Raw genomic sequence first — 55781 nt, 5'->3', positions numbered from 1 at the left:
ACGGCGGCGATGATCGAGACGGCGGCGAGGGTGGCGACGGTGACGACGACCTGGAGGCGCGCGTTCCGGCCGAACACGAGAGTGACGGCGGCACCGAGCAGTGGCAGTGCGACGAGGAGGGGGACGAGGGCGGTCATGGCCTGCCCTCCTCGTTCTCGTCGTGGTCATCGGGTTCGTCGGGGCGCGGTTCTCGACCCTCGTCCGCAGCAGAGGGTTCGCTCCCCCAACCGGTCGGAGCGTCATACGGCGCATCGTCGTGGATGGAGGGGTGGTCCCGCATGTGCAGCACCGTGATCGGCGCGGTCTGCACGCCGACGAAGTCCGTGGTCGCCTCGTCGTCGTCCGTCTCGGATTCGTCGTCCATGAGGTCTTCGTCGGCATCGGTGCGCTCGCGCAGGGCGATGTCGGCCTCGTCGTCCTCGACCGTGTCGGCCTGTCCGAGCTGCCAGGAGCGATAGATCAGTGCGAGGAGGAAGGCCGAGACCGCGAACGTGATCACGATAGCCGTGAGGGTGAGCGCCTGCGGGAGGGGGTCGCTCATCTCGCCCTCGGTACCGAAGAACGGGGCGTTGCCCGGCACGCCCATCACGATCAGCAGCAGCAGATTGGTGGCGTTGCCGAGCAGCAGGAAGCCGATCAGCACGCGGGTCAGGCTGCGCTCCAACATCGCGTAGACACCGCATGCGAAGAGGATGGCCATGATGACGATCAGGGTGAGGGAGACGTCCATCAGCTGCTCCTCCCGCCCCGCGAGAGGAATCCTTCAGGACCGGGCGTGGTGCGCAGGGCGGCCTGACGGTCGACCTCGGCCCCGAGGCTGCGGAGCACGTCGAGCACGAGTCCGATCACGACGAGATAGACGCCCACATCGAAGATGGTCGACGTGACGAACTCCATGTGTCCGATGAGCGGGATCTCCCACTCCCAGAACGTGCTGGTCAAGGGGGCGAGGCCGAAGAACAGGGGCACCACGGCCGTGCCGACGGCCAGGATGAGGCCGGTGCCGAGGAGGCGTCCCGCGTCCGTCGGGGCCGCGGCTCCCAGCTCCCAGCGACCGCCGGCGATGTAGCGCATCACCAGCGCCATACCCGCGACGAGACCGCCGGCGAACCCGCCACCCGGCAGGTTGTGCCCGGAGAACAGCAGGAAGATCGACACCACGATGATCGTGTGGAACAGGATGCGGACGATCACCTCGAGCAGGATCGACCTGTTCTCGGGCTTCATCTTCTGGCCGCCGACGAGCCATGCCCGCGGGCTGCTCTCGTTCTCGGACGTCTGGAAGCGGATGCCCTCGGTCGTCTCGACGAGGGGGCGGCTGCGCGCGGCCTTGCGCGTGGCTCGCGGCAGGTTCTTGGTGGCGGCCAGCAGATCGGCGCGGTGCGTGACGAACACGAGGGAGGCGACGCCCGTCGCGGCGAGCACGAGCACCGAGAGCTCGCCCATGGTGTCCCAGCCACGCAGGTCGACGAGCGCCACGTTGACGACGTTCTTGCCGTGGCCGATCTCGTACGCGAGCTTCGGGAACGCCTCTGAGATCGGGTCGGCGACGCGGGACTGGGTGGCGACGACGGCCACGAAGGCCATCGTGACGCCCACGCCGATGGCCAGCAGGGCGCGGGGGATGCGCCCGACCGAGGCGTTGTGCTCGCCCATGCGCGCGGGAAGACGACGCAGCACGAGGGCGAAGGTGACCATCGTGACCGTCTCGACCAGGATCTGCGTGAGCGCGAGGTCGGGGGCGCCGCTCGTCGCGAAGAGCACGACCATTCCGAGTCCAGTGACCGAGACCAGCACCACGCCGGTGTAGCGCTTGCGCGCACGGACCGCGAAGATGCCGGCGATCGCCATGATCGGCGCGACGGCGATCTGCGCCGGGGTGTGCCAGAGGGACAGGTTGTACCGATCGATGTCGCTCGCGATCAGCGCCGTGACCTCGGCGGCGACGAACACCACGAAGATGGTGCCGACGTACACGGGCAGCGAGCCGCGCTGCGTGAGCGTCGTGCTGAGCACCGAGAGACGGTCGACGCCGCGCATGACGAAGTAGTACACGTCGGCCGCGGTGAAGCGCAGGATGCGAGCCTTGCGGTCCCAGGCGGTCCTGCGGGTGAGCAGGAACAGCCCGATGCCGAGCAGGATCGACAGGATCGAGATGCCCAGCGCCGGTTCGAAGCCGTGCCAGAGCGCCAAGTGGCCAGGGCCCTCGACGGCTTCCCCGGAGTGATCGAGGCCGGGGGTCGCCGTGAGGGCGTATCCCTGCAGAGCGGTGTCCAGGGCGGGAGCGCCGATGCCGGTGGCGAGGGTGACCCCCGCGAGGATGATCGGCGCGGACAGGAAGCCCACCGGCGGATCGGGCCATGCGGTGTCGGGAAGCTGCTGGCCCTGGTCGTCGCGCTTCTTCCAGAACGCACCCCAGAGGAAGCGCACGCCATATGCCGCAGTCAGCATGGAACCGAGGACGATCCCGATCAGCGCGACGAGACCCCAGGCGGAGCCGCCCTGCGCGTCGTCGAGGAGCGCGGTGAGCGTCGATTCCTTGGCGACGAAGCCGATGGTCGGGGCGATACCCGCCATGGAGGCGACGGAGATGAATGCCGCTGTGGCCATAACGGGCGCCTGCCGACCGACACCGGAGAGCTCGTTGATGTCACGGGTCGACAGTTGGCGGTCGATCACACCGACGATGAGGAACAGCGCCGACTTGAACAGCGCGTGGCCGATGACCAGGGCGAGACCGGCGAGGGCGGTCGCCTGCGTGCCGTAGCCGACGACGATCGCGAAGAAGCCGAGCTGGCTCACGGTGCCGAAGGCGAGGATGCGCTTGAGGTCGGTCTCCCGAAGCGCCTGGATTCCGCCGAGCAGCATCGTGACGATGCCGAGCGTGATGACGATCGGTCGCCATGTCGTGCTGAACGCGAAGATCGGGGCGAAGCGGGCGATCAGGTAGATGCCGGCCTTCACCATCGCGGCCGCATGCAGGTAGGCGCTGACCGGGGTGGGTGCCGCCATGGCACCCGGAAGCCAGAAGTGGAAGGGGAACAGCGCCGATTTGCTGATGGCCCCGATCAGGAGCATCACGATCGCGGCGTCGATGAGCGGCCCACTGGGCGCGAGCTCGAGGATCTCGCGGATGCTCGAGGTGCCCGTGTCGACGACGAGCAGCACGACGCCGACGAACATCACGAGACCGCCGAGCGTGGTCACGAGCAGCGCCTGCAGTGCGGCACGACGGCTGGCAGCGCGCCGACGGTAATGGCCGATGAGGAGGTAGGAGAGGATGCTCGTGACTTCCCAGAACATGACGAGCATCACGAGGTCGTCGGTGAGCACGAGCCCGTACATCGCCCCGGCGAAGCCGAGCAGGACACCGGCGAACTGGCCGACCCCCGCGGAGTCCTCGTAGAAGTACCAGCGGCAGTAGAGGAGCACGAGCGCGCCGACGCCGGTGACGATCAGCGTGAGCACCCAGCCGAGCACGTCCATGTTCATGGAGAGGTTGAGTCCCAGCTGCGGGATCCACTCGACCGATTCGAACGGGACGGGGCCGTCGAGCACCCGCGGCGTCATGACGAGCGCGTGCACGAAGGCGGCTGCCGGAACGAGGGCGGCGATGGCGAAGGCCTGAGCTCCGAGCCAGCGCACCAGAACGGGCATCAACAGCGACCCGAGGAGGAACACAGCGAGGAGCATCAGCATATACGCGGCTCCCTCAGGGCTCGTCGGCCTTTTCGGCACAGGCGGGCGGGTGTCAGACCAGTTTACCGGCGCGAGAGGTTCCTGCGGTCCACAGTTGCACGATCGTGCGAGAGTTGGCCCATGCGGCGGGTCTGGGTGCGAGAGCTCGCGGGCTGGTCGGGAGCACTGGTCGTGGCGGTCATCACCGTCGCTCAGGTGGCTTCATCCGCCCGCGCTGAGCTGCTGTTCCGAGACGGAGATTCCCTGGTCGTGGGTATGTTCGCTCGGTCGCTGCTCTCCGGCGCACCGCTCGACTGGGCGATGTCGAGCGTACTGTTCCTGCCCGAGTCCGCGGTGTTCTCCGGGCTGGACGCCGCGCTCGGGCTCGATGTGAACGGATTGCTCACGGTGAATGCCGTGGTCAACATGCTGGCCCTCTACGGTGCACTCCGCGTCGCCGTAGGGCGTCGGCGGGACAGGACAGCCCCCGTCGCATGGGCGCTGCTCGGGATGGGCACCTTCGCGATCCTCGCCATGACCGATCTCTCGGGGTCCCGAGACGCCCTGGAGCTGGCCTCACTGCTGCTGACGACCACCTACTACGCCGCCACCGTGGTCGCCGTCGTCCTCTGTGTGGGACTGGTCCGTCGTGTGCTCGACCGAAGCGCCGGAGGTATCGGCGCACTGATCGCGCTCGGGGCGATCGCCGCCGTGTCGACGCTCTCGAATCCCCTCTTCGCCGCCTGGGCCACGGTTCCGCTCTCGCTGCTGCTCCTCGTGATGCTCCTTCGCCCGCCACGACGAACACGCACCGCAACGATCCTCGTCGTGCTGGTCATCGGCACCGCGCTGGGCTTCCTCGGACGCATTCCGCTTCGGGCATGGATCGCCAACACCGGTGCCGGCTACATCCAGCCCGAACTCTGGACGGAATCCGCGGGCTACTACGGGGGCCTTCTCCTCGACCGCCTTGCGACGCCCGCAGGGATCTTCGGAGTCGTGGTCGTGGTGGCTCTGGTCGGCTGGGCGATCGCGAACACGGCACGCGTCGGAGACACCGGCTCCCGTTTCGTCGCCACGGTCGCGTGGGCCATGCCCGCTCTCGTCCTGGTCGGGGCGATCGCCCTCGGTACCCACGCCGCCCGTTACCTGCAGCCGCTCGCGTTCGGACCCGTGCTCGTGATCGTGGCCGCTCCCCATATCCCGCGGATGCCCGCCCGGGCACCCCGTGCCCTCACGGCCACCGCGGCCGTGCTCCTGCTCGTGGGCGGGGCGCTGAGTGTGCCTCGGCTCGTCGCGGCGAGCACGACGCCCGACCCCGATCTCACCTGCGTGACCGACTGGGTCGATGCCTCGGGCCGCATCGGCGGAGGACAGTTCTGGACCGTGCGGCTGCCGAAGCTGCATGTCGCCGATCCCCGCCACCTCGTGCAGGTCGATCACGAGCTCAACGCGTACGCATGGTTGGTGAACCGCGAGGACTTCGACGTCGACGGAGTCTCGTTCCTCGTCGAGGACTCCCAGACCGTCGCGTGGCAGCTCTCCACACCGGCGATACCCGACGATGTCGTCGAGTGCGGGCGATATCGCATCCTCGACTTTGGCGAACGCGTTCTGCCGCTCGGCTCACAGCACAGCTGAGCACTCGGCGAGGACGCCGCTAGCGCGGGACGGGGCCCGTCGTGGTGCCGGCCCGGAACGCGCAGGTGAGGTGCTGCGTGCTCCCGGGTTCGCCACGCAGCATGCGGGCGATCTGCTCCCCGGCAGCGCGCCCCTTCTCGACCGCGGGCTGCACGCTGGTCGTGAGCGTGAGATCGCCGAGTCCGTCGACCTCGATGCCGTCGAAGCCCGCGACGGAGAGATCTTCGGGCACGCGGAGACCCAGCTCCTCGGCTGCGCGGATGACGCCGACCGCAAGCAGATCGCTCTGCGCGAGCACGGCCGTGGGTCGAGTGGCCGGGTCGGTCAGGAGCATGCGGCCGACCAGCACGCCCTCATCGATGAAGCTGCCGGACGCCGAGATCGCCGGCGCATCCGGGAAGACCTGACGCATCCCCTCGAGACGGTGCCCTGAGACGTCGACGGTCGCTTTCTCGACCCGTTCGGGCGTCACCAGCGCGCGCTCGCGCTCGCTGTCGAGCGAGAGGGTGACCAGCGCCACGTCCCGGTGCCCGAGGTCGTAGACGTGCTGGGCGACGTCAGCGGAGGCTGCGACGTTGTCGAGGGTGATGCGCGGGATGCCCTCTCCGGCGTCGCCTTCGATGACGACCACGGGCAGTCCGCGGCCGAGGACCACTTCGAGCGAGGCCTTCGTGCGCCCGGAACAGCCGATGAGCACGAAGGCGTCGACGGGGGCGTTGGTGATGGCTGCACCCTCCTCCCCCGGCTCGTCGCGCATGAGGAGGATGCCGGCGCTCAGGTCGGCGAGCCCGTCGGTGAGGCCGTCCATCATGGCGGTCGTCACGGGATCGAGGAATGCTGCACGCAGATGCCCTTCGAGCACCACGGCGACGATGCCACTGCGTCCTCGTCGCAGCGAGGCCGCACGAGGGTCCGGCCCCGCATAGCCGAGATCGGCTGCGGCGGCGAGGACGCGCTCCCTCGTGGCGGCGGCCACGTTCGCCTTGCCGCTGAAGACGACGGATGCGGTGGAGGTCGCCACGCCCGCCTCACGTGCGACGTCGGCGATCGTGGGCCGACGCGGCGTCTCCTGGCTGCTCATACTTCGAGGATAGCTCCCCGCGCTTCCCTACGGTCGAATCGATTCGATAGGCTGTCCGGCATGGAAACAGCCCTCTCTCGTTCGCAGTTCGTGCGCTGGCGCGCGGCGATCTTCGCCATCTTCCTCGCGAGCGGCCTCTCGATCGCGACCTGGGCGTCGCGCGTGCCCGGGATCAAGGAGGCGCTGGGACTCGACAACGCGCAGGTCGGTCTGATCCTGCTCGGCATGGGCATCTCGTCCATCCTCGGCATCTCGACAGGCCCCGCGGTGATGGCACGTCTGGGCGCCCGGCGCGGGATGCTCCTCACGATGCTGACGTTCGCGCTCGGCATCGTGCTGGTCGGCCTGGGCGCGAACGTGTTCGGTTCCGTCCCCGTCGTCATCGTGGGCATGGTGCTGTTCGGCTTCGGCAACGGGTCGGTCGACGTGATGATGAACGTCGAGGCGACCGCGATCGAACAGCAGATGGGCAAGACGATCCTGCCGGTCTTCCATGCCTTCTTCAGCTTCGGCACCGTCATCGGTGCGGGGATCGGCGCTCTCGCCGCGCAGCTCGCCGTCGACGTCGCGACCCACGCCGCGATCATGGGCGGGCTGATCGCCGTGATCGCGATCGTCTGCTTCTTCCAGGTCCCGGTGCGCGAGGCCGCCCTCGATCCCGCGGCGCATGAGAAGCCGGCCTTCCGCGTCCGCATGCACACGGCGCTCGAAGCGTGGCGCGAGCCCCGCACCTACCTCATCGGTGTGGTCATGCTCGGCATGTCTTTCGCCGAGGGCGGAGCCAACGACTGGATCGCCCTGGGCACCGAACAGGGTCACGGCTTCGCCGAGGGCACCGGAGCCGTATCCCTGGCCGTGTTCTCGGTCGGCATGACCGTCGTGCGCCTGTTCGGCGGTCCCCTCGTGGATCGCTTCGGCCGCGTCCTGGTCCTGCGCATCCTCGCTGCGACCGCAGCGTCGGGCATCCTGCTGTTCATCCTCGCCCCCACCTTCCCGCTCGTGCTGGTCGGAGCCGCGCTGTGGGGAATCGGCGCATCGCTCGGCTTCCCGCTGGGCATGTCGGCGGCGGCAGACGACCCCGCCAAGGCCGCGGCCAGGGTGAGCGCGGCCGCCACGATCGGCTACATCGCCTTCCTCGGCGGCCCGCCGGTGCTCGGAATCATCAGCGAGCACATCGGTCTGCTCAACACGCTGTTCATCCTGGTCGCGCTGGTCGTGATGTCCGGGCTGTTCTCGGGTGCTGCGCGTCCGCTCCGCGACGACGAGAAGAGCTCGGTCGCGACGGTCGCACAGGGCTGAGCATCAGTCGTCGCGGCCGCGTACGAGCGCGGCCGCATGCGACCGACTGCGTGCGCCGAGCTTGGTGAGCACGTTCGAGACGTGCGTCTTGACCGTGGGGACCGAGATGCGCAGTCGCGCGGCGAGCTGGGCGTTCGACCACCCCTGCAGGATCCCGTCGAGCACGTCCTGCTCCCTGGCCGTCAGCTCGACCATCCCCTCGCGGTGCCTGACCGGTGCCGGCATGGCGGCGATCTCGGCGACGGCGGCGAGCGCTCGTCGCGTCACACGCGGATCGAGCGCGCCTTCGCCCGCCGCGATCGCCCGCACGGCCCTGCCGAGCGTGGGGGCGTCGACCGTCTTGAGGAGGAAGCCGACGGCGCCTGCGCGGATCGCCCCGAACACCAGGTCGTCCTCGTCGAAGCTCGTGAGCACCAGCACGTCGCTCAAATGGCGCTCGACGATCTCCGCCGTCGCCGATATCCCGTCGCGTCCCGGCATCCGCAGATCCATCAGGACCACGTCGGGACGCAGCGCCGCGGCGTTGCGGACGGCGACGTCGCCGTCCGCCGCTTCGCCGACCACCGTGATCCCCTGCGCCTCGAGCATGATGCGCAGCCCCGCCCTGATCGCGCCGTGGTCGTCCGCGAGCAGCACCGTCGGCTCGCTCATGCCGCTGCCTCCGTCGGGATGCGACCTTCCACCGACCATCCACCGGCGACCGGACCGGCAGTGAAGGCGCCCCCCAGCGCGGCGACCCGTTCCCTGAGCATCTGCAACCCCCAGCCCCCATCCGCGGATGCGGACGCTCTGCTCGGCGAGCCACCCCTCGAACGCACCTCGACCCGCACCTCGAGACCGCTCCTGCGGATGATGACGTCGACCTCGGCGCCGCTGGCGTGACGGATGCAGTTGTTCAGTGCCTCCCGCACGATGCGGATGACGGCCTGCTCGAGCGCGGAACCGACATCGTCCACGTGATCGGCGACGAGTCGCACCGTGAGTCCCGCGCGTTCCGCCTCCTGCACGATCCCCTCGAGGTCCCCCCACCGCGGCGAGGACGCGGGACTGCCCTCACCGCGACGGAGCACGGAGATCATCGATCGCAGCGCCGCATGGGCATCGAGACCTGCATCACGCACGGCCTGCAGCGCTTCGCGGTCCCGCGGAGGATCGGGCGGCGTCGACAGGGCGGCCTCCGCGCGGATCGCCATCGCCATCACATGACCGGCCACCACGTCGTGCAGCTCGCGCGCCATGGTCTCGCGCTCCCGTTGCACCGCCTCCACTCGGTCGCGCTCGGCGACGGCTGCGGCATGCTCCGCCCGCTGCCGGTGCAACTCCGCGAGCTCGTGCGCTTGGGAGACCGCCACGGCCCACCAGTAGTCGGTGCCGAAGATCGCTCCGAACTGCACTCCGATGAGGAACGCGACCGGGAACGACACATCGGTGAGCAGCCAGGCGCAGAGGAAGAGGACGACGGTCGCCGCCCCCAGCAGCACCAGCAGCATCCTTCGCCCGCGGGAATCCGCCAGGAAAGCGGCCGTCCACAGGACGTCCAGGAGCACCACGAGGGTCCCGAGGCCACCCACGGTGAGCAGGTCCGCGACGAACAGCAGGGAGACGAGCACGAGCACGGTCACCGGCATGCGCCGCTTGAAGAGGGCGAGCGCACAGGCGGGAAGGGCGAGCACCAGCGCCCACCACGGCGACAGGGGCTCCTGCGGGAGCGAGAACGGCCCCCAGATACCCCGGAATCCGAAGGCCGCCATCACCACGGCGAAGATCGCCATGCCCAGCGGGTCCGCCCACCAACGGTGCCGGCGGTACCAGGCGCCGAATCCGCCTTCGACCTGCTCGTGCATGCCCTCATGCAATCACGACGGCCGCCGCCGCGCATCCGACGAAGGGATGAGTGGTTCTGCGGAGACGGTACTTTCGCCCGATCCGGATCCGTGGAGTGTCCGTGAACGTGGTGGCATGGAACTCTTCGGCGGACTGCCGCTCCCCCTCTCGCTCGCGCTCCTGGCGTTGATCGACGGGCTGAGCGTCGGCACACTCCTCATCCCGGTCTTCCTGCTGCTGCACCCGGGGCGGGTACGCGCCGGGCGGATTCTGCTGTATCTGGGAACCATCGCCGCGTTCTATCTGGTCGTCGGCCTCCTGTTCCTGTGGGGCCTGGTGAACCTCGTCGACGTCGCGTCCGACTTCCTCGCGTCGCCCGCGGGACTGATCGTCCGGCTCGTCGTCGGAGCAGCGCTCCTCATCACGGCATTCGTGATGCCGACCGGCGGCAAGAACGAGAAGAACGCACCGGCGCCCGCACCGCAGACAGCATCCGCGCCTCCGGTGCCGCTTCGGGGAGGGACACCGGGCGCGCAGGATGCGAACGGCTCCCGCCTGGCTCCCCCGGATGCCGCGTCCGCGATCGCGACCGATCCTGCTCCTCGTCCCGGACGCATCACGCGGTGGCGGGAGCGGCTCCTCGACCCGCGCACCCGCGGCACCGCAGTGATGGCCGTCGCCATCGCCGCAGGGCTCGTCGAGATCGCCACCATGCTGCCGTACATCGTGGCGATGACCATGCTCGCGGATGCCGGCATCGACACGCCGCTGCGCGTGCTCTCGCTCGCGGGATACTGTGCGCTGATGATCCTGCCCGCGGTCGTGCTGCTCGTGCTGCGGATGGTGGCCGCTCCACTCGTGCAACGGCCGCTCGAACGCTTCGCCACCTGGATGGAGCGCACCGGGGCGGAGAACACCGCCTGGATCATCGGCATCATCGGGTTCCTCATCGCCCGTTCCGCCGCCACCGAACTCGGCCTCTTCGAGGCGATCGGTTCGTTCCTCGACCGGTGACCGGCACACCCTCCGGGTGCGACCGCGCAGCGCTCCCGACGAAGTAGGCTCGACGAGTGCGTCTCGTCATCGCCCGCTGCTCGGTCGACTACACCGGTCGGCTCAATGCCCATCTTCCGCTCGCCACGCGTCTGCTCGTGCACAAGGGCGACGGGAGTCTGCTCGTGCACTCCGACGGCGGCAGCTACAAGCCGCTGAACTGGATGAGTCCCCCGTGTTCTCTCTCGAACGAGACTCCGGGTGAGGAAGAGGCGAGCGCCGGCGTCGTCGAGGTCTGGCGGGTCACCCACAAGAAGACCGGTGACGCGTTGCGCGTGCAGATCTACGAGATCATCCATGACACCTCACACGAGTTGGGCATCGACCCCGGACTGCAGAAGGACGGCGTCGAGGCAGACCTTCAGCGACTTCTCGCGGAGCAGGTCGAGCGCATCTCCGAGGGTGCGACGCTCGTGCGCCGCGAGTACCCGACGGCGATCGGGCCGGTCGACCTGCTGGTGCGCGATGCCGACGGCGCGGCGATCGCCGTCGAGATCAAGCGCCGCGGCGACATCGACGGCGTGGAGCAGCTGACCCGCTACCTCGAGCTGCTCGGCCGCGATCCACATCTCTCCCCCGTCCAGGGTGTCTTCGCCGCCCAGGAGATCAAGCCGCAGGCGCGTGTACTCGCCGAGGATCGGGGCATCCGCTGTCTGGTGCTCGACTACGACGACATGAAGGGAATCGAGTCGGGCATCCCCCGCCTGTTCTGAGCAGACGGTCTCAACGGACGGGGATGAGCCGCGGCGTCGGCCCCTCCAGACGCGCGATCGCGATCTTCACCTCGAAGATCTCCTGCTCGACTCGATCGAATCGCGCATCCACGCGGTCGAATCGCGATTCGAGACTCGCGAACCGTGCGCTGAACTTCGCATCCTGCGCATCGAACCGTGCGTCGAGTCGTGCGTCCTGCGCCGCGAAACGCGCATCGAACCGCGCATCGAACTTCGCATCCTGCGCATCGAACCGTGCATCGAGCCGAGCGTCCTGCGCCGCGAAACGCGCATCCATCCGGTTGATCGTCCAGCCGAATCCCCCGATGATCGCCACCAGCAGCGTCGCGGCCGTGGCCAACATCGCGATGATCTCCACCGACACGTACATACCCCCATACTGACTCGCACATCCGCCGTTGTCACGACCTTATATGGGGACACAGAGTGCTCACATGAGACGTGGATAAGCCCTGTTCGTGCACACCTGTGCAGGAAAGGCGACCGTCCTCTTCCGGGCCATAGGGTGGAGGGGTGCCTCACTCCCCTTACTCCTGCGTGCTGTGGGACGTCGACGGCACCATCGTCGACGCGTCCGTCGGCATCCTTCGCCGGCTCGACATCGCGCTCACGCACTTCGGCCACCCCGCGCCCACGCGCGAGCAGCTGGTGCACTGGATCGGGCCGCCCATGTTCCAGTCCTTCCAGGACCAGGCGGGAATGACCCCGGAGCAGTCCGCCGAGGCCGTGGCCTTCTACCGCACGCTCGGGAAGGCCGACGGCTACACGACCGATGTCGCGACCTATCCGGGCGTCGTCGAGCTCATCAACGAGCTGCACGCCGCCGGGGTGCCGCAGGCGACCGCCAGCTCGAAGCCCGAGAACCAGGTCGATGCCCTCGTCGATCACTTCGGCCTGCGCCCCGCGTTCTTGACCACAGTCGGCGCGACCCCCGACGAGTCGACTCTCGCCTCGAAGACCGACATCGTCGCCGAGGCGCTTCGTCGGCTGCGCGCGCTCGGCGCCGACACGTCACGACCGGTTCTGGTCGGTGACCGCCATCACGACGTGGAAGGCGGGAACGCCAACGACGTCCCCGTCATCTTCGTCGAGTGGGGCTTCAGCGACAGACACGAAGGCGATGACGCCGCGTTCCGAGCGGCCTCGGTCGCAGAATTGCGCGCGCTGCTGCTGAGCTGACCCCACCTCCTCCCGCTGACGGGTATCAGCCGAAGCGGCGCTGAGAACCTCAGAAAGCACAGAACTCCCCGCCGGATGACGCATCGGGGACGCGATCCGGTGGGGAGTTCTGTGTCGCGCCCGTCTCAGACGGGGCGGATGTTCTCTGCCTGCAGGCCCTTCGGACCCTGCGCCACATCGAACTCGACTCGCTGGTTCTCTTCGAGAGACCGGTAGCCGGATGACTGGATGGCGGAGTAGTGCGCGAAGACGTCAGCGCCTCCGTCGTCGGGGGAGATGAAGCCGAAGCCCTTCTCCGAGTTGAACCACTTGACCGTGCCCTGGGTGCTCATGTACTGCCTGTTCTGCTGATGAAGAAGCCGACGCAGGGATGCCCCGACATCGCTAACGCTAGTGGAGGAGGCCCCGAGCGGAATAGCCGCTGCAAGAAGGTAATCCAAATGTTGCACGAGCGGCATCCGCCCGTCATGCGTCGCTTCGCGACCCGCACGGCGCCTGAGGCGCCCGGAAAATGGTGTGGCCCTCACCGCGGGGGGAGCGATGAGGGCCGAAGACGACCGGAGGGTGCGTCAGGAACAGCTTAGCTCCTTTCCGACGCTCTTGTCCCCCTTTTGGGGGACAAATCTGAACTTCGGTGCGAGACTGGACGATAGCGGCCCCCTCGAGTAGCCCATTGGGGACTGAACTACTCGAGAGGGCCCAATCGCATGCACGGATCGTCTGCCCCTGGGGAGGGCCGCCGTCTCCTGGGGAGAGACGGAGACGATCAATCCCCGTGTGCATGCACCTTCACCATAGGGGAGGATGCACGATGTCGCCACGGACTCTCGTCCACGCGATATCGGAGAAGGTCGGGGTACTGATCCCGCAGGGATCGCAGGTTTCGGGCGGAGACGGGACGCACAGCACGGAGGCACCTCCGTCGTCCTCTCTCCCCCGAATCCGCGGGCTCCGTCACTCGCGAGTAGCCTGATGCGGTGACTCTGCTCAACAAGGACATGACGCTGTGCATCTCGCTCTCCGCACGGCCCAGCAACAACGGCACGCGCTTCCACAACCACCTCTATGAGGCGCTCGGGCTCAACTGGATCTACAAGGCGTTCGCCCCCACCGATCTCGGCCAGGCCATCGCGGGCGTCCGCGGGCTCGGGATCCGCGGCTGCGCGGTCTCGATGCCCTACAAGGAAGACGTCATCGCCCTGGTCGACCGGATGGATCCCTCGGCGAGCGCGATCGACTCGGTCAACACCATCGTCAACGACAACGGTGTGCTCACCGCCCACAACACCGACTACTCGGCGATCGCTCAGCTCATCGAACGCGAGCACCTGGATCCTGCGAGCTCGGTGCTGCTGCGTGGGTCGGGCGGCATGGCCAAGGCGACCGCGGCAGCATTCCGGGACGCCGGCTTCTCGCGCGTGACCATCGTCGCCAGGAACGAGGAGAGCGGACGTGCGTTGGCGGACCTGTACGGATTCGACTGGTCGGCGGAGGTCGGCGAGGCCACGGCCGACGTGGTGGTCAACGTGACCCCGATCGGCATGGCCGGGGGCGCGGAGGAGCACGCGCTCGCGTTCCCCGAGGAGACGATCGCACGCGCGTCCGTGGTCTTCGACGTGGTCGCGCTTCCCGCCGAGACTCCGCTGATCGCCGCGGCTCGCACAGCGGGGAAGACCCTGATCACAGGAGCAGAGGTCGCGACGCTGCAGGCATTGGAGCAGTTCGTGCTCTACACCGGCATCCGACCGTCCGCCGAGCAGGTGCGCGATGCCGAGGAGTTCATGCGCGCAGGGAACGCCTGACGGCGAAGAGGGGAGTGGTGCGTCCATGAAGACGATCGGTGTCCTGGGCGGCATGAGCTGGGAGTCGTCACTGGAGTGGTACCGGCTGGCGAACGAACGGGTGCGCGCGCAGCGCGGTGGCCACCACTCCGCTCGCATCCTGTTGGACTCGCTCGACTTCGCGGAGATCGAGGCGATGCAGGCGCGTGGCGACTGGGACGCCGCGGGTGATCTGCTGGCGTCGCGCGCCGCAGCGCTGGAGGGTGCCGGTGCGGAGCTTCTCGTGCTCGCCACCAACACGATGCATCTGGTCGCCGACCGCATCCGAGCGGCGGTCGGCATCCCGTTCCTGCACATCGCCGATCCCGCAGGTGAGGCGATCACCGCCGCGGGCCTGCAGACCGTCGGGCTTCTGGGCACGGCCTTCACGATGGAGCAGCCGTTCTACGCAGAACGGCTCGCGCGGCACGGTGTCCGCACACTCGTCCCCGGCGCCGACGATCGCGCGCTTGTGCACGCCGTCATCTACGACGAGCTCGTGCACGGTGTCATCCGCGACGAGTCCCGTCGACGTTACGCGGAGGTGATCGAGCGCCTGGTGGGCGACGGCGCAGAGGGGATCGTCCTCGGCTGCACCGAGATCGAGCTGCTCATCTCCTCCGGCAATGCACCGGTACCCGTGTTCCCGACGACGGCGCTGCATGTGGATGCCGCGGTCGCCCTCGCTCTCGGCGGCGACGCCGCGGCCGATCGAGCGGACTCAGTCGGCGTGCCCCTGCGCGAGGTATGACAGGCGGTGGAGCGTCTCGGCATTGCGCCAGCGCAGGATCGGGGCGGTCAGGAACCGCGGGATCAGCGCCGCGGGCCCTGCGACGGGCTCCTCGTCGATGCGCACCTGACAACCGGAGGGGGTCGTGCGTGCTCGCAGCGTGACCGTCGCCTCGCCCATCGGCCAGCCGCGCGCCCTGAGCACGACCCGCCGCGGCGGATCCCACTCGCGCACCTCGGTCGTGTCGTCGAGCAGCACGGGCCAGACCCCGACGGAGTGATGCAACTGCGCCGCCACCGCCGGCCACGTCTCGTCGACGTCTCTCATGCGGGAAGCTCCGACCACCCATGCGGGGTAGAGCCAGCCGTTCGCGAGCACGCGGAACACGTCATCCGTCGTGCACGCCAGGTCACGGGTGTTCGTCGCCATGTCTCCTCCTTGCAGCGCCGTCCATTTGCAGCACCGTCTGTTTGCAGCGCCGTCTGCTCCTGCGGAGTCATCCTGCGCGGCATCCAGGCGCCAAGGGGACCCGCTTGACATCGCGGATCCGACGGAGATAGCACACTCCGATCCGGAGCGCTCCCCCCTGGAGGGATCAGGCGGCGCCTGGCACCGTCGGAGCATGTTGCAAAGACTGAGCTCACGCGTGGTGCAGGCCGTCACCGCGGTCGTCCACGACGATTCGCCCTCGCTCCTCACCCGGGGCTACGACTTCGGCGCACGCATCTGGCGGCGTGCGGAGCCCGGTGCACGGTCGGCTCCGATGCGACTGCTCGGAGACGACGCGGTGTTCGTGCGGGGAGTCGAGGGCATCGACCTGTTCTATGACGAGTCGCGCATCGCCCGCCACGGCGCCATGCCGAAGATCGTCCAGGAGACGCTGTTCGGACACGGGTCCGTGCACAGCCTGGACGGGTCGGCGCACCGACACCGCAAAGCGACGTTCGTGGAGGTGGCCTATGAGGATGCGCAGGTCGCGCGCCTGACTGCCTGGCTGGAGCGCGAGTGGAGAGTGGAGGAGGACGCCTGGCTCGATGGGGGAACCCGCAGTGCGTACGACGCGGCGGTCGGCGCCTTCGGCCGCGCGATCATGGGCTGGGCCGGGCTGCCGGGTACACCGGCAGCGAAGACCCGATGGGCGGCTCGGCTGGCGCAGATCGTCGACGGCTTCGGTGTTCCCTACTCACCCGAGTACGTGGCCGCCTTCGTGAACAGGATGTGGTCCGATCGGCATGCGGAGCGACTCATCGATGCCGTCCGATCTGGCTCACTGCACGCCGAAGAAGGCACAGCCCTGGCCGAGTGGGCCGACCACCGCGATCAGGACGGCTCGTTGCTCCCTGCCCGCCTCGCCGGCATCGAACTGCAGAACAGCATCCGCCCGATGATCGCCGCGGCGCGTTTCGTGGCCTTCGCGGCCAAGGAACTGCACGACAGGCCCGAATGGCGCGAGCGGATCGCCGCCGAGACCGTCGAACGGAATGCGCTGGTGAGCGGGCCTCTGGCCGTGATGTTCGCGCAGGAGGTGCGGCGCACCGCTCTGTTCGTGCCCATGCTGCCCGGGCGCGCGATCGTCGACATCGAGATCGGCGACGTGCGGGTGCCGGCAGGCGGGCGCGTGGTGCTCGACATCCTCGGCACCGACACCGACGAGCAATCGTGGGCCCACCCGCATCGATTCGCACCCGAGCGGTTCACCGACGTCGAAAATCACGAGTCGATCCGCACCTTCATCCCGCAGGGCGGTGCCGACGTCGCCACCGGGCACCGCTGCCCCGGCGAGAAGCTCGTGATCGCCGGCCTCTCTGCGGCGATCGCCGTGCTGAGTGATCCGCGTCTCGACATCCTCGACACCGGACTCGAGGTGAACCGGCGACGACTGCCGACCAGACCCGCATCGGGCGGAGCGGTGCGCAAGAGCGGATCGACCCGCGGCTGTCCGTTCCACTGAGACGCGCGTCCGCACGTCAAGAGGCAGCTGTCAACCCGGTGGCCGGTCGCCCTGGGAGCGACGAGCGTGGCGCGGACGAACGAAGACCAAGGATCGGAGGACATCATGAAGGCATTGACCTGGCAGGGCAAGCGCACGGTGACGGTGGAGGAGGTTCCCGATCCGGTCATCCAGCAGCCGGAGGATGCGATCATCCGGGTCACGTCCTCGGCGATCTGCGGTTCCGACCTGCATCTGTACGAGCTGCTGGGCCCGTTCCTCGATCGCGGCGACATCCTGGGCCACGAGCCGATGGGAGTCGTCGTCGAGGTGGGTGCGGACGTGAAGACGCTCGCCGTGGGAGACCGTGTCGTCATCCCGTTCAACATCGCGTGCGGAGAATGCTACCTGTGTCGACGCGGCTTCCAGTCGCAGTGCGAGACCACCCAGGTGCGCGAGTACGGCAGCGGAGCCGCCCTCTTCGGGTACACGAAGCTGTACGGGCAGGTCCCCGGCGGGCAGGCGGAGTATCTGCGGGTGCCCCTCGCCGACTACAACCACATCCCCATCGCGAGCGACCTGCCCGATGAGCGGTATCTGTTCCTCAGCGACATCCTTCCCACGGCGTGGCAGGGAGTGGAGTATGCACAGGTGCCGGACGACGGAACCCTCGTGGTGATGGGGCTCGGTCCGGTCGGACAGTTCGTCTCCCGCATCGGACGGCACCGGGGGCACCGGGTGCTCGCGGTCGATCCGGTGCCGGAGCGTCGCGCCATGGCGGAACGCCACGGCATCGAGACGTTCGACCTCACCGACACGATCGTGGATGAGCTGCGGGACCTGACCGACGGGCGCGGCGCCGATTCGGTGGTGGATGCCGTCGGGCTCGAGGCTCACGGCAACGCGGGCGTCGAGTTCGTGCAGAAGGCGGTGGGCGTACTCCCGGATCCGGCGGGACGACAGCTGCTCGACAAGGCGGGTGTCGATCGTCTGGCCGCCGTCTACGCCTCCATCGACACCGTTCGCCGCGGAGGGACCGTATCGCTGAGCGGGGTGTACGCGGGCGACGCCGACATCATGCCGATGAAGACGCTGTTCGACAAGCAGATCACCCTGCGCATGGGGCAGTGCAACGTGAAGAACTGGGTGGATGAGCTGGTGCCCCTGGTCGAGGACATCGCCGACCCGCTCGGTGTGATGGACCTCACCACGCACAGTGCGCCCCTCGACGACGCGCCTGAGCTGTACCGAACCTTCCAGAAGAAGGAAGACGGCTGCATCAAGGTGGTGCTGCGCCCGTCGACGGTGTGACGCGAGCCTGACAGCCGCGATTGACAGACGCGGCTGTCAATCGTGGGACGGAGACCTCAGGCCCGGCGGCCGGGGTCTCCGTCTTCGCGATTCCCCTCGTCGACATCGGGTCGACGGGTGCCGATACCCGGGTCGTCGTTGTGTGTCGACTCGTCAGGCACCGTCGAGCGGGATCCGGGTTCGACCCCGACCGCCGACGCGGCACCGGAGTCGGCACCCGCTCCTCCGGCCGGTACGTCACCCGGGTCCGCTGGCCGGTCGCCCCCGCGCTCGGCGAGGTGCTGGGCGATCCGGGATTCGGCGTCGCCCTCGACCGGCGAGGTCGCCGCCTCCGGACGCGTTCCCTCGCTCCCGCTCATTCGGTGCCGTCCCTGAGGTCGGTGGGAGCGTCACCGCTGTGGCCCGCGCCCTCGTCTTCCGGAGTGAGGTCCCCCTGGCCCTCTTCGCCCAGCTCCGCCTCGATCGGGTCTTCGCCCTGCGTCTCCGGCTGCTCGCCTTCGGTGGGATACACGTCGGGATTCGACATCCTGCACTCCTCTCGTCGGGAGGACCAGGGTGGAACGGAATCCGCGGGTCCGCAGGACCGTTGACACCCGGACGACGGGCGACTAATCCCGAACACGGAGAACGTGAGCAACCTTGGTTGACAGCGCGGGGATGAGCAACGTAGGTTGACAGCATGGAATCCCTCGAGGTCGCACAGATCGCTGCAGACACCACCGATCCCCGAGCAGGGCTGCGCGCGGTCGCATCTCTGCGCCGACTCGCGGATGCGCTCGAACTGCGGCAAGTCGAAGCCGCGCTGCGGTCCGGCATGAGCTGGCAGTCCATCGCCGACGCCCTGGGAGTGACCCGCCAGGCCGTGCACAAGAAGCACTCGAAGCGGATCGATCCGTCCATCGAGATTCCGCGGAGGGGATGATGAGCCGATTGGTGCAGGCGGCTGCCACGATGCACACCTTGTCGCTGGCCTCTATGGAAGAGGCCTCACGCTTCGGGGTGCGTGATACCGACATCGATCATCTTCTGCTCGCTCTGACAATCGATCCCGACACGGGTGGTCAGATCCTGCGCGGCATGGGTGCCGGGCTCGACACGGCCCGCGCGGCCGTCGCGGCTCAGCACGCCGCTCAGCTCGAATCCGTGGGCGTCGCCACAGGTGTGGACGAGCCAGGCCGCATCGTCTTCCATGAGACCTCGGGGTACGAGTGGACGGACCGGGCGCTCGCGGTGTGGACCGCGGCGTCGAGTGGCGACCGCCGCGGCGACTCCGCAGCGGTGCTGCGCGCGCTCGTGGATGAGCCGAGCGGTCTCGTCGAAGAGATCCTGCGACGACTCGATGTCGACCCGGACGCGCTGAGATCTCGCCTCGACGACACGCGGGTCGTCGATCCCGCGCGAACAGACAGGATCGATGAGAACAGCTTCTCCGCTAAGCGTTCGATCTTCGTCCCCGCCCCCATCGAGCACGTGTGGGAGTTGCTGTCGTCGGCCTCCCGCATTCCCGAGTGGGATCACGGGGTGGGCGAGGTGGGCTCAGCGATCGCACCCACCGGCCCTTGGGAGGCACGGACGATCACCGTCCGCAACGGCAAGAACGTGTCCGTCAAAGACACCTACGTACGTCAGCGGATCTTCCTGGACCGGTTCGAGGACCGCGCATTCGTAACCTGGCGCTTCACCTATCCGGACGCGAGTGTCGACACGTCACGGGTGCTCGCATTCGCGCTCGAACATGCCGCTGGGGGAATACAGATCCATGTGACGCTCACGTGGGAGGTCAGGGGACCCCGACGAGGAATTCTGCACAGCATCCGGCGTCGCGTGCTCCGCCCCGTCCGGCGGCCGGTCGCGCACGTCCTCACCTACTTCCAGCTCACCCAGACCGAGAGCGGCATCACGCGCGTGTTCCGCTGAAACCCCGGGTGGGCGCATCGCGCAGAACTCGCCGACGCGCCCACCGGGTCGAGTCCGCTCAGCCCTTCGCGCCCTTGCGGGGCTTGATGAACTCGGCCGGCGCGTTCTTCTCGCGCTTCGCGGCTCGCTTCTCCTTGAGTGTGAGCTGCGGTGCCTTCTTGGTCTTTCCGGACATGGTGTCTCGCTTCCCCTTCAGTGGCTGGCGTAACCTCCGACCATAGTGAGAATCCAGGGGAAGTCAAATTTCCTTTTGACCGGGAAATTTCCATCACTGACCGCCAGTGCGGCCCAGTCCTTCGAGACCGCATAGGTTCCGAGCACCGGCGCCGCACCCGGCTGTGCGCCGTCGTCGAGGAGAAGGAGGACGTAGCCCGACTCCTGCGCCGCCCGCCCCCATCCCCGTGGCAGGTCGCTGATGCGATCGGCGAGGAGGGTCGGCCCAACACCGAAACCGTGAAGGTCACGCACCATCAGACTCCGGTCGCCTTGGAAAGCGACGCCGACACGATCGAACGCCCCGAGCGGCCCATCGAAGGGTGGCTCGAGGAGGCTCCATCCGCGCTCACGCAGATGCTCCGTCATACGCTCCGGATCCCCGTCGCCCATCCGGAAGCGCATCGCAGCGATCGCGACCCCGACTCCATCCAGAACGAGGAAGGTGCATTCCGATCTCGGAATGGAAGCATGCTGCCGCCGTGCACGTCGCACCGCGGCGATGCCGACGACGACAACAAAGGCCCCGAACGCTCCCGGAAAACCGCCCAACAGGAAGCCGAGCGCGACGCCGCACGCGGCGAGTGCGTGCGCCGCGCTCGGACGCCAGCGGTCAGCCTTCTCGGGAGTCGGCATTCCCGCTGTCCACGGCCTCGTGCTCGGATCGTTCATCAACGGTCTTCTCCGGCTCCCCGTAGTGCCCGTGCCCCGCGTCGACCGCGTCTAGATCTGCCTGCGTGAGCGGCACCAGACGGTCTTCGAAGAACCACCGGGATACGGCCGAGCGCACGTTCTCGGTCCACGGGATGCGACCCTTCGCGTTCGGACGCACCACGAGCGGCTCGTAGATGTCGACGTCGATGAGCTTCCAGCGGTCGTACTCGTCGACGGGCTGGTGCACCTCGACGAACTCGCCGCCGGGGAGGCGGACGATACGGCCCGACTCGAAGCCGTGCAACACGATCTCGCGGTCCTTCTTCTGCAGCGCGATGCAGATGCGCTTGGTGATGAAGTAGCCGAGGATAGGTCCGAGGAACAGCAGCGCCTGCAGCGTGTGGATGACGCCTTCCATCGTGAGCATGAAGTGCGTCGCGATGAGGTCGGAGGATGCGGCAGCCCACAGCACGGCGTAGAAGATGACGCCTGCGACGCCGATCGCGGTGCGGGTGGCCGCGTTGCGGGGGCGCTGTGCGATGTGGTGCTCGCGCTTGTCGCCGGTGACCCACGCCTCGATGAAGGGGTAGATCGCGACCGTCACGATGAACAGCCCCATCACGGCGACCGGGACGATGATGCCGAACGACCAGGTGCGATCGAACATCACGACATCCCAGTTGGGGGGTGCGAGCCGAAGCGCACCGTCGGCGAACCCGATGTACCAGTCCGGCTGCGTGCCGGCCGAGATCGGCGAGGGGTCGTAGGGACCGTAGATCCAGAACGGCAAGATCTGGAAGAAGGTGCCGAGCACCACGATCACCCCGAACACGATGAAGAAGAAGCCACCCATCTTCGCCGCGTACACCGGCATCATCGGGTAACCCACGACGTTGTCGTTCGTGCGGCCGGGGCCGGCGAACTGCGTGTGCTTGTTGATGATCATGAGCATCAGGTGCACCACGATCAACGCGATCACCAGCATCGGAAGGATGAGGATGTGCAGCGTGTAGAGACGGCCGATGATGTCGGTCCCCGGGAACTCGCCGCCGAACAGCATGAAGGAGGTCCAGGTGCCGATCAGGGGGAGGCCCTTGATCATGCCGTCGATGATGCGCAGTCCGTTGCCGGAGAGCAGATCGTCAGGGAGCGAGTAGCCCGTGAAACCCTCCGCCATCGCGAGGATGAACAACACGAATCCGATCACCCAGTTGAGCTCGCGCGGCTTGCGGAATGCGCCCGTGAAGAACACTCGGAGCATCTGAAGACCGATGCCTGCCACGAAGACGAGCGCTGCCCAGTGGTGGATCTGCCGCACCAGGAGTCCTCCGCGGATGTCGAACGAGATGCGCAGCGCCGAGTCGAAGGCCGCCGTCATCTCCATCCCGCGCATCGGTGCGTAGGCGCCGGTGTAGTGGGTCGGCACCATCGACGCCTGGAAGAAGAACGTGAGGAACGTGCCGGAGATGAACACCACGACGAACGCCCACAGAGCGATCTCGCCGAGCATGAATGACCAGTGGTCGGGGAAGACCTTTCGGCTCAGCTCCTTCAGGAGTCCGGAGACGCTGGTGCGCTCGTCGAGGTAGTTCGACGCGGCACCGACGAAGCGTCCGCCCAGAGGCGGCTCCTTCTTCTGCGCGGTCTGATCCAGAGTCGGAGACTCACGTGACATGGTTCGGTCCTCTTCGGTGGTGGCGGGCCAGGGAGCTCTGAGGCTGCGCATGCAGGAACGCGCGCGACCGATCGGTAGCGCGAGACGTCCGCCGACGGGCGCGACGAAGAGGCGTCCACGGGGGACGGCGAGCGGGATTCAGGGTGGTTCCACACGCACCTGGCAACACGGGACGACCTTCTGGTCAGTCTTGTCGCTGTGCGGGTACTGCGCCCTCGTCCGCCGGTTCAGGAACGAACCTGCCGCCAAGCTATCAGACAACGGACGGCTCCACGGGATCGGCCATCGTCGGACCGTGTTTGCTACCCTGGAGAGGACACGACGGCGGGGGACGACCTCCGACGGTGAGACAGACCGGGGACGACCCCGACAGGAGTCTCCCGTGAACCACCCATCCGCCTGGCCGGTTTGGATCGCATCCCGCGAACCCCGTACCGCCCGCGCCACACTCGTGCTGTGCAGCGCTTCGTTCGCGATGGTCAGCGCTGCGGCCCTCAGCGTCGGCCCGCAGGGGATCTGGCTCGAACTACTCCTCTCGACGGGATTCCTCGCGTGGGCGACCGCGCAATGGGTATGCGTAGAGCACCGTCGACGTCGCGAATCGGCGTTCCGCCGCGACGTGGAGCGCTACATCCGCATGCTCTCCGAGTCCTCCGCTCCGGAGTGACAGATCGCCGTCGTTCGCGAGGCCACCGCCGCGACCGACCGCGTACCATCAGATGCAGTGCGCTGACTCAGCGCCGCGGCCGGGACGACCCGGTCGTGTTCATCATTCGGGGACGGCCCCACCCGAAGGAGTCCGGCGATGTCACGCACGGAACTGAAGACGTTGATCGGCCCGACGGATATCGTCCGCGTCGTCCTGGGATGGGGAGCCTTCGCCGCCCTCCTTCTCCTCCACCCGGTACTGGAGCCTCCCGTGCCCACCCCGGTGCTCGTCATCGCGCTCGCGGTCATCATCGCGGTGATCCTCGTCTGCGCGTTCGGCGTCGTGAAGCAAGCGGAAGCCCTCGCGCACCGCCTCGGAGACCCCTACGGCTCGCTCGTCCTCACGCTCTCGATCGTCATGATCGAGGTGATCCTGATCTCGGCCGTCATGCTCGGACCAGGCGAGCACGCGACCATCGCCCGCGACTCGGTCATGGCCGTCGCGATGATCATCCTCAACCTCGTGATCGGGCTCGCCCTCCTCGTCGGCGGACTCCGCCACCGCGGCATGGCCCACAACCGCACCGGCACCTCCGCGTACCTGTCCATGCTGGTCGTGCTCGTCGCGCTCGCCTTCGGCCTCCCCGCCCTGATCGGCACGGACGGGTCCTACACGGTGGCGCAGGAGATCCCGATCATCGTGCTCACCCTCGCGCTCTACGCGTTCTTCCTCTATCGGCAGATGGGCGCGCAGGCGGGCGATTTCACCGAAGTCGACCCGGTTCTGCTGCAGAGCCCGCAACGCCAGGAGAACACGGAGGAGAACAGCGGGATCCGTGAGGTTCTCGCCGAGCATCGCACGGAGGTCCTCGTCCGGCTCGCCCTGCTGGTGGTCACCGTCATCCCGATCGTGCTCCTGTCCCACGACATGGCGGCACTGCTCGACGACGGGCTGGGCCGCCTCGGCGCTCCGGTCGCCCTCGCCGGCGTGCTCATCGCGGGCATCGTGTTCCTTCCCGAGTCGATCACCGCGGTCCGCGCCGCTCTGGGCGGAGAAGCTCAGCGCGTCACCAACCTCTGCCACGGTGCGCTCGTCTCGACGGTCGGACTCACGATCCCCGCCGTGCTGATCATCGGCATGTTCACCGGCCAGACGGTCGTGCTCGCGGAGTCTCCGGCGAACCTGTTGATGCTCGGCGTCACACTGCTGCTGTCGGTGACGACCTTCGCCGCGAAGCGCGTGACGGCGATGCACGGCGCCGCACACCTGGTGACTTTCGGGGTCTACCTCGTGGTCCTCTTCCGCTGACCTCCGAAGCGGAGTGCCCCGGAGTCACGTTCCGGGAGCTGCGCCGTCCAGGCGCAGAGGGGTCAGCGGCGCGGCACTGCAGACGGCGACGCGCCCTGGCCCCGGCTCGCACAACGGCTCGTTGAGATACTCGAACTCACCGTGTGTGACGGTACGCACGCAAGTACCGCACACTCCGACACGGCATTCGCTCGGCCAGTCGAGACCCGCACTTTCGGCGGCATTCAACAGGCTTCCCGCCGCGGGCTCCCACACGAAGGAGCCCGCAGCCGAATCGACGCGCAACGGGACGTCGGCGCGAGGCACGCGCGGCGGCCCCCACTCCGAACTCGCCGGAGAGGAGAAGAGGTCGACGTGGACGCGCTCGGGAGCGAACCCCGACTGCACGAGCAGGGCGCGCATGGCGGCAGCGAAAGTCGGCGGACCGCATACCGAGGCATCCGCTTGCTCGAGATCCAGGTCGGCCACGATGGACGCCAGGGCCGTGGCATCGATCGAGTCGCGGCGGGCTATCGCGAATGCCCGGTCCCCGCGGAGACCACGACCGGGATCGAGACGAACGGGGTCGCGTGCCGGCACGCCGGAGAGTCCCTTCACCGGATAGCGCACGATGCTGTCGATGGAACCTCGGCTCCTGGTCATGAACGTCCCTTTCCCCTGCTCTGACGATCGATCAGCATCATCGGCTCTCGGATCGTCCCCACCCTCGGTATTCCGGCATTGGATCTCGCGGTCGTCTCCGCTCGCGAGTGCACGGATCCGTGCCGACGTCTTCCGGCCGTGATATTTTTGGCATAGGCCAAAAATATCACGGCGCCGGAACCGGCACGGAGGGAGCATCATGACCACCAAAATCGCCATCAACGGCTTCGGTCGCATCGGACGGAACTACTTTCGAGCCCTGCTCGCGAAGCGATCGGATCTCGAGGTGGTCGCCGTCAACGACCTCACCGACACGCGCACGCTCGCGCACCTGCTCAAGTACGACGCGGCGAACGGCACCCTGGCCGGACCCGTGCAGCATGATGAGGCGCACCTCTTCGTCAACGGACAGGCGATCCGCGTGTTCTCGGAGCGCGATCCGCTACGCCTGCCCTGGGCCGAGCTCGGTGTCGACATCGTGATCGAGTCCACCGGGCTCTTCACGAAGGCGGAACTCGCCGCGAAGCACGTGGAGGCAGGAGCCCGGAAGGTGATCATCTCGGCCCCGGCCACCGGTGACGACGGAACCTTCGTCCTGGGCGTGAACGAGCACACCTACGATCCCGAACGGCACCACATCATCTCGAACGCCTCCTGCACGACGAACTGCCTCGCCCCTGTGGCCAAGGTGTTCCACGAAGCGTTCGGGATCGAGGCCGGACTGATGACGACCGTGCACGCGTACACCGCCGACCAGAACCTTCAGGACGGCCCGCACTCCGACCTGCGGCGCGCGCGCGCCGCAGGAGTCAACATCGTGCCGACCAGCACCGGGGCGGCCAAGGCGATCGGCCGTGTCATCCCCGAGTTGGAGGGCAAGCTCGACGGCTTCGCGCTGCGGGTGCCGGTGCTCACGGGATCCATCACCGACCTCACGGTCACCGCCTCGCGGCCCGTGACTGTGGATGAGGTGAAGGCCGCGTACCGCGCCGCCGCCGAAGGCCCGCTCAAAGGGATCCTCCGTTACACCGAGGAGGAGATCGTCTCCGCCGACATCGTCGCCGACCCGCACTCGTCGATCCTCGACGCCGGACTCATCCGGGTCATCGGCGATCAGGTGAAGGTCTCGGCCTGGTACGACAACGAGTGGGGGTACTCGAACCGCCTGGCAGACCTCACCGAGTATGTCGCCGAGCGGCTGCCGGCACGCGAGGAGGACGCGCGTGCCTGAGTCGACCATCGACACGGCGGCGTTCACCCTCGACGTGTCGGAATGGGTGAACAGCGCTCCGGTCAGCCCGGAATCGCTCCACGGACGGGTGGTGGTGGTCGAGGCCTTCCAGATGCTGTGTCCCGGATGCGTGAGCCACGGACTTCCCCTCGCTCAGCGCCTCCACGGCATGTTCGACCGCAGCGAGCTCGTGGTCCTGGGGCTTCACACCGTGTTCGAACATCACGAGGTCATGGGAAGGGAGGCGCTCGAGGTGTTCCTGTCGGAGTACCGTATCGAGTTCCCCGTGGCGATCGACCGCCCGATCGACGGTCAGGCCATCCCCGCCACCATGCAGCACTACGGCCTCAGAGGAACGCCGTCGATGATGATCGTCGACAGGGAGGGGCGCGTGCGGCAGATCGCGTTCGGCGCCGTGGACGAGCTGGCGCTCGGGACGTATCTGGGGCGACTCCTCGCCGAGCAGACTCCATACTCCGCCCCGTCGATCTCCGGCGGGGCGGAGCGGACCGGGGAGTCCTGCGACGTCGACGGTTCGTGCACCTGACGCCCAGGGCTAGCTCACGGCACCTCGCCGACGACGGATCAGGACCGCTCCCGCGAGGAGCAGCAGCACCCCGATACCGGCCAGCAGCGACGCGGAGGCTCCGTCCACCCCTGTCGTCGGGAGCCCGCCGCCACCGTCCGGTAGCGGGCCGGGGGGCACGACCGGGTCGGGGGGCAGGATCGGGTACACATTGGTGATGGACGCCGTCTGGGTCGTCGGCGGCTCTGCGTCCGCCACCGAGGGTGTCGTGATCGTCACGGTCTGACCGTCTCCGAGTCGGGACTGCTCGCCGTGGGCTCCGACGTCTCCGACCTCCGAGACCACACAGGTCGAGCCCAGTGGCAGAGCGTCGAGCCGCCCCTTCAGCTGGCTCTGCTCCGAGACGGTGATGATCCCGCCGGCGGGGAGCGCCAAGGGAACTCCCGCGACCGAGCATTCGAGTCGGAAGTCGAAGGTGGTGGGCGCCCGCCCTGTGTCGCCGACCACGACCTTCTGCACCGCGAGATCGCCGTCCTGCAGCAGGACCCCGGCCTGCACAGGGGCCACCGAGTACTCCCGGCCCCCGGCGTCGGTCCCCACGGCGCCCATCTGGTTCCATGCGATGCCGCCCGCGTCGGGGACGGCGATCGGGGCGAGGTCGGGGTAGGTGGTGGACTCGGGCACGTTCTGCGTCTCGTAGTGCAAAGACAGCACGTCGCCGGGGCCGAACGAACCGGTGGCGGTACCGGTGAAGTCGATCATGACGCGGATGCCGGTGACGTCCTCCCACGCTCCGCCGTAGGAGTCGGCCGGAGTCCAGGTTGCCGTGGTGTCGCAGAGCAGGTCGTCGAACCACGCAGAGGTGGGTCCGGTGCCCACACACGGGGAAGCGGAGGTGGTGACGTCGAGAGTGAACACCGCACCGCTGGGCAGCACGTTCGCGGTGAGCGAGTCGGGCAGGAGCACCGGCGCGTAGGTGCTGTTGCGCGCCGTGCCGGTCGCGAGCAGACGATCACCGATCCTCGGCAGGGGATCCACGATCGACACGGTCGGGAACCCGACGGTGCCCCCGTTCACGACGGACAGCCGCCAGTCGTCGGTCGCACCCACGGCCGTGTAAGCGGCGCAGGGGGTGCGCGTGTACCCATCGGGGTCGAGCGGGCAGGCAGCGTCCGGATTGTTCAGGTTGACCTGCCCATCGACCAGATCGCCGTCGATCTCACCCTTGACGTACTTGTATGCGGCGAGCGCGCCACCGGGCGATGGCTGCACGTAGTTCGTCGTCCCGCACTGGTCGGCGGCGAGATCCGGAACCGTGCCCTCGCCGTTGCCGGAGGCATTGGTGCAGGAGTCGAGGTCCTCAGCGGTGGTGACGACGAAGCTGTTGGTCGTGAACTGATCGAGAGCGAGCCCCGGAGCCAGCACCAGGTTCACCGTGATCGTGAAGACCTCGCCGGGAGACATTCGGTCACCGCCCTCGGGCCAGGTGAACGTCACGTTCTTGCCCGTGTCGTCGATCAGAGCCGACACGTCGGTGGAGAGCGTTCCTCCCGCAGAGGTCTGATAGGTGGGCGGTGAGAAGTCCCAGTCGAGGTACTCCGGCAGCTGATCGGTGAGCTGGTCGATCGTGACGAAGCCCGTTCCCGTGTTGGTGAACTGCAGCGTCCAGGGCAGGCTCGCGCCGATGGACACCACATGACTCGTTCCCGGCTGCGACTTCACGACGTCGAGCTGGTGGGTCCCCGGGTCGATGGCGAGCTCGGCGTCACCTTGGTCTTCTGCCGCAGGGTAGAGGCCGTCGAGTCTCGCGCTCTCCGCGGTCGCCGCGTTCGGGACGGTGGCGGGCAGCACCAGGGGCGAACCGTCTCGCTGCGTGGTGAGCACCACGACGTCGAAGGAGAGCTGAGCAGTCCAGTCGTCCGGCGGCGCGTTGCGGGAGAACACGTCGCCCGCGGCGTTGCGGAGCACAGCCCTCACCCCGACCACCGTCGCCGGATCGATTCCGGCGGGGAAAGCGGCCGTCGCAGCGAAGGCTCCCTCCGCCCAGGTCGTCCCGACGAGGACGTCGATGCGCACCTGATCGGCGCCGGCGGGGAGGACCACGCTCAGTGCCGGATCGGGGGCGAGGCGCACGGTGTTCCAGAACTCGGCGTCCGCATCGGTGATCGTGACCTGCTGCGTGGCGGCCGTCGAGACGCCGTCCGTCGCATCGAGCGTCACGGTGACCGGGTTCGCCAACTCGGTCTCGAGGATCGCGTCCGGGGTGATGGTCTTCGCGAGAGTCACATCGAGGAACGCACCGATCAACTCGACCGTGTCCCTGGCCGTGTCGTTGGGCCTGGACGCAGAGCCGGACGGGGTGAGCACCGGATCATAGGACTGGGCGATCACGTCATTGGCGACGGTGCCCGGTTCCACGAGCTGGCCGGCATCCGAGCGCTCGTACTGTCGCACGCGCGTCTCGATCTGCACCTCGAGAGCCTCTCCGGCACGGATGCTTCCACCGTCGGTCTCGGGGTCGATGCCGTGGAAGACGACACTGACACCGACCACGGTCGCGAGGTCGGCTTCGGCGAGCGATGACGCTGCCGTGACGGACATCGTGCGCGTGCTCAGGGTGCCGTCGGCGGCGCGATCCCACAGCGTGACGGTGGAGGTCGCCGGGTCGACCTGATCGGCAGGGTAGCTGAACGCGAGCGACAGCACGTCGAGCCGTTCGTAGGGGTTCGTCCCCGCGTCGTAGTCGGCCCCGTCGAAGGGGTCATCCGCCCAGGCATCGGCTGCGCTCACACACTGGTCCGCCGCTCCGGGCGTGCACGGGATCGGATCGGTCACGCGCACGTACGATGCGCGGGCCGTGCTGTCGTTCCTGGCGGCGATGTCGAACATCACGGTCGGATAGTTCGCGGGGTCCACATCAGCCGACTCCGGGATCGTCACAGTCGCCGGCGTGACGGTCTTGTCGACGGACACGAGCGGCGGCTGATCGATCAGCGTGATGTTGTCGCGCTCCGTGTCGCTGCCGTTCCCTGCCGCCGAGGTCCAATCCCCGCGCAGCGTGTTCCACACGACTCCGGGGTCGGCGTCGTTGAAGGTCTGGTCGGCGCTCACCCAGCGGTCGGCGGTGGCACTGTCGTCACGAACGACGTTGCGCAGCTCCCACGTGAGGAATGTCGGTCGGTACTGTCCGACGGCGGAGGTGGCGAGCCCGGAGCCGGGTTCCGGCCTGGTCGGGTCGGAGCTGGCGGTGCGGGCGGCGTCATCCGGACGGTAGACGAGCCGCACACCGGTGGTTCCGGCGGTCTGCTCCGGGGTGAGGGTGTAGCCGATGAACCCGTCCGCTCCCATCCACGAACCGCCGGGCGCAGAGATGGGTGTCCACGCGCCGTCGACGAACAGCCAGACCTCGGTGATGTCGTCCCAGGCCAGCAGCGGATCGTCGGCGAGGGTGACGGGGTCGATGCTCAGCAGATCGAACGCCTGGAAGACAGTCGTCGCCGCGCCGGCGGGATCGGTGTCCGGGGCGGTCGCGGGATCCGTCAGGTTGAGGACGTCGATCCCCGGGGTCCCCGTCCGCCACTCGTTGCGGGTGGACACGATGGCGCCGGACTGCGCATCGACGAAGTCGACGTCGGTGGTCTTGTCTCCGGTCTCGACCCAGCGCTTCTCGGCGTCGACTCCCGCGCCCTCGCCGGTCGCCGGCGTCTGGACGCCGATCGTGTCCTGATCGGTGACCACGGCGCTGTCGATGCCGTCGGGGAGGCCGTCGACATCGCCGTGGCTCTGCGCCGTGGCCTCGTTCTCGTACACGGTGGGTCGCTGCGCCGACTGCTCGTCTTCGGGATCGTCACGCGGGTCGGTGGGGCCCGATCCGTCGCGCAGGTCCGTCCGCGCCTCGAAGACGAGGTTCGGCTCGACGCTGAAGCCCTGGGCGAAGCCGTCCGGATTGTCGAACGTGAAGCGGACGCCGGTGACGTCTGCGGGCGTGTCCGGAGGTGTGAGGGCGGCTGCGAACTCCGCGCGGCTCATCTGGAATGTCTGCGCCGTCGCTCCGGTGCTCACCGTGGCGAGCGTGACCCAAGTGCCGTCCGGGCGCTGATACTCGGCGGTCGCCGTGGTGTTCGGCGGCACCTGTGTCGGGGCGATGCCCACGAGGTCGAACGCGTTCCAGAAGTCGTCGACCTGGTCTTCACGCCAGGTGTCTTCGACGACGATCTGCGTCGGATCGACCTGCGCCACACCTGTCGCCGTCGTGGCGGTCAGACTCGCGACGACGCTGTTCCCCGGCTCGACCGCACCCCTCGGGCTGATCCGCTTGTCGAGCGCGACATCGATCTGCGGGAAGTAGACCGCGATGTCGGCGGAGGCGGAGTCATCTGCCGTTCCCACGTCGTTCGTAGCCGTGACGTCGATCGTGTTCGTGCGCTGATGGGTCGGCGCCTCGGTACTCACCAACGAGAGGGAAGGGTCGATCGCGACGTCGATCGTGGCGGCCGCGTTCGCGGGGATCTCCCCCGTGAACTCGATGACGAACCCGGTGACGGTCCCTGACGGCGGAGCCGGAGACGCGGAGTCGGCGAACGGCACAGGCGCCTGGGCGACTCCGTCGATGTACCAGGTGATGGTTCCCGCTGTCGCTCCCGCGGGGTAGTCGATGCCGGACGGGAATCCGCCGAACACCATGTCCGCGTCGAAGAAGCCCAGATCCGAGATGGTGAGGCTGTCCACGGGACCGTTCGAGGTGTTGGTCGCCGTGAGCTCGGCGGTCGCCTCGCCCCCTGCCGCGAGCTCGGCGGGGGTGATCGTCTTGCCCGCGAGCACCCCGATCGTCAGCGGTCCGATCTCGTAGGGCGCGGTGGCGTCGTCGCTCGCCGTCGCTCCGCCCGGGGCGTTGACGGTCGAGGTGATGCTGTTGGTGACGGAGTCACCGGTCGCGAGCGTGCTGCCGTCGTTGCGATCCGTGGCGCGTTGACCGACGGAGAACGCCGTGGACGCGGTCGCATCGGAGCCGATCGTGCCGCCCGAGTACGTCAGCCGGATGCCCCCGACGTCTGCCGGGGCGACACCGGTGGGAAGAGCCGGGGTGGCCCCTGGCGTGCCCGCCTGCCAGCTCCATGTGCCGGATCCCTCGTCGTAGACATAGGCGTCGACCTGCACGGCTGTCGCTGCCGGAGGCAGGGTCGTCGCCCCGAATCCCTGGAAGTCGACGACGCGGAACGGGTTGTCGGACGCCAGCGTCGTCGCGCCGTCGGCTGCCGTCGTCGGCTCCTGGATGACGAGCGTCTCCGCGCCGATGTTCGACTGGTTCTGCGCGCCGAGCGTGATCTCCGACGTCTCGCCCGGATCGAATTGCTGGGACGCGGGCGTCCAGTTCTTGCTCGCCTCGACCCCGATGACGGTGTCGACCGTGACGACTGCATCCGCGGAGTCCGTGATCGTCGCCGGCAGGTCGCCTGGACCGTTGTCCCAGTCGGCCGATGCCGTGTTCGTGACGGTGTCGCCGTTGTACTGCCAGTCCGCGGGCAGATCGAGGGGTGCCCGGAGCACCACGCTGAGTTTGAGGGTCCCGCCCGCTTCCAGCCCGATACCGCCATCGACCGGTTGCTGGAAGACCACGCGGACGGTGCAGTCGTCGCTGACCTCGACGGGGACGCCGTTCTCCTCGACGCACCCCGTGGTGGTCGCGGTGAGCGGCAGGTCAGACGGCGTATAGGAGGATCCGACGAACTGGAACCCCGCGAACTCCGCCGGGAGCGTGTCGGTGAGCACGACGTTGAGACAGTCGACGTCGTCGCAGACCAGGTCGACCGTGTAGGTGAACTCATCTCCGGGGCCGAGGGTGTCCTGCGTATCCAGCCCGTCGACGCGCTTGTCGATGCGGAGCGAGGACTCGGCCGCCTGGGCTGCCAGGGGAACGACGAGGCCCGCGCCGACCAGGGCGAAGACCGCGACGAGGGAGAGGAGGAATCTCCGCAGTCGACCCTCAATGGGCTGTGACGTCGTCGACATGGTGCTCGTTTCGTGGGGAAGCCACAAGGGCAACGAAGGAGTGCAGGCCGCCGACAGGTCGATGGATCAGTGATGAGGCCGGGTCGGAGACCACGTGTTCATGTTCTGGCGAGTATAGGAGCGTCAGTCCGCGCCGTTCTAGGGGGATTCTCCAGGTCCTCATCCTGCCGGGGTGAGGACGAGAGGCCGCGGAAACCAATAGTTGCCGCACGCAACTGAGCTGTTATTATGGAGTCATGGCTGTCCACGACGAGCTCGATGACATCCGTGACGCGCTGGTCCGAGTGGTCGCGGAGTGGACGCAGAGCGAGCTGCAGGTGCGTATCGCCGAGAGCGTCGACGACTCCCTCGACGCTCTCGAGGTGCGGGCGCTGTATCTGGTCGGCATGAGCGGGGGTTCGCTCGGATTCGGCCACCTGGCCGATCGGGCGGCACTGTCGCGTCCCACCACCTCGAAGCTGGTCTCGCGCATGTCCGCTCGGGGACTCTTCGACCGGATCCGATCAGGACGCACGGTCGACGTGCGGCTGACGGATGCCGGGCGGGTGGCGTATGCGCGCCTCGTCGACGCCGGGCAGCAGATGGTCGGCGGAGCTCTCGCGGGGTGGTCCGCACAGGAGATCACCCAGTTCCAGGCCCACCTCAGCCGATTCGTCGCCGCCCTCCCCGGGGCGACGCTCGCGACCATATCCCGGTCGTCCGATCCCGTCTCACCACCCCTGGAGGAACAATGACCCGCACTTATGTCGTCACCGGCGCCGCATCCGGTATCGGCGCAGCCACTGCCGAGTTGCTGCGCACGCAGGGACACTCCGTCATCGGCGTCGATCTGGCCGGAGTGGAGGTCACGGGCGACCTGTCGACGCCCGCAGGCCGCCTCGCCGCCGCGGACGCAGTGATCGCGGCCGCCGATGGAGGCATCGACGCGGTCATCGCGTGCGCCGGGATCTCAGCGCCCATCGCCAAGACCATGGCCATCAACTACTTCGGCGTGACCGAGTTCCTGACCGCCCTGCTGCCGAGCCTGAGCCTGGCGGACCAGCCTCGTGCCGCGGTCGTCTCCTCGATGGCCTCGTTGCAGCCCGTCTCGGCTGACCTCGTCGATGCAGCGCTGAGCGGCGACGAGAACCGCGCGCTCGAGATCGGAGACCAGCTAGCCGCCACGCCGGAGGGCGGATTCCTGAACTACTCCTCGAGCAAGCGCGCACTGTCGCGGTGGGTCCGCCGCGCGTCCGTCTCGGAGGAATGGGCCGGTGCCGGCATCCCCCTGAACGCCGTCGCACCGGGAACCGTCATCACGGCGATGACCGCCGGATTGCTTGCGAGCCCTGAGGGACTGGCGCAGGTCGACGCCGCCGTGCCGATGCCGTTGAACTACCACCAGCCGGCGTCCTCGATCGCCGAACTGCTCGTGTGGCTGACGAGCCCGGTCAACACCCACATGGCGGGCCAGACCATCTACTGCGACGGCGGAGCCGATGCCGTGCTGCGCGGCGACGACATCTGGTCCTGGAACGACGCACCGCGCGACTGATCCCCGCGAGACGAGAAGGCCCGATCCGGTTCACGGATCGGGCCTTCTCGTCGTATCCCTCACGCGGCGTCCCCGCGCTTATTTTGAATGACTAAAAATAGCGTGCTACTGTCGGAGAGAACCGGACGGCCAGATCGTCTTTCCCTTCATCGACATCCGACAGCTCTTCGGGAAGGCACCTGGCCGCAGGACGAGCATGCCGTCCATCGGGGGCGCATCGTCCCGGGATGGTTTCGGCGTGCCCGCGCACAGGACCGAGCGCGCCCGCATTCGACGGCGCCCGGCGAGACGAGAGGAAGCACTGATGAAGGAGACCCGAGACGGCTGGAAGCCGAACCCGGTGTTCAGCTCGATGCCGCATTCGATGGGCCGAGGCTCCCGCGAAGACATCGTCTGGGAGGCTCTCGACCGGGTGAACGGCAAGCCCGCCCCCACGATGGGAACGATGCAGGCCGCGATGGGGAACGAGGCGCAGATCCGCATCGTCCATGACACGATCCGCGCCTATCTCGACGCGCACGGTCTCGACGACACCAGCGAGCTCGGTGTCCGCGCCGGAGACGTCGCATGAGGGGGAGGGCCGGCGAGGCCGACCTGACGATGCGCATCCGCCCGACCGAGCTGTGCCGCACTCCACCCGAAACACTGAACGGGGACCAGTTCATCGCCCGACTCGGGTCCGTCGGTCTCGGCAGCACCTCCTATGTGGTCGGACGTCGCGACCCGCACGCCCCGGATTGGATCGTGCTCGACTACGCCACCGGCGCACACGAAAGGGTGTGGAGACACACGGGCGGCGATGCGGCAGGCGTGCTCACCTACGTACTGGTCGACGACGACTCCTCGAAGGGGTACGTCTCGGCTGCCTGACGATCGCTGTCCGAGGGTCATCCGCCGAACACGACCACCGCTCCGGGCCGAGCACGCGCGGCCCGGAGCGCCACGGCGGCCAGGGCTCCGGTGGCGAGGATGCGCGTCAGGATCAGCACGTTGGAGACCGTGATCATCGCGTTCTGGTCGGATACGCCGCCCGACATGACGGCGACCTCCATCAGCGAGCCCAGCACCACCGCGGCGAGCGCGATCGCCGGGATGAGCCTCCAGGGTGTCACCAGCGTGCTGCGCAGAACTCCGGCGACGATCGTCCCCGACAGCGCCAGTTCCACGAGGGCGTTCACGTAGATCGGCACGGCGGAGCTGAAGTCGAACGATGCCGTCAGCAACAGCGGACCGATGGGCAGCCAGCCCGCGAGAAGAAAGAAGGAGACGACCGCAGCCCTCGGCAACCGCGGGGTGTCGTCACGGCGCGCAGCTCCGATCCCGGCGGCGACGAGCGCGAGGCTGAAGGCGAGGGTGGCCGCTGTCGACATCCCGACGAGAGCTTCGACATCGAGGGACCCGGGAAGACTGCGGAAAGCTGCCAGCAGAGCTGAGACGACGAACAGCCCGCCGGATGCCAGCCACCAGGGCGACCACCGCGATGACACGCCCTCGACCGTCACCCCCGAGGTCTCAGATCCACTCATCGCTCACCACTTCATCGTCGGGGACAGGTCCTGCACCCACCCTGTCAGATGCCGCGGGGAGCCCACGAGTCGAGCGATCGGCCCAACCGCGTGGCAACCTGGGTGAGGCACCGTCCGACCCCGAGCCGAGAGCGTCACGACCTTCGATGGATATCCGCATCACGCATGTCGACCCGCAGAACACCGCGCTGTTGAACCAGTGGAACGGCATCCTCAGCGGCGGATACGCGGCCGGACGCCGGAAGGTGTGGTCTCGCAGCGATGAGGCGACGCGTCGGCAGTTCCAGAACCCGCATCCGACCCGCAGGTCAGTGCTGTTGCTCGCGGAGATCGGCGGAGTGCCGGTGGGTGCCGCAGAGGCCCACGTGCACCCCGGAGATCCGGCCGACGTCGAGATCGCCGTTCTCGATCGCTTCCGTCGCCGCGGGATCGCCCGCGCCCTGCTCCGCGCTGTCCGCGACGCAGTGCGCGGCACCGCCACACTCGTGCGCACCGAGACGTACTCCGAAGCGGGCGTCTCGTTCGCGCAGTCGGAGGGGCTGCGGGTCGGTATGCGCGAGAGACGGCAGGTGGTCGACCTGCCTCTGCCGGCGGGAACGCTCGAAAGCCTGCCCGCTGCGCACCCTGATATCGAGGTCGTCTCGTGGGTCGGCGCGTGTCCGGACGAGCTGCTCGCCGACTGGGCGCGGCTTCGCACACACATGTCGGACGACGTGCCGATGGGCGACCTCACCCGAACTGCAGCAACTGCCGACGTCGCAGCGGTTCGCCGGAACGAGCAGCGCATGTCGGAGCAGGGCTATGCGCTCGTGCGGAGCGTCGCACGAATCGAGGGGAACGCCGTCGGCTACACGGAGATCCTGCTCTCCCGACCCGACGATCGTGCTGCAGGACGACACCTTCGTCGAGGAGCGGGTGCGAGGTCGCGGCATCGGGCGGGCCCTGAAGGTCGCCAATCTGCGACTGCTCATGACCCTCCCGGAGAGCTCGGCGTCACGATTCCTGCAGACCTACACGGCGCCGACGAATGCGCCGATGCTCGCCCTCAACCGATCGGTCGGCTTCACCGAGGTCGACGTCCTCACGGTTCTCGAAGGTCCGCTGGGCTGAGCGTCCACAGCGGTGCATCGCAGGTTCACGAGAAATGTCGATTCCAGAGCTTCCCGTTCGACGTCAGGATGAGAGGGTCGAACGGCGACCCCGAGCAGGAGGAAGAAACATGACCCGCGAACTCGTCTACACCGGCTTCATCACCGCCGACGGCATCGTCGACTCTCCGGGCGGCGCCGTCGAAGGCCACCCGAGCGGTGGATGGGTCATGCGCACGCCGTTCGATCCGGACGCCTATTCCTTGAAGGGGGAGGAACTCGCCGACACCACGGCTCTGCTGTTCGGGCGACGGAGTTATGAAGCCTTCGCTCCGATCTGGCGGGAGTCGGAAGACCACGCCTCCTATCGGGATCTTCCCAAGTACGTCGTCTCCGCGACTCTCACGGAAGACGACTTGGTCGATGGTTGGGGCGAGACTCGAATCCTGCGCTCGGCCGAGGACGTGGCGGCACTCCGCGGCGGTGACGGCGGCGGCATCTTCATCCACGGCAGCGCGGAGCTCGCCCTCCGCCTTGCGGAAGCCGATCTCATCGACCGGTACAACCTGCTGATGTTCCCCGTACTGCTCGGCTCCGGCAAGAGGATCTTCCCGTCAGGACCCCGTGAGCAGCGCCTGGCGCTGCGCGAATCGACCGCCTATTCGAACGGCGTCGTGAAGGTCATCTACGACGTCGCCCGCTGACCGGCCGGCGCGGCACCGCCATCCCCGTCGCCAGCGGCACCCCGGGATTCGCTAGCGGTGGACGGGTTCTCGGCGCTTGCGCTCGCCGCACGTGCGGCGAGCGCAAGCGCGGACGTGCTGAGCCCGACGGCAGCGAGAGCGAGAGCGAAACGGGGGCTGGGACTGGAAGGAGGACTGGAGTTCTGCGAAGTCACGAAACGGCCTTCTCTGGGAGGGGACGGTCCCATACTCGCGGACGAGAACAGGCAGCGCATCGGCCGCAGGTAGGCACGGCCTCGTACCGTAGACGGATGTTCCCTGGGATCTCGACGAGCGATGGGCCCTCGCGCGGTTCCGGCGGGGCCCATCGGCGCACGACCTACCGGGGCAGTTCCGCGCTCACCGGCTTGGGGATGAACATCGAGAACACCAGCGCGCCGACGAGGACGACGGCCCCGGTGATCAGCGCCGCGACATATCCGCCCGCCGGCACCTCGCTCGAGGCGAAGGAGGTCTGCGCCGCGTAGATGACGACGAAGCTCAGCCCGGCGCCGAGATTGATGGCGCCGGTGTTCAGGCCGGGGAGTGAACCGGGGCGATCCTTCGGCGAGAGCACGACACCCAGACCGTTGAGCATGATGTTGCCGATTCCCGCGTAGGTGATCCCGACCGCGATCGAGAGGAGGAGCAGCACGAATCGCGATGAGGTCTCCACATTGGCGACCATGAGTCCGAGCACGAGCACGGTTCCGCCCAGCCCGATGCGCAGCATCGTGCGGTATCCGACCGTGGCTGCGAGCCGACCGCTGAGCGGACCCATGAGGAGCCCGGCGAGGGCGTAGGGCATCAGGATCCACAGCGACACCTCCTCCGCACTCATCGAGAGGTTCATCGCGGTGTCCTGCGCGAGTGCGGGGACCACGCCGTTCATGATCGCGAAGATCCCCGACAGGGTCAGGAGCGAGGTCGCGCTCAGTGCCCAGGTAGCCCTCTGCTTCAGCTGGGGGATCGACACGAGCGGATCCGCGATCCGTCCCTCGAGCTTCCAGAAGGCGGCGAAGGATGCAACCGCGACGATGCCGAGGACGACGACGAGCAGCAGGTCCGCGCCGGCGAGCTTGCCGAGCTCGTTGAGCGCGACGAGCATCGATCCCACCGAGACGACGAGCAGCAGCGACCCCCACCAGTCCATGCGGGGACGGTCATCGGCCATGGTCTCCGGGGCGAGCCGGCGCACGGTCAGGGCGGCGACGATCGCCACACCCGCCATGGTCCAGAAGATCGACGCGAAGCCGTGGTTCGTCGCCAGATATCCGCCGAGCAGAGCGTCACCTCCGGCGATCCCTCCGTTGACGGCGGTGACGACACCGAGGAGGGTGCCGTACGCCTTCGGATCCTTCACCGCAGCTCGCAGCATGATCAGGCAGAGCGGAACGACCGGTCCCGACACGCCCTGGATCAGCCGGCCGACGAACAGCATCGGGACGTTCGTGGCCAGCGCCGCCACGACGCAGCCCACGGCCATCACCACGAGCATGCCGACGAGAACCCGTCGACGTCCGATCAGATCACCCAGGCGGGGGAGGAACAGGGTGAACAGCGCGGCAGCTGTGAAGAACACCGTCTGGGTCGCGGCGATCTCGGTGGAGGTGGCGTCGAGTTCGCGCTCCATCGTCACCAGCGCGGGGCTCAGCATGCTGGCGTTGAGCTGGAACGCGAGGCAGGCGGCGAGGAGGGCGATCATCAGCGCCACCACGTTCGTCCGGGTGCGAACAGCTTCAGTGTGGTTGGTCATTGCTCACTTCTTCGTGTCTGGTGGGGGCTTGTCGGTGGTTGGTCGGTGGCTGATCGGGGGGCTGATCGCGTGCGTAATCCTTTACGCACGCCATATCTTTGACTGATGGTGTCGACGGCGGCACCGATGGGGGGTCGTGTCGTGGTGAAGAAGGCGTCGGTCACGTTGCACGAGGTGGCGGCAGCCGCCGGGGTGTCCATCGCGACCGTCTCGCGGGCCCTCAACGGGAAGGACCGCGTCTCCGGCCGCACCGCCGAGCACGTGGCCGAGGTCGCTGAGCGTCTCGGCTATCGCGTCAATCTCATCGGTCGCGGACTGCGGGCGGGCAGCGGCGCCACGATCGGCGTCGTGGTCCCGGTGATCAGCAACCCTTTCTACGGTGAGCTCATCCACCGCCTCGAAGACCATCTGCAGCGCCGCGGCTTCGATCTCGTCATCGCCGACTCGCACGGTGAGGTCGAACGCGAACGCGACCGTCTCCGCATGCTGGTCGAACGTCGCGTCGAGGGGATCTTCGTCGTGCCTTCCGATGCCGAGCTCTCGTACGACGCCGTCGCGGACACCGCCCGCAGAGTGCCGCTGGTGCAGCTCGACCGCCGCGTGATCGACCTGTCCGCCGACTTCGTTGGAGTGGACAACGACGCCGGCATCGATCTCGCCGTCGACCACGTCACCTCCCGCGGAGCGCGTCGGGTCGTGCTCGTCTCGGGCAACGACGTCACCTCGGTGGGCCGTGAGCGACGCGCCGCGTTCGAGGCCACGGTCCGCACCCGGTCGCTGTCCCGCGAGGACAACATCTTCGGCGAGTACCTGCTCGCCTTCGGAGAGCGGGCCGCGGAAGAGCTGCTCGCCCGCGGGCCTCTTCCCGACGCGATCATCGCCGGAGACGACCTCGTCGCGGCCGGCGCCATCGCGGCGTTGAAGCGCGCGGGCAGGAGCGTTCCCTCCGATGTGCAGGTGACGGGCTTCGACGGGACGATGCTCGCCGACGTCTGCGAACCGCGGCTGACGACCGTCGTGCAACCGTTCGACGGGCTCGCTCAGGAGGCGACCGAGGCCCTGGTGCGACGGATGGAAGACCCCGAGGCCCCGTACGTTCTCCGTCGCCTCGCGCCGAGTCTGCGCGTGGCCGAATCGACGACGCCCGCCGCTACGCACTGATCCTCATGCCAGCGCGCCGACGGCGTCGGTGACCAGGTTCCAGAACTTCGGCACGTCGAGGGTGATCGCGACGTCGGTGTTCGGCTCCTTGCCGAGCATGTCGTGGAGATCGACGCAGGTCGCACCGGCTGTGAACTCGCCCGTGGTCTCGATGTCCACATGGCAGCGCTGCACGGAGGCGACGGCGCGGTCGATCACGATGGCCACGGTGATGGGGTCGTGCAGAGGGCCCTCGGGCATGCCCTCCGCCTTCTCGTAGGTGCTGCAGAAGAACCGGAGCAGCTCGACCCCGAAGGCTGCGGTGTCGTTGCCGACCGCACCGATGCGCTGGATGACCTCTTCGGTGATGAGGGCCTGGTGGGAGATGTTGAGCCCGACCATCGTCAGCGGCAGTCCGGAGGCGAACACGACGGCTGCGGCTTCGGGGTCGGCCCAGGCATTGAACTCCGGGTACGCGCCCACGTTGCCGCGTCCGGTCGAGCCGCCCATCCAGATGATCTCCTTGATCTGCGACGTGACCTCGGGGCGCTGCTGCAGCAGGAGCGCGATGTTCGTCAGCGGACCGGTCGGGATCAGCGTGATCGGCTCCGACGAAGCGGCGAGCGTGTCGGCGAGGAAGTCGACGGCGTGGCGCGGATCGAGGGGCACCGTGGGTTCGGGGAGCACCGGACCGCCCAGCGCGTTCTCGCCGTGGATCCACGCCCCGGGGGTCAGTTCACGCGTGAGGGGCTTGTCGGCACCGGCGGCGACCGGCACGTCCGTGACCCCGGCGACCGTGAGGGCGATCCGCGCGTTGCGGGTCGTGTGCTCGAGGTAGCCGTTGCCGCCGACGGTCGTCACACCGCGCAGGTCGATGGCGTCGTTTCCGGCCGCGAGCCAGATCGCGAAGACGTCGTCGTGGCCCGGATCGCAGTCGAGAAGGACGGGAGTGGTCATGGTGCTCCTTTGCAGATGTTCGTGCGTAAACGTTTACACTTTCTTGCAGGAACGTCAAGTCGGGTGCACCGTCGTCGTTGCCTACCCCATCCCACGATCCGAAAGCCGCCGCCATGACCACCCTTGTCTCTGCCTCACTCGTCGTCGTCGGCAGCGCGAACGTCGACGTCACCGCGTTCGTCGATCGCCTCCCCACCGCAGGTGAGACCGTCGCCGGCGGAAGGCTGTCCCGAGACCTGGGAGGGAAGGGCGCGAATCAGGCCGTCGCCGCCGCGAAGCTCGGCGGGAGAGTCCGCATGATCGGCGCCGTCGGGGATGACGCCGACGGGGCCTGGACCCGAGACGAGATGGATCGGGCCGGGGTGGACACCACCGACCTCCGCACCGTCGATGCCCCTACCGGAACGGCACTGATCGTCGTGGATTCCGACGCCGAGAACCAGATCGCGGTGTGCCCGGGAGCGAATGATCGGGTGAGTCTCGACGGCGTGACCTTCCGAGAGGAGGAGGCGGTGCTCATGCAACTGGAGATCGCGCTCAGCATCGTCGAAGAGGTCGCCGCAACGGCGCCCGGCTTCATCGCCGTCAACGCCGCTCCCGCCCAGCCGCTCCCCGAAGCGCTGCTGAGTCGCGTCGATCTGTTCATCGTGAACGAGACCGAGCGCGAGCTCATGCCCGAGCTCGCCGAGGCCGAACTCGTCGCGGTCACCTACGGCGCGGCCGGCGCCGCCCTGTATCGCCGTGGCGAGGAGATCGCCCGGGCTGACGGCATCCCCGCCGAGGCCGTGAACACGGTCGGCGCGGGGGATGCGTTCTGCGCGGCACTCGTGCTCGCGCTGCGCGCAGGGCACGCGCCTGCCGACGCTCTCGAAGCCGCGTGCACCGTGGGGTCTGCGGCCGTGTCGCACCTCTCATCGCAGCCGCCGTTCGAGCACCTGAGTCGGTACCTGCCGGTGCGGTGACGGGAGAAGGCTCCGACGCGCTACTCCCAGACCGTGATGGTCACGTCGACGGAGTTCGCGTCGTAGCGAAGCACCTGGATCGCTGCGTACCGATCGGATTGGAGCCGGACGCACGTCGTGGGTGCCTCCAGCTGGTGGGGGTCGAGGGACGACCCGCGCGACCACCCCGTCGCCGCGGCACACGTCGCGTAGTCCGCATTACCCGAACCCAAGACCACGGTGGAGGCGCCGTACCCCAGGATCAATCTGTCACCGCTGTAAGAAAGAGTGTCCGAGTAGACGAAGTCCGCGGCACCGAAGTTCGGGAGCGCCGAGTTCAAGTCGAGCGTGTCCCCCCGCTTGGCGAGCGTCAGAGTGGCCGTCGCACGGATGTCGTGAACGTCTTCCGGCGCGACCGTGTACGGCAACGCCGCGCGGAGCTCCCTGTTCTCATCGCGCAGTTCGGCGATCGCTTCCTGCCGGACCTCGAGTTTCGCGTTCGCGGAATCCAGTTCCTGCTCGAGTCATCGATCTTCTGATCGCGGGCCGTGATGGTCCCATCCCGATCCACGACGGTGTTCAGCAGCGGGATCACCACCGCCGCGAAGCCGATGATCGAGGCGGCGAGCGTGATGAGCGCGGCTCGCCATCCCATCAGGGAAGTGCGGTACTCGCTGCGTTTCATGACCAGACACTAGCGGTCGATTCGCGCCGCCCCACCACCGTCATCGACGACCCGAAGCATGCGGAAAGAAGAAGGCCCGGCTTCCTCGAAAGGAACCGGGCCATCTTCAACTGTGCGCGAGGGGGGACTTGAACCCCCACGTCCTTACGGACACTGGCACCTGAAGCCAGCGCGTCTACCATTCCGCCACTCGCGCGAGTGGTCTCGTTCCGAAGAACTCAACTTCCCAAAGATATCATGCGTTTTCGGGCTCGTTGCACACTCGACGGGGGTCTTCGGCGGCGTTCCCCCAGGACACCTGGCTACGATGTCCCTACCAGCCGGCATGCCAGAGGAGCCCAGTGGGACTACTTGACAGCTTTGAGAAAGGTCTCGAGCGCGCAGTGAACAGCGCGTTCGCCAAGACCTTCCGCAGCGGCATCCAGCCCGTGGAGATCGCTTCGGCGCTGCGGCGCGAAGCCGACACGAAGGCCGCTGTCGTGAGCCGCGACCGCATCATCGCGCCCAACAGCTACATCGTTCGCCTCAGCGACGACGATGCCGAGCGGATGCGCGGGCTCGGTGGCGCTCTCACCGATGAGCTGCATGCTCTTCTCACCAAGCACGCCACGTCGCAGGGGTACAGCTTCGCCGGGCCGCTCTCGATCACCCTCGAGGCCGACGAGAAGGTCGCCACCGGCACGGTGCGCGTCAGCTCCGGCACGGTCGAGGGCCGCGTCAGCTGGCAGGCCGTGGTCGACGTCGACGGCCGCCGCCACTCGATCTCGCGCGCTCGCACGGTGATCGGACGCGGTTCGGATGCCGACATCACGATCGCCGATGCCGGTTCGAGCCGCAAGCATGTCGAGATCCTGTGGGACGGCGAGCGCGCCATGATGCGCGACCTGGGATCCACCAACGGCACGAAGGTGAATGGCCAGAAGCTGCGCGAAGCCGCGCTCCCCACCGACACCACGATCACGATCGGACGCACCGACCTGGTGTTCCGCATCGTCCCCGTGGCCGCCCCCTCGCGGCCGACGTCCCGAGGCGACGACGCCACCCGAGCGTTCGGAGCCCTCGGGTGAGTGAACTGATCCTCCTTCTGCTCCGCATCGGGTTCCTTCTCCTGATGTGGTTCTTCGTGTTCGGGGTGGTGTACTCGCTCCGGGCAGACCTGTTCGGAGTGCGCGTGCGCAAGTTGCCCGCCGAGGCGACCGCCGGAGCCCCCGCACCGGCGGCTGCACCCGCGGCACCCGTCGCGAAGCCGGCTTCCGCCCGCCCCTCCACGGGCCCGGCGACCGTCGCGACAGCCAAGCGGCTCGTGATCACCTCCGGCCCGAAGGCAGGCCTGGAGCTGCCGCTCAGCGCCGACTCCCTCACGATCGGCCGCTCCAGCGAATCCGCTCTCGTGATCCGCGACGACTACACCTCCAGCCACCATGCGCGCCTGATGCTGCGCGGCGACGCCTGGGCGATCCAGGACCTCGACTCCACGAACGGCACCTTCGTCGCAGGCCAGCGCGTCTCCGGCTCGCCGGTCGCCCTCTCGCTCGGCACCCCCATCAAGGTGGGCGCCACGACCTTCGAGCTGCGAGCCTGACGCCGGCATGGTCTTCGAGGGCTCGAGCGTCGCGATCTCCCACACCGGGAAGGTCCGCTCCAACAACCAGGATTCCGGCTACTCCGGAGCGAACCTCTTCGTCGTCGCCGACGGCATGGGCGGTCACGCCGGCGGTGACGTCGCATCCAGCATCGCGATCCAGCGCCTCGAGCCGCTCGATCAGGCGTATGCGACGACGGAAGACGCACAGGCCTCGCTGCAGGCGGCGGCGACCACGGCCGCGGGCGACCTCATCCGTGCCGCGAAGGACCGTCCAGAGCTGGCCGGTCTCGGCACCACCCTCAGCGCGATCATCATGGTCGACGAGTACGCGGTCATCGGCCACATCGGCGACTCGCGCATCTACCTCTATCGCGACGACGCCCTGACGCAGATCACCGCCGACCACACGTTCGTGCAGCGTCTGGTCGACTCGGGCCGCATCACCCCGGAGGAGGCGCGCTACCACCCGCGCCGATCCGTGCTGATGCGTGTGCTCAGCGACATGGACTCCGACCCCGAGCTCGACATGTTCGTCATGCACACGCAGCCCGGCGACCGTTGGCTGCTCTGCTCCGACGGACTCTCCGGCGTGGTCGACGAGCCGCACATCCTCAAGGCCATGCAGCTCGGTCTCGCCCCCGGACGTACGGCCGACATCCTGCTCAAGCAGGCACTCGACGGCGGCGCGCCCGACAACGTCACGATGGTCCTGGTCGACGTCGGCGGACAGCACCCGATCCATTCGGGAACCCCCACGATCGTCGGCTCAGCGTCGAACCCCGACGGCGTGTACGTTCCTCCCGTGCGGGCTCCCCGCGGCAACTGGCTGCACCCGGTGCGACAGGCCGCGAACGAGCCCAGCCACTTCGAGCCGGCGCCCGAGTACCTCGAGGAGCTCATCGAAGAGGACCGTCGTCGCGCCAAGCGCCGGCGCCTCGGGTGGATCGCCGGCGCTCTCGTGGTGATCGTGATGCTCGGCGTCGCGGCCTTCGCTGCCTACAGCTGGACCCAGACCCGGTACTTCATCGGCGCCGATGAGGACAGCGTCGTGATCTTCCAGGGCGTGCAGCAGAACATCGGTCCGATCACGCTGTCCACCCCGATCCAGGACACCGACATCCTCCTCGCGAACCTGCCTCCGTATCAGCGGGCATCGGTCGAGCGCACGATCACCGCGCGCTCGCTGTCCGACGCGATGGCGATCGTGGACCGGCTCAAGGCGGGTGCCGACGCGAACACGATCGAGCAGACGCCGCTGCCCACGCCCATGCCGACCCCTGTCGAGACTCCGGCCGGGGGTGACGGATGACCACCGACGTCACAGCCGACACCAGCGTCATCAAGGCCCTCAAGCGCATCCGCATGCCCCAGAGTCAGCGCAACCGCGAGTTCTGGCTGCTGCTCTTCGCGTGTGCGATCAGCGGTGCCGCGCTCACGCTCGTCCAGCTGGGCGCGCTCGGGGTGATCGACCCGATGATCCTGGCGATCGGCGGTGGCCTCGCCGCCCTCGCGTTCGCGCTGCACATCGTGTTGCGCTTCGTGGCATCCGACGCCGACCCGTTCGTCGTACCGATCGCGACCCTGCTCACCGGACTCGGCATCGCGATGATCTACCGCATCGACATCGCCTTCAAGAACACCGGCTGGAACGCCTACTCGACCAAGCAGCTCGCGTGGACCGCCATCTCGCTGGCCGGTGCGATCGTGGTCGTGATCCTGCTGCGCAACTACCGGATCCTCTTCCGATACACCTACATCTTCGGACTCGCCGGAATCCTGCTCCTGCTGCTGCCCTTCGTCCCCGGGCTGCGCATCCCCGACGCGAACGCTGCGGTGTGGGTGTCGCTCGGCGGAGCCTTCGCCTTCCAGCCGGGCGAGCTCGCCAAGATCTGCCTGGCCATCTTCTTCGCGGGATACCTCGTGCGCACCCGTGAGAGCCTGACGTCGGTCGGCAAGCGGGTCCTTGGCATCACCTGGCCACGCATGCGCGAGCTCGGACCCGTGCTGGTCGTCTGGCTGATCTCGCTCGGGATCATCGTCTTCCAGCGCGACCTCGGAACCGGAACCCTGATCTTCGGGATGTTCGTCGCGATGCTCTACGTCGCGACGGGGAAGACCAGCTGGGTGCTCATCGGCCTGACCCTCGTGGTCGCCGGCGTCGCGCTCGCGACGCAGATCCTCAGCTACGTGCAGGGTCGCTTCATCAACTGGCTCTTCCTCTTCGACGCCAACCAGGTCGACCCTGACGGTGCCGGGTACCAGCCCATGCAAGGGCTCTTCGGCCTCGCCCGTGGCGGTCTGATGGGCACGGGTTGGGGCCAGGGACGCCCCGAGGTCACTCCGCTGGCCCACAGCGACTACATCATCACGAGCCTCGGCGAAGAACTCGGGCTGATCGGACTGTTCGCGATTCTCTGCCTCTACATGGTGTTCGTCAGCCGCGGCATGCGCATCGGCCTCGCCGGTCAGGACGACTTCGGCAAGCTGCTCGCGACGGGTCTCTCGTTCACGATCGCCCTGCAGGTGTTCATCATGGTCGGCGGTGTCACGCGCCTCATCCCGCTGACCGGTCTGACCACCCCGTTCCTCGCGGCGGGTGGATCCTCCCTCGTGGCCAACTGGCTCATCGTGGCTCTCCTGCTGCGCATCTCCGACGGTGTGCGGCGCCAACCCCGGGTGGTGATCGGCTGACATGACGAAGGAACTCCGCCGCCTCAGCATCATCATGCTGTTTATGTTCATCGCGCTGTTCGCCGCGACCAGTTGGATCCAGGTCGTCGAAGCGGATGCGCTGGCCCAGAACAGCAACAACAAGCGCACCCGGCTCGACAGCTATGAGATCCAGCGCGGATCGATCATCGTCGACGGCGTCGCGATCGCGAGCTCGGTGCCGAGTGATGACCGCTACCAGTTCCAGCGCACCTACGCGGATGCTCCCATCTGGGAACCGGTGACGGGATACTTCAACCCGGCTCTGGGCTCGAGCACGGGCATCGAGAAGGCCATGAACGCCGAGCTCTCCGGCACGGGGTCGAATGCCTTCCTCGGCGAGGTCGAGCGCATCCTCTCAGGCCAACCGCAGCGCGGGTACAGCGTCGAGCTCTCACTGAACACCGCGGCGCAGCGAGCGGCCTACGAGGCCCTCGGCGGCCTCAAGGGTGCTGTCGTGGCGATGGATCCGAAGACCGGACGGATCCTGGCCATGGTCTCCACGCCCGGCTTCGACACGAACCTGATGGCCACGCACGATGCCGATGCCGCGAACGCCACCTACGACCAGCTCGTCGCCGACGCCAACAAGCCGCTGTCCAACCGCGCCATCGCCGGCGACCTGAATCCTCCCGGTTCCACGTTCAAGGTCGTGGTCGCCGCTGCGGCCTATGCGAGCGGCAAGTGGACCCCGGAGTCGACGCTGCCCAACCCGGCCGTCTACACCCTTCCCGGGTCGTCCAACCGCGTCTCCAACGCGTGGGGCGGCACCTGCGGCCCCGGAGAGACCGTCACGATCGCCGAGGCGATCCGCCTCAGCTGCAACATCCCCATGGCCGAGCTCGCGGTCGAACTCGGCGACGACGCGATCCGCGAGATGGCCGACAAGCTCGGGTTCAACCGATCGTTCGACACGCCCCTGACGTCGACACCCTCCAGCTACCCGCGGGCCCTCGACGACGCACAGACCGCTCTGACCGGTTTCGGCCAGGGAAAGGTCACCGCCACTCCGCTGCAGATGGCCATGGTCTCCGCCGGACTCGCGAACGACGGCGTCGTGATGAATCCGCGGATGGTCGACGCCGTGATCGGCAATGACCTCTCGGTCATCAAGGCGTTCCAGGACAGCGAGTTCGGACGTGCGATGGAGGCCGATGTGGCGAACGACGTGACCGCCGCGATGGTCGCGAGCGTCGCAACGGGAGCGGCCCAGGGTGCAAGAATAGACGGGATCGACGTGGCCGGTAAGACGGGCACCGCAGAGAACGGAAACAGGCCGCATACGTTGTGGTTCACCGGCTTCGCGCCGGCGAACGATCCAGCGGTCGCAGTAGCGGTCGTCGTCGAAGACGGCGGCGGACAGGGACAATCAGGCAGCGGCGACACCATCGCCGCTCCGATTGCGAAGAAGGTCATAGAGGCGGTGCTGGGCAGATGAGGCCGACGCAGGGTGTGTCGTTCGGTGGTCGTTACGAGCTGCAGTCGCGTATCGCGATCGGTGGCATGGGCGAGGTGTGGGAAGCGACGGATCACGTCATCGGACGTACCGTCGCCATCAAGATCCTCAAGGACGAGTACATGGGGGACCCCGGGTTCCTCGAGCGCTTCCGAGCCGAGGCTCGGCACGCCGCACTCGTCAACCATGAGGGCATCGCCAGCGTGTTCGACTATGGCGAGGAGAACGGCAGCGCCTACCTCGTCATGGAGCTGGTGCCCGGCGAGGCTCTCTCGACCGTGCTCGAGCGCGATGGAGCACTCAGCGCCGACAAGACCCTCGACATCGTCGCCCAGACCGCGTCCGCTCTGCAGGCCGCTCACGCGGCGGGTCTCGTGCACCGCGACATCAAGCCGGGAAACCTGCTGATCACGCCCGACGGCCGCGTCAAGATCACCGATTTCGGCATCGCCCGTATCGCCGACCAGGTACCGCTCACCGCGACCGGCCAGGTCATGGGCACGGTGCAGTACCTGTCGCCCGAGCAGGCGTCCGGTCACCCGGCCTCCCCCGCCACCGACACCTACTCGCTCGGCATCGTCGCCTACGAATGCCTGGCGGGCAAGCGTCCGTTCACGGGTGAGTCGCAGGTGGCCATCGCCATGGCGCAGATCAACGAGCAGCCCCCGCCGCTGCCCCCGACCGTGCCGATCCCCGTCCAGAACCTCGTCATGGCGATGATCGCCAAGAGGCCCAGCGATCGCCCCTCGTCTTCTGCGACGGTGGCGCGCGCGGCTCAGGCTCTTCGCCGAGGCGACCTCAACTCCGCGGCCATCGCCGTGCCCGCGATCGCGACCGGCGGCATCGCCGGCGGAGACGACGCGACACGGATCCTGACGGCATCGGGAGACGACGGCACCACGCGCATCCTTCCCACCACGGCTCAGCTTCCCACCGAGGCTGCTGCCGAGGAGGAGAAGGAGAAGAAGAAGCGCAGCCCCTGGACCTGGCCGCTGATCGCTCTGATCGCTCTGCTGGTGATCGTGCTCGGCGGCACGTTGTGGGCGATGCTGGCGAACCAGGGCGGCGATGCCGATCCCACGGGTTCGCCGAGCAACACGCCGACCCAGACCCAGACGCAGACGACACCGCCGCCGACCACTCCGACGCCGGAAGTGACGCGTGTGGACGTGACAGCCCTGAACCTGAACGGCATGGACTGCGGCGCCGCCACCTCCACTCTCAAGGAGGCGGGCTTCAACAGCGAGATCACCTGCGTCGACGGCGATCCTGCGCCGACCGATGCGGACGTCGGCAAGGTCTACCGCGTCGCGCCGACCGGCAACGTCGAGACGACGCAGGCCATGACTCTCACGGTCTACGCGGCTCGTGCGGGCATCCCGACGCCGACCGACGCGCCGACGATCACCGGAAACCCGGTCGCGGGTTCGACGGTGACCATCTCCTGGGGAACCGGATTCACGTGCCCGAGCGGAACGACGCTTTCCGGCTACGTCGTGTCGGTGCAGAACGGCAGCTTCGTCTCCGGTGGGCCGAACTTCCAGCCGACCCAGCGCAACACGCAGGTGAAGATCGCCGACGCCGAGGGGCAGCAGCTCATCGTCACGTACCAGGGCATGTGCTCCGGTGGCGATCAGCGCACTTCCGCGGCATCGCCCCCGCTCTCGGTGACGATCACGGCGGCCCCCGGCGATGGGGACACCGACACCGACGGGTAACCTGTAGTTCAGTTCAGCAAGCGTAGTTTTCCAGGGGGGTCATCCGTGTCCACAGAGCCACGAATCGTCGCGGGCCGGTACCGCGTCGACGAGCTCATCGGGCATGGCGGTATGGCGAAGGTCTACCGCGGGTACGATCTGACGCTCGGTCGAGACGTCGCGATCAAGATCCTCGACGCCGATCTGGCACGGGACACCACGTTCCGCAATCGATTCCGGCTCGAGGCCCAGGCCGCGTCACGGATGTCTCACCCTTCGATCGTCCGCGTGTTCGATGCCGGCGACCCCTCGACGAGCGACATCGGTTCCGACGAGCCGCCCTATATCGTGATGGAGCTCGTCAAGGGCACCCTCCTCAAGGACATCATCGCGGCGGGACCGGTGCCGGCGGCCGACGCCGTGCGCTATGTCGACGGCATCCTCGAGGCGCTCGACTACTCGCACCGCGCAGGCGTGGTGCACCGCGACATCAAGCCGGGCAACGTGATGGTGACCGACAAGGGTCAGGTCAAGGTGATGGACTTCGGCATCGCCCGTGCCGTCTCCGACTCGTCCTCCACGGTGGCCGAGACGACCCAGATCATCGGCACCGCCGCCTACTTCTCGCCGGAACAGGCCAAGGGCGAACCCGTCGATGCGCGAGCCGACCTCTACTCCACGGGTGTCGTCCTGTACGAGCTGCTCACCGGACGCCAGCCGTTCCGTGGCGAGTCGCCGGTGGCTGTCGCCTACCAGCATGTAAGTGAGACACCGGTCCCTCCGACCGAGGTCAACGAGGACGCTCCTCCAACGCTCGACCCGATCGTGCTGCGCGCACTCGCGAAGGATCCCTACCAGCGGTATCCGGACGCCGCTCACTTCCGCGCCGCCCTGGATTCCGCCATGACCGGCAATGCCCCGACGCGCAAGGAACTGGGAGCACTGACCAGCGAGCTGTACGGCGCGAGCCCGCGGCAGGCGCAGGAGACCGCGCGGTCGCTGCGGCAGTTGAGTGCGGACACCACCATGACCCGAACCCAGTCCGGACCACCGGTCGCCTGGATCTGGGCCGGAGTGGCACTACTCGCGGTGCTGCTGGCATCGGTGCTGTTCTGGGTCGTCACGATCAGCATGCGCCCTCCCGAGGTGTCGAGCACGTCGCGAACGATCCCGAACCTCGTCAACGTGTCATCCGAGCGCGCACAGGACGACCTCGCGAACCTCGACCTCTCGTCGAAGATCGTGATCGAGACGAGCTCCGAGGTCTCCGAGGGAAACGTGATCCGCACCGACCCCGAGGCGGGGGTGTCGGTCGAGGAGGGCTCCACGGTCACGCTGTACGTCTCCAAGGGCGAGGAGACGGTCGTGATGCCCAAGATCGAGGGCATGGCACTCGACGACGCCACGAACGCGCTGAAGGCCGCCGGGCTCGAACTCGGAACGGTCATCCAACGCAACGACAAGGCGTTGGCCGCGAACACGGTCATCTCCGCCAGTGAGAAGGCCGACGCCGAGCTCGATCCGGGTACCGTCGTCAACCTGGTGGTGGCCAGCGGCACGGTGACGCTCACCGACCTCGCCGGTTGGACCGTCGACGCCGCCACGGCCAACCTCACCGATCTCGGCCTGGTGGCCGTGCCGACGGAGACGGCGGAGTGCCCGGCCACGGAGCCGCCGACCGTGCACTCCATGTCGGTCGCACCCGGTGACGTCCCGGTCGGCTCGTCCGTCCAGATCTTCTTCTGCACCGGTTGACGCGCAGGTCCCGGTGACGCTCAGCCGCCGGTGAGCCGGACCGTACCTTCAGCGTGACAGGGGGTGCAGCGTCTCGGCGCGCGCGACCGCTCCGCCGTCGCCGCACAGTTCCAGCCAATTCGCCAGGAGTCGGTAGCCGCCCTCTGTGAGCACGCTCTCCGGGTGGAACTGCACGCCCCACACCGGCAGGTCGCGGTGGGCCAGCGCCATGACCGTCCCCTCCTCTGTCCAGGCCGTCACCATGACCTCGGGCGGCAGGTCGGAGGCCGCAAGCGCGAGCGAGTGATACCGCCCTGCATCGAACGGCGAGGGGATTCCTGCGAACAGGGGAGAAGCGTCGTGCGTGACCGAGGAGACCATCCCGTGCATGAGTTCGGGCGCCGCGGTGACGGGAGCCCCGAAGGCCTCTCCGATCGCCTGGTGTCCGAGGCACACACCGAGCGTCGGCACCCGCAGCCGCGCGGCGACGCGCACGGCATCGATCGACGCTCCAGCATCGGCAGGTGCACCTGGGCCCGGAGAGAGCATCACCGCGTCGTACGCCGGCACCAGCTTCTCGAATCGGGCGGCATCCGTCGCATCCGCTTCGATCATGTCGGCGTCTGCGCCGAGCTCCTGCAGGTATCCGACCAGGGTGTGCACGAAGCTGTCGTGGTTGTCGACCACGAGCACTCGCGTCATTCGACGTCGACCTCGCCGGGGGCGATGATCGGGCTCACCCAGGGGAACACGTACCAGAACAGTCCGTAGAGCACGGCGGCGATGACGATCACGAGGATGAGCACCCTCAGCCACCACGGGCCGGGCAGCAGGCGCCAGAGGGCGGCGTACATCAGGCTTCTCCCTTTCGGATGTCCATGATCACACCGAGGGTGCGGCCGGCGGAGGCGGCGGATCGGTCAGAGCGGTCGGCGGACCCTCGGCGCGTGGCTGGAAGCTCTCGAACACCCCGTAGGCGACGATGCGCTCGGCCAAGGAGTACAGCGGAGAGCAGGCCGTGAGCGTGATGTACTGCTCCCCGGTCTGCTGCTCGGGCATCTGCGGCACGTCGGCGAGCACATCGGTCTGGCTGGGCTTCACGTACTCGAGCGTGCGGAACCGGTAGGTGTACCAGCCGTCGGGGGTCTCCACGACGATCGCGTCGTTCAACTGCAGCTTGTCGAGCTGGTTGAACGGCTTTCCCCACGTGGTCCGATGCCCGGCGAGCGAGAAGTTGCCGACCTCGCCCGGCATCTTCGAGTTGGTGTAGACCCCGATCCCCTGCTGGTCGAGCGTGCGGGCACGGCTCGTCCCGCCGAAGATCCCGAAGTTGTAGTCCGCGCCGAAACGCGGGATGTGCATCTGTCCGAACCACTGCGCATCGGCCGGGGACGCGGGCACGGGGGGCACGTATGCCGTGGTTCCGTCGTCTTCCTCGACGACGGGCGGGAGCGCCGGGGGCTCGGCCTGTGCCAGCGCCTGGGACACCGCTGCACCCTCTTCGTTCTTCTGGGCGCTGATGATGATGTCGCCGATCCACATCTGCCATGCGACGAAGAGCAGCACGATCACGCCGGCGGTGAGGAGCAGCTCTCCGAGCACGCTCGCGAACGTCGCGCGCGAGCGCGGCCGCTGTCGCCGCGGACGCCGCCCCCCAGGCACGACGGATGCAGTCATGCGGTGATCATATCCGGGAACGCTGAGCGCGTGCCGTCGCCTCTCCGTCTGCGGAGGCATCCTGGCCTCGGCGGAGGACAGGTCTCATGGGTACAATGACGGAATGGCACGTGACCGCAAGACTGAAGAACCCGCCGTCGAGCGCGCCGAAGGCGACGCCGCTCCCAACGCCGTGTGGTTCAAGCCGGTGATGATCGGCTTCATGCTCCTGGGGCTCGTGTGGATCCTTGTCTTCTACATCTCCGGCATGCAGTACCCGATCCCAGGTCTCTCGAACTGGAACCTGGCGATCGGTCTCGGCATCGCGCTGATCGGCTTCCTGATGACCACTCGCTGGCGCTGACGCCTCTACTTCCAGAAAGGCCCCCTCGCATCGCGAGGGGGCCTTTCTCATACCCACCCCGGATTCCACTCCGCTCCGCTGTACAGCGTCAACGCTGTACAGCGGCAACGCCACCGAAGGTCGTAGGCGGGTTCCCGGAGTGAGCATCGGGAGGGACCAGCGAAGCGGGAGGGAGCCCGTTCTGGGAACGAAGGGAATCCGCCTACGACCGTCCCCCGGAGATGCCCGCCCACAAGTCCAGCCAGAGCGAAAGTTATCCACAGGTCCATCCACAGCCTGGGGAGAATTACACCGGTGTTATTCACAGGGGTTAACAACCCTGTTAACAACTCGGGATCAGGACAAAAGGATGAGCGGCGGCACGAAGGCGACGACGACGATCAACAGGACGACCAGCGCGGACAGCAGAACGATCTGCAGGGTTCGCTGGTCTCGGCGCTTCGTCTTTACATAGATGAAGGCCACCAGCGCGCCGATGACGAGTCCGCCGAGGTGCGCCTGCCAGGAGATCCGTCCACCCCCGAAGACCAGGCCGTAGACGAAGTTGATGCCGAGGATGACGAGAAGCCCGGTGACGTTGGCGCCGAGGTGCCGGCCGACGATGAGCAGAGCGGCCATCATGCCGAAGATCGCTCCCGAGGCCCCGACCGTGGAGGTCAGCGGGGCGAGCACCGCCACCATGACCGAGCCGCCGAGACCGCTGATGAGGTAGAGGGCGAGGAACCGGACGCGGCCGAGCATGGGCTCGAGGCTCTGTCCGAGCATCCACAACGCGAGCATGTTGAGTGCGAGGTGGATGAAGCTGCCGTGGGCGAAGACGGCGGTGAGCAGTCGCCAGGGCTCGAATGGCAGCGGCGAGAGGTTCGGGTACAGATACGGGGCCGCGAAGAGCATCTGCCCGGTGATCTGCTCGCCGATGCCGGGGATCAGCTGCAGCAGTCCGATGAAGGACGTGACCGCGAGGAGAGCGTAGGTGACGACCGGCTTGCCGCTGCGTGCCATCGCCATGGTCGCGCCGTTGCCGCCCCAGCGCCGGGCAGCCTTCTTCTGAGCGGGGGTGCGGTTCTTCTTGTCCGCGTTCATGCACTCGGGACAGATGACGCCGACAGCCGCCTGCGTCTGGCACT

General features: G+C 67.8%; 54 protein-coding genes, 1 tRNA gene and 1 riboswitch (2 of these 56 only partly in view). Of the genes, 31 read left to right on the top strand and 24 right to left on the bottom strand.

Annotated features, from left to right (window positions below; genetic code table 11):
- The 3 genes in view from FFS56_RS07620 to FFS56_RS07610 are tightly spaced (each overlapping or abutting the next) and all read right to left on the bottom strand, a layout consistent with a single transcriptional unit that may run on beyond the window.
- Nucleotides 1-137 carry the 5' end (the start) of a Na+/H+ antiporter subunit D gene (locus FFS56_RS07620; protein ID WP_045262651.1) on the bottom strand. Its footprint begins 1414 nt before the window's first position, so only the first 137 of its 1551 coding nucleotides appear in the window; it begins with the start codon at nt 135-137; the stop codon falls past the left edge of the window.
- Complete coding sequence (locus tag FFS56_RS07615; protein WP_046748038.1) at nt 134-730, bottom strand: Na(+)/H(+) antiporter subunit C; 597 nt, start codon at nt 728-730, stop codon at nt 134-136. Before FFS56_RS07615 ends, FFS56_RS07620 begins: the two co-directional genes overlap by 4 nt.
- Nucleotides 730-3699: a Na+/H+ antiporter subunit A gene (locus FFS56_RS07610; protein WP_058630901.1), complete on the bottom strand. Its 2970-nt coding sequence runs from the start codon at nt 3697-3699 to the stop codon at nt 730-732. The genes FFS56_RS07615 and FFS56_RS07610 overlap by 1 nt, the downstream gene beginning before the upstream one ends.
- 120 nt (nt 3700-3819) lie before the next feature.
- Between FFS56_RS07610 and FFS56_RS07605 the strand changes: the two genes are divergently transcribed.
- A complete protein-coding gene (locus FFS56_RS07605; RefSeq protein WP_046748036.1) occupies nt 3820-5319 on the top strand; it encodes a hypothetical protein in 1500 nt (499 codons plus the stop codon).
- 19 nt (nt 5320-5338) lie between these two features.
- On the opposite strand, the gene FFS56_RS07600 is transcribed toward FFS56_RS07605, so the two are convergent.
- On the bottom strand, nt 5339-6400 hold the full coding sequence (locus FFS56_RS07600) for a LacI family DNA-binding transcriptional regulator (RefSeq protein WP_127011464.1): 1062 nt from the start codon (nt 6398-6400) through the stop codon (nt 5339-5341).
- Nucleotides 6401-6460: 60 nt separating this feature from the next.
- On the opposite strand from FFS56_RS07600, the gene FFS56_RS07595 reads away from it, so the two are divergent.
- The gene (locus FFS56_RS07595; protein ID WP_046748034.1) at nt 6461-7699 is read left to right on the top strand and encodes an MFS transporter; all 1239 of its coding nucleotides are present in this window, start codon (nt 6461-6463) and stop codon (nt 7697-7699) included.
- A 3-nt stretch (nt 7700-7702) separates the two neighbouring features.
- Here the strand turns inward: FFS56_RS07595 and FFS56_RS07590 are convergent, their stop codons facing one another.
- On the bottom strand, nt 7703-8350 hold the full coding sequence (locus tag FFS56_RS07590) for a response regulator transcription factor (RefSeq protein WP_046748033.1): 648 nt from the start codon (nt 8348-8350) through the stop codon (nt 7703-7705).
- On the bottom strand, nt 8347-9543 hold the full coding sequence (locus tag FFS56_RS07585) for a histidine kinase (protein ID WP_127011463.1): 1197 nt from the start codon (nt 9541-9543) through the stop codon (nt 8347-8349). The genes FFS56_RS07590 and FFS56_RS07585 overlap by 4 nt, the downstream gene beginning before the upstream one ends.
- Nucleotides 9544-9658: 115 nt before the next feature.
- Between FFS56_RS07585 and FFS56_RS07580 the strand changes: the two genes are divergently transcribed.
- Both FFS56_RS07580 and nucS read left to right on the top strand, forming a co-directional pair.
- Nucleotides 9659-10537: a GAP family protein gene (locus FFS56_RS07580; RefSeq protein WP_127011462.1), complete on the top strand. Its 879-nt coding sequence runs from the start codon at nt 9659-9661 to the stop codon at nt 10535-10537.
- 56 nt (nt 10538-10593) lie between these two features.
- Nucleotides 10594-11289, top strand: a complete 696-nt coding sequence (gene nucS / locus FFS56_RS07575) for an endonuclease NucS (RefSeq protein WP_045262658.1) — start codon at nt 10594-10596, stop codon at nt 11287-11289.
- 10 nt (nt 11290-11299) lie between these two features.
- Here nucS and FFS56_RS07570 read toward each other — a convergent pair whose 3' ends face one another.
- A complete protein-coding gene (locus FFS56_RS07570; RefSeq protein WP_137772069.1) occupies nt 11300-11680 on the bottom strand; it encodes a response regulator in 381 nt (126 codons plus the stop codon).
- Between the two features lie 143 nt (nt 11681-11823).
- Here FFS56_RS07570 and FFS56_RS07565 point away from each other — a divergent pair, with 143 nt between their 5' ends.
- Nucleotides 11824-12489 (top strand): HAD hydrolase-like protein, encoded by a 666-nt coding sequence (locus tag FFS56_RS07565; protein ID WP_058630908.1) that lies wholly within the window; start codon nt 11824-11826, stop codon nt 12487-12489.
- 125 nt (nt 12490-12614) lie between these two features.
- Here the strand turns inward: FFS56_RS07565 and FFS56_RS07560 are convergent, their stop codons facing one another.
- Nucleotides 12615-12821: a cold-shock protein gene (locus tag FFS56_RS07560; protein ID WP_017203899.1), complete on the bottom strand. Its 207-nt coding sequence runs from the start codon at nt 12819-12821 to the stop codon at nt 12615-12617.
- A gap of 645 nt (nt 12822-13466) precedes the next feature.
- Here FFS56_RS07560 and FFS56_RS07555 point away from each other — a divergent pair.
- Both FFS56_RS07555 and FFS56_RS07550 read left to right on the top strand, forming a co-directional pair.
- Complete coding sequence (locus FFS56_RS07555) at nt 13467-14291, top strand: shikimate 5-dehydrogenase (RefSeq protein WP_267901533.1); 825 nt, start codon at nt 13467-13469, stop codon at nt 14289-14291.
- A 25-nt stretch (nt 14292-14316) separates the two neighbouring features.
- Complete coding sequence (locus FFS56_RS07550) at nt 14317-15060, top strand: aspartate/glutamate racemase family protein (protein ID WP_046748028.1); 744 nt, start codon at nt 14317-14319, stop codon at nt 15058-15060.
- Here the strand turns inward: FFS56_RS07550 and FFS56_RS07545 are convergent.
- Nucleotides 15031-15468 carry an SRPBCC family protein gene (locus FFS56_RS07545; RefSeq protein WP_046748027.1) on the bottom strand — a complete coding sequence of 146 codons (438 nt, stop codon included), beginning with the start codon at nt 15466-15468 and terminating at the stop codon, nt 15031-15033. The two genes, FFS56_RS07550 and FFS56_RS07545, sit on opposite strands and share 30 nt — an antisense overlap.
- Before the next feature lie 193 nt (nt 15469-15661).
- Here FFS56_RS07545 and FFS56_RS07540 point away from each other — a divergent pair, with 193 nt between their 5' ends.
- On the top strand, nt 15662-16990 hold the full coding sequence (locus FFS56_RS07540; RefSeq protein WP_046748026.1) for a cytochrome P450: 1329 nt from the start codon (nt 15662-15664) through the stop codon (nt 16988-16990).
- A gap of 105 nt (nt 16991-17095) precedes the next feature.
- A complete protein-coding gene (locus FFS56_RS07535; protein WP_046748186.1) occupies nt 17096-18280 on the top strand; it encodes a zinc-dependent alcohol dehydrogenase in 1185 nt (394 codons plus the stop codon).
- A 56-nt stretch (nt 18281-18336) separates the two neighbouring features.
- On the opposite strand, the gene FFS56_RS07530 is transcribed toward FFS56_RS07535, so the two are convergent.
- Both FFS56_RS07530 and FFS56_RS20490 read right to left on the bottom strand, forming a co-directional pair.
- Nucleotides 18337-18639: a hypothetical protein gene (locus tag FFS56_RS07530; RefSeq protein WP_046748025.1), complete on the bottom strand. Its 303-nt coding sequence runs from the start codon at nt 18637-18639 to the stop codon at nt 18337-18339.
- Nucleotides 18636-18806, bottom strand: coding sequence for a hypothetical protein (locus FFS56_RS20490; protein WP_156172634.1), 171 nt, complete (start codon nt 18804-18806; stop codon nt 18636-18638). The genes FFS56_RS07530 and FFS56_RS20490 overlap by 4 nt, the downstream gene beginning before the upstream one ends.
- Before the next feature lie 153 nt (nt 18807-18959).
- Between FFS56_RS20490 and FFS56_RS07525 the strand changes: the two genes are divergently transcribed.
- On the top strand, nt 18960-19202 hold the full coding sequence (locus FFS56_RS07525) for a hypothetical protein (RefSeq protein ID WP_046748024.1): 243 nt from the start codon (nt 18960-18962) through the stop codon (nt 19200-19202).
- Nucleotides 19202-20197 (top strand): Clp protease N-terminal domain-containing protein, encoded by a 996-nt coding sequence (locus FFS56_RS07520; protein WP_164734055.1) that lies wholly within the window; start codon nt 19202-19204, stop codon nt 20195-20197. The genes FFS56_RS07525 and FFS56_RS07520 overlap by 1 nt, the downstream gene beginning before the upstream one ends.
- Before the next feature lie 192 nt (nt 20198-20389).
- On the opposite strand, the gene FFS56_RS07515 is transcribed toward FFS56_RS07520, so the two are convergent.
- The gene (locus FFS56_RS07515; RefSeq protein ID WP_127011458.1) at nt 20390-21046 is read right to left on the bottom strand and encodes a hypothetical protein; all 657 of its coding nucleotides are present in this window, start codon (nt 21044-21046) and stop codon (nt 20390-20392) included.
- Nucleotides 21024-22739 carry a cytochrome bc complex cytochrome b subunit gene (locus FFS56_RS07510; protein ID WP_127011457.1) on the bottom strand — a complete coding sequence of 572 codons (1716 nt, stop codon included), beginning with the start codon at nt 22737-22739 and terminating at the stop codon, nt 21024-21026. Before FFS56_RS07510 ends, FFS56_RS07515 begins: the two co-directional genes overlap by 23 nt.
- A gap of 179 nt (nt 22740-22918) precedes the next feature.
- Nucleotides 22919-22983, bottom strand: a riboswitch (guanidine-III (ykkC-III) riboswitch).
- A 138-nt stretch (nt 22984-23121) separates the two neighbouring features.
- Between FFS56_RS07510 and FFS56_RS07505 the strand changes: the two genes are divergently transcribed.
- Nucleotides 23122-23406 carry a hypothetical protein gene (locus tag FFS56_RS07505; protein WP_046748021.1) on the top strand — a complete coding sequence of 95 codons (285 nt, stop codon included), beginning with the start codon at nt 23122-23124 and terminating at the stop codon, nt 23404-23406.
- Nucleotides 23407-23544: 138 nt separating this feature from the next.
- Nucleotides 23545-24696 (top strand): calcium:proton antiporter, encoded by a 1152-nt coding sequence (locus tag FFS56_RS07500; protein ID WP_046748020.1) that lies wholly within the window; start codon nt 23545-23547, stop codon nt 24694-24696.
- 24 nt (nt 24697-24720) lie between these two features.
- On the opposite strand, the gene FFS56_RS07495 is transcribed toward FFS56_RS07500, so the two are convergent.
- The gene (locus FFS56_RS07495) at nt 24721-25338 is read right to left on the bottom strand and encodes a 2Fe-2S iron-sulfur cluster-binding protein (protein ID WP_164734054.1); all 618 of its coding nucleotides are present in this window, start codon (nt 25336-25338) and stop codon (nt 24721-24723) included.
- Between the two features lie 199 nt (nt 25339-25537).
- Between FFS56_RS07495 and gap the strand changes: the two genes are divergently transcribed.
- Together gap and FFS56_RS07485 are read left to right on the top strand one after the other, a co-directional pair.
- Nucleotides 25538-26569, top strand: coding sequence for a type I glyceraldehyde-3-phosphate dehydrogenase (gene gap / locus FFS56_RS07490; RefSeq protein ID WP_046748018.1), 1032 nt, complete (start codon nt 25538-25540; stop codon nt 26567-26569).
- The gene (locus tag FFS56_RS07485) at nt 26562-27116 is read left to right on the top strand and encodes a TlpA disulfide reductase family protein (RefSeq protein ID WP_058630916.1); all 555 of its coding nucleotides are present in this window, start codon (nt 26562-26564) and stop codon (nt 27114-27116) included. The genes gap and FFS56_RS07485 overlap by 8 nt, the downstream gene beginning before the upstream one ends.
- Before the next feature lie 9 nt (nt 27117-27125).
- Here the strand turns inward: FFS56_RS07485 and FFS56_RS07480 are convergent, their stop codons facing one another.
- Nucleotides 27126-33104, bottom strand: a complete 5979-nt coding sequence (locus FFS56_RS07480; RefSeq protein WP_137772070.1) for an LPXTG cell wall anchor domain-containing protein — start codon at nt 33102-33104, stop codon at nt 27126-27128.
- 236 nt (nt 33105-33340) lie between these two features.
- Here FFS56_RS07480 and FFS56_RS07475 point away from each other — a divergent pair, with 236 nt between their 5' ends.
- From FFS56_RS07475 to FFS56_RS07460, 4 genes are all read left to right on the top strand, one after another.
- The gene (locus FFS56_RS07475; RefSeq protein WP_046748016.1) at nt 33341-33838 is read left to right on the top strand and encodes a MarR family winged helix-turn-helix transcriptional regulator; all 498 of its coding nucleotides are present in this window, start codon (nt 33341-33343) and stop codon (nt 33836-33838) included.
- Nucleotides 33835-34638, top strand: a complete 804-nt coding sequence (locus tag FFS56_RS07470) for an SDR family oxidoreductase (RefSeq protein WP_046748015.1) — start codon at nt 33835-33837, stop codon at nt 34636-34638. The genes FFS56_RS07475 and FFS56_RS07470 overlap by 4 nt, the downstream gene beginning before the upstream one ends.
- A gap of 304 nt (nt 34639-34942) precedes the next feature.
- The gene (locus FFS56_RS07465; RefSeq protein WP_046748014.1) at nt 34943-35209 is read left to right on the top strand and encodes a hypothetical protein; all 267 of its coding nucleotides are present in this window, start codon (nt 34943-34945) and stop codon (nt 35207-35209) included.
- On the top strand, nt 35206-35508 hold the full coding sequence (locus tag FFS56_RS07460; RefSeq protein WP_046748013.1) for a hypothetical protein: 303 nt from the start codon (nt 35206-35208) through the stop codon (nt 35506-35508). The genes FFS56_RS07465 and FFS56_RS07460 overlap by 4 nt, the downstream gene beginning before the upstream one ends.
- 17 nt (nt 35509-35525) lie before the next feature.
- Here FFS56_RS07460 and FFS56_RS07455 read toward each other — a convergent pair whose 3' ends face one another.
- On the bottom strand, nt 35526-36164 hold the full coding sequence (locus tag FFS56_RS07455) for a hypothetical protein (protein ID WP_046748012.1): 639 nt from the start codon (nt 36162-36164) through the stop codon (nt 35526-35528).
- 146 nt (nt 36165-36310) lie between these two features.
- Here FFS56_RS07455 and FFS56_RS07450 point away from each other — a divergent pair, with 146 nt between their 5' ends.
- Together FFS56_RS07450 and FFS56_RS07445 are read left to right on the top strand one after the other, a co-directional pair.
- Entirely contained in the window at nt 36311-37387 is a 1077-nt protein-coding gene (locus tag FFS56_RS07450) for a GNAT family N-acetyltransferase (protein WP_233437355.1), read from the top strand.
- Entirely contained in the window at nt 37384-37956 is a 573-nt protein-coding gene (locus FFS56_RS07445; RefSeq protein WP_127011454.1) for a dihydrofolate reductase family protein, read from the top strand. The genes FFS56_RS07450 and FFS56_RS07445 overlap by 4 nt, the downstream gene beginning before the upstream one ends.
- Nucleotides 37957-38314: 358 nt before the next feature.
- On the opposite strand, the gene FFS56_RS07440 is transcribed toward FFS56_RS07445, so the two are convergent.
- Nucleotides 38315-39730, bottom strand: coding sequence for an MFS transporter (locus FFS56_RS07440; protein ID WP_127011453.1), 1416 nt, complete (start codon nt 39728-39730; stop codon nt 38315-38317).
- A 105-nt stretch (nt 39731-39835) separates the two neighbouring features.
- On the opposite strand from FFS56_RS07440, the gene FFS56_RS07435 reads away from it, so the two are divergent.
- Nucleotides 39836-40891: a LacI family DNA-binding transcriptional regulator gene (locus tag FFS56_RS07435; protein WP_127011452.1), complete on the top strand. Its 1056-nt coding sequence runs from the start codon at nt 39836-39838 to the stop codon at nt 40889-40891.
- 3 nt (nt 40892-40894) lie between these two features.
- On the opposite strand, the gene FFS56_RS07430 is transcribed toward FFS56_RS07435, so the two are convergent.
- Nucleotides 40895-41827, bottom strand: coding sequence for a nucleoside hydrolase (locus tag FFS56_RS07430; protein WP_137772071.1), 933 nt, complete (start codon nt 41825-41827; stop codon nt 40895-40897).
- Between the two features lie 113 nt (nt 41828-41940).
- On the opposite strand from FFS56_RS07430, the gene FFS56_RS07425 reads away from it, so the two are divergent.
- Nucleotides 41941-42789 carry a ribokinase gene (locus FFS56_RS07425; protein WP_127011450.1) on the top strand — a complete coding sequence of 283 codons (849 nt, stop codon included), beginning with the start codon at nt 41941-41943 and terminating at the stop codon, nt 42787-42789.
- Nucleotides 42790-42809: 20 nt separating this feature from the next.
- On the opposite strand, the gene FFS56_RS07420 is transcribed toward FFS56_RS07425, so the two are convergent.
- Nucleotides 42810-43196, bottom strand: coding sequence for a hypothetical protein (locus tag FFS56_RS07420; protein WP_127011449.1), 387 nt, complete (start codon nt 43194-43196; stop codon nt 42810-42812).
- A 370-nt stretch (nt 43197-43566) separates the two neighbouring features.
- Nucleotides 43567-43649: transfer RNA gene (locus FFS56_RS07415), tRNA-Leu, on the bottom strand.
- Between the two features lie 145 nt (nt 43650-43794).
- Between FFS56_RS07415 and FFS56_RS07410 the strand changes: the two genes are divergently transcribed.
- Genes FFS56_RS07410 through pknB form a run of 7 tightly spaced genes read left to right on the top strand, consistent with a single transcriptional unit; the run spans nt 43795 to nt 52655 of the window.
- On the top strand, nt 43795-44520 hold the full coding sequence (locus FFS56_RS07410) for a DUF3662 and FHA domain-containing protein (protein ID WP_058630930.1): 726 nt from the start codon (nt 43795-43797) through the stop codon (nt 44518-44520).
- On the top strand, nt 44517-45035 hold the full coding sequence (locus FFS56_RS07405) for an FHA domain-containing protein (RefSeq protein ID WP_127011448.1): 519 nt from the start codon (nt 44517-44519) through the stop codon (nt 45033-45035). Before FFS56_RS07410 ends, FFS56_RS07405 begins: the two co-directional genes overlap by 4 nt.
- Nucleotides 45036-45042: 7 nt before the next feature.
- Complete coding sequence (locus FFS56_RS07400; RefSeq protein WP_046747992.1) at nt 45043-46347, top strand: PP2C family serine/threonine-protein phosphatase; 1305 nt, start codon at nt 45043-45045, stop codon at nt 46345-46347.
- Entirely contained in the window at nt 46344-47729 is a 1386-nt protein-coding gene (locus FFS56_RS07395; protein WP_046747991.1) for an FtsW/RodA/SpoVE family cell cycle protein, read from the top strand. Before FFS56_RS07400 ends, FFS56_RS07395 begins: the two co-directional genes overlap by 4 nt.
- A gap of 1 nt (nt 47730) precedes the next feature.
- The gene (locus FFS56_RS07390) at nt 47731-49185 is read left to right on the top strand and encodes a penicillin-binding transpeptidase domain-containing protein (protein WP_046747990.1); all 1455 of its coding nucleotides are present in this window, start codon (nt 47731-47733) and stop codon (nt 49183-49185) included.
- On the top strand, nt 49182-50921 hold the full coding sequence (locus tag FFS56_RS07385) for a protein kinase (RefSeq protein WP_233437354.1): 1740 nt from the start codon (nt 49182-49184) through the stop codon (nt 50919-50921). The genes FFS56_RS07390 and FFS56_RS07385 overlap by 4 nt, the downstream gene beginning before the upstream one ends.
- A 45-nt stretch (nt 50922-50966) precedes the next feature.
- On the top strand, nt 50967-52655 hold the full coding sequence (gene pknB, locus FFS56_RS07380; RefSeq protein ID WP_058630932.1) for a Stk1 family PASTA domain-containing Ser/Thr kinase: 1689 nt from the start codon (nt 50967-50969) through the stop codon (nt 52653-52655).
- Nucleotides 52656-52703: 48 nt separating this feature from the next.
- Here the strand turns inward: pknB and FFS56_RS07375 are convergent, their stop codons facing one another.
- From FFS56_RS07375 to FFS56_RS07370, 3 genes are read right to left on the bottom strand one after another with little or no spacing between them, the layout of a single operon-like run.
- Nucleotides 52704-53336, bottom strand: a complete 633-nt coding sequence (locus tag FFS56_RS07375; RefSeq protein WP_127011447.1) for an aminodeoxychorismate/anthranilate synthase component II — start codon at nt 53334-53336, stop codon at nt 52704-52706.
- Nucleotides 53333-53488, bottom strand: a complete 156-nt coding sequence (locus FFS56_RS20485; protein WP_046747986.1) for a membrane protein — start codon at nt 53486-53488, stop codon at nt 53333-53335. The genes FFS56_RS07375 and FFS56_RS20485 overlap by 4 nt, the downstream gene beginning before the upstream one ends.
- 28 nt (nt 53489-53516) lie before the next feature.
- The gene (locus tag FFS56_RS07370; protein ID WP_127011446.1) at nt 53517-54311 is read right to left on the bottom strand and encodes a class E sortase; all 795 of its coding nucleotides are present in this window, start codon (nt 54309-54311) and stop codon (nt 53517-53519) included.
- A 103-nt stretch (nt 54312-54414) separates the two neighbouring features.
- On the opposite strand from FFS56_RS07370, the gene FFS56_RS07365 reads away from it, so the two are divergent.
- Complete coding sequence (locus tag FFS56_RS07365) at nt 54415-54654, top strand: cell division protein CrgA (RefSeq protein WP_045263578.1); 240 nt, start codon at nt 54415-54417, stop codon at nt 54652-54654.
- Nucleotides 54655-54990: 336 nt separating this feature from the next.
- Here the strand turns inward: FFS56_RS07365 and FFS56_RS07360 are convergent, their stop codons facing one another.
- On the bottom strand, nt 54991-55781 hold the 3' portion of the coding sequence (locus FFS56_RS07360) for a rhomboid family intramembrane serine protease (RefSeq protein WP_046747984.1). The gene runs 106 nt beyond the window's last position; only the last 791 of its 897 coding nucleotides appear in the window; the start codon falls outside the window, past its right edge — the gene reads right to left on this strand; the stop codon is at nt 54991-54993.

The sequence above is a fragment of the Microbacterium sp. Beta genome, from assembly GCF_005502545.1.
GTDB lineage: Bacteria > Actinomycetota > Actinomycetes > Actinomycetales > Microbacteriaceae > Microbacterium > Microbacterium oxydans.
This window is presented reverse-complemented; position numbering and strand designations above follow the sequence as displayed.

What these genes read in the sequence shown, in the direction of transcription:
- FFS56_RS07585 (WP_127011463.1), bottom strand. Translation starts at nt 9,543, where the DNA reads ATGCACGAGCAGGTCGAAGGCGGATTCGGCGCCTGGTACCGCCGGCAC.
- FFS56_RS07515 (WP_127011458.1), bottom strand. Translation starts at nt 21,046, where the DNA reads ATGCCGACTCCCGAGAAGGCTGACCGCTGGCGTCCGAGCGCGGCGCAC.
- FFS56_RS07500 (WP_046748020.1), top strand. Translation starts at nt 23,545, where the DNA reads ATGTCACGCACGGAACTGAAGACGTTGATCGGCCCGACGGATATCGTC.
- FFS56_RS07600 (WP_127011464.1), bottom strand. Translation starts at nt 6,400, where the DNA reads ATGAGCAGCCAGGAGACGCCGCGTCGGCCCACGATCGCCGACGTCGCA.
- gap (WP_046748018.1), top strand. Translation starts at nt 25,538, where the DNA reads ATGACCACCAAAATCGCCATCAACGGCTTCGGTCGCATCGGACGGAAC.
- FFS56_RS07475 (WP_046748016.1), top strand. Translation starts at nt 33,341, where the DNA reads ATGGCTGTCCACGACGAGCTCGATGACATCCGTGACGCGCTGGTCCGA.
- FFS56_RS07455 (WP_046748012.1), bottom strand. Translation starts at nt 36,164, where the DNA reads ATGAGTGGATCTGAGACCTCGGGGGTGACGGTCGAGGGCGTGTCATCG.
- FFS56_RS07570 (WP_137772069.1), bottom strand. Translation starts at nt 11,680, where the DNA reads ATGTACGTGTCGGTGGAGATCATCGCGATGTTGGCCACGGCCGCGACG.
- FFS56_RS07580 (WP_127011462.1), top strand. Translation starts at nt 9,659, where the DNA reads ATGGAACTCTTCGGCGGACTGCCGCTCCCCCTCTCGCTCGCGCTCCTG.
- FFS56_RS07365 (WP_045263578.1), top strand. Translation starts at nt 54,415, where the DNA reads ATGGCACGTGACCGCAAGACTGAAGAACCCGCCGTCGAGCGCGCCGAA.
- FFS56_RS07520 (WP_164734055.1), top strand. Translation starts at nt 19,202, where the DNA reads ATGAGCCGATTGGTGCAGGCGGCTGCCACGATGCACACCTTGTCGCTG.
- FFS56_RS07530 (WP_046748025.1), bottom strand. Translation starts at nt 18,639, where the DNA reads ATGAGCGGGAGCGAGGGAACGCGTCCGGAGGCGGCGACCTCGCCGGTC.
- FFS56_RS07560 (WP_017203899.1), bottom strand. Translation starts at nt 12,821, where the DNA reads ATGAGCACCCAGGGCACGGTCAAGTGGTTCAACTCGGAGAAGGGCTTC.
- FFS56_RS07395 (WP_046747991.1), top strand. Translation starts at nt 46,344, where the DNA reads ATGACCACCGACGTCACAGCCGACACCAGCGTCATCAAGGCCCTCAAG.
- FFS56_RS07440 (WP_127011453.1), bottom strand. Translation starts at nt 39,730, where the DNA reads ATGACCAACCACACTGAAGCTGTTCGCACCCGGACGAACGTGGTGGCG.
- FFS56_RS07400 (WP_046747992.1), top strand. Translation starts at nt 45,043, where the DNA reads ATGGTCTTCGAGGGCTCGAGCGTCGCGATCTCCCACACCGGGAAGGTC.
- FFS56_RS07375 (WP_127011447.1), bottom strand. Translation starts at nt 53,336, where the DNA reads ATGACGCGAGTGCTCGTGGTCGACAACCACGACAGCTTCGTGCACACC.
- FFS56_RS07540 (WP_046748026.1), top strand. Translation starts at nt 15,662, where the DNA reads ATGTTGCAAAGACTGAGCTCACGCGTGGTGCAGGCCGTCACCGCGGTC.
- FFS56_RS07430 (WP_137772071.1), bottom strand. Translation starts at nt 41,827, where the DNA reads ATGACCACTCCCGTCCTTCTCGACTGCGATCCGGGCCACGACGACGTC.
- FFS56_RS07465 (WP_046748014.1), top strand. Translation starts at nt 34,943, where the DNA reads ATGAAGGAGACCCGAGACGGCTGGAAGCCGAACCCGGTGTTCAGCTCG.
- FFS56_RS07435 (WP_127011452.1), top strand. Translation starts at nt 39,836, where the DNA reads ATGGTGTCGACGGCGGCACCGATGGGGGGTCGTGTCGTGGTGAAGAAG.
- FFS56_RS07545 (WP_046748027.1), bottom strand. Translation starts at nt 15,468, where the DNA reads ATGGCGACGAACACCCGTGACCTGGCGTGCACGACGGATGACGTGTTC.
- FFS56_RS07480 (WP_137772070.1), bottom strand. Translation starts at nt 33,104, where the DNA reads ATGTCGACGACGTCACAGCCCATTGAGGGTCGACTGCGGAGATTCCTC.
- FFS56_RS07370 (WP_127011446.1), bottom strand. Translation starts at nt 54,311, where the DNA reads ATGACTGCATCCGTCGTGCCTGGGGGGCGGCGTCCGCGGCGACAGCGG.
- FFS56_RS07595 (WP_046748034.1), top strand. Translation starts at nt 6,461, where the DNA reads ATGGAAACAGCCCTCTCTCGTTCGCAGTTCGTGCGCTGGCGCGCGGCG.
- FFS56_RS07535 (WP_046748186.1), top strand. Translation starts at nt 17,096, where the DNA reads ATGAAGGCATTGACCTGGCAGGGCAAGCGCACGGTGACGGTGGAGGAG.
- FFS56_RS07590 (WP_046748033.1), bottom strand. Translation starts at nt 8,350, where the DNA reads ATGAGCGAGCCGACGGTGCTGCTCGCGGACGACCACGGCGCGATCAGG.
- FFS56_RS20485 (WP_046747986.1), bottom strand. Translation starts at nt 53,488, where the DNA reads ATGTACGCCGCCCTCTGGCGCCTGCTGCCCGGCCCGTGGTGGCTGAGG.
- FFS56_RS20490 (WP_156172634.1), bottom strand. Translation starts at nt 18,806, where the DNA reads ATGTCGAATCCCGACGTGTATCCCACCGAAGGCGAGCAGCCGGAGACG.
- FFS56_RS07510 (WP_127011457.1), bottom strand. Translation starts at nt 22,739, where the DNA reads ATGTCACGTGAGTCTCCGACTCTGGATCAGACCGCGCAGAAGAAGGAG.
- FFS56_RS07385 (WP_233437354.1), top strand. Translation starts at nt 49,182, where the DNA reads ATGAGGCCGACGCAGGGTGTGTCGTTCGGTGGTCGTTACGAGCTGCAG.
- FFS56_RS07610 (WP_058630901.1), bottom strand. Translation starts at nt 3,699, where the DNA reads ATGCTGATGCTCCTCGCTGTGTTCCTCCTCGGGTCGCTGTTGATGCCC.
- FFS56_RS07425 (WP_127011450.1), top strand. Translation starts at nt 41,941, where the DNA reads ATGACCACCCTTGTCTCTGCCTCACTCGTCGTCGTCGGCAGCGCGAAC.
- FFS56_RS07390 (WP_046747990.1), top strand. Translation starts at nt 47,731, where the DNA reads ATGACGAAGGAACTCCGCCGCCTCAGCATCATCATGCTGTTTATGTTC.
- FFS56_RS07470 (WP_046748015.1), top strand. Translation starts at nt 33,835, where the DNA reads ATGACCCGCACTTATGTCGTCACCGGCGCCGCATCCGGTATCGGCGCA.
- FFS56_RS07445 (WP_127011454.1), top strand. Translation starts at nt 37,384, where the DNA reads ATGACCCGCGAACTCGTCTACACCGGCTTCATCACCGCCGACGGCATC.
- FFS56_RS07525 (WP_046748024.1), top strand. Translation starts at nt 18,960, where the DNA reads ATGGAATCCCTCGAGGTCGCACAGATCGCTGCAGACACCACCGATCCC.
- FFS56_RS07460 (WP_046748013.1), top strand. Translation starts at nt 35,206, where the DNA reads ATGAGGGGGAGGGCCGGCGAGGCCGACCTGACGATGCGCATCCGCCCG.
- FFS56_RS07550 (WP_046748028.1), top strand. Translation starts at nt 14,317, where the DNA reads ATGAAGACGATCGGTGTCCTGGGCGGCATGAGCTGGGAGTCGTCACTG.
- FFS56_RS07615 (WP_046748038.1), bottom strand. Translation starts at nt 730, where the DNA reads ATGGACGTCTCCCTCACCCTGATCGTCATCATGGCCATCCTCTTCGCA.
- FFS56_RS07495 (WP_164734054.1), bottom strand. Translation starts at nt 25,338, where the DNA reads ATGACCAGGAGCCGAGGTTCCATCGACAGCATCGTGCGCTATCCGGTG.
- FFS56_RS07450 (WP_233437355.1), top strand. Translation starts at nt 36,311, where the DNA reads ATGGATATCCGCATCACGCATGTCGACCCGCAGAACACCGCGCTGTTG.
- FFS56_RS07605 (WP_046748036.1), top strand. Translation starts at nt 3,820, where the DNA reads ATGCGGCGGGTCTGGGTGCGAGAGCTCGCGGGCTGGTCGGGAGCACTG.